Source organism: Bacillus sp. AFS073361, assembly GCF_002567005.1.
Taxonomy (GTDB): domain Bacteria; phylum Bacillota; class Bacilli; order Bacillales; family Cytobacillaceae; genus Neobacillus.
In genome coordinates this window covers 1-57,671 of sequence record NZ_NUZU01000001.1, presented here as the reverse complement: position 1 = coordinate 57,671, position 57,671 = coordinate 1, and the positions used below count along the sequence as shown (strand labels likewise).

Below are 57,671 nucleotides of genomic sequence, written 5' to 3'. Positions count from 1 at the left end.
CTGGTTATTGATCGATTCATGGGAGCATCGCTCGACCTTCCGGATAAAGATTTTGTATTTACCCATTTAGCGGGGACATGGTCAAGGGAACGGCATCTAAAGGAAAGAAGACTCGAAACAGGCATTCAGTCTATTTCTAGTCTGCGCGGGGCCAGTTCTCACCACCATAATCCGTTCTTGGCACTAAGGCGGCTAGAAGCAACGGAACATACAGGGGAAGTATATGGCTTTAATTTTGTATATAGCAGTAATTTTTTAATGCAAGTAGAGGTCGATCATTACGACATGGCAAGACTTACGGTTGGAATTCATCCGTTCGGCTTCAAGTGGAATTTAAGACCGCAAGCTTCATTTCAAACCCCAGAAGTCATCATGGTTTATTCTGATCACGGATTAAACGGGATGAGTCAGGCTTTCCATTCTCTTTACCGTGAGCATTTGATTCAAGGTCAATGGAAGAAGGCCGTACGTCCCATTCTAATTAATAACTGGGAAGCCACTTACTTTGATTTCGATGAGGAAAAACTAGTGAATATTGCTAAATCTGCAAGTGAACTAGGAATAGAATTGCTTGTCCTTGATGACGGCTGGTTTGGAAAACGGAACGATGATACCTCCTCCCTTGGTGATTGGCATGTTGACTTAAATAAGCTTCCCAATGGACTGGAGAGCCTAGCAAAGAAAATTAATGAGACCGGAATGAAGTTTGGACTTTGGTTTGAACCGGAAATGATCAGTCCGAATAGTGAATTATTCAACGAGCATCCTGATTGGGCCGTAGGTATCCCAGGTCAGCACTATACATTGGGACGTAATCAGCTGGTCCTAGATTTTTCAAGACAGGAAATCGTGGATTATTTATATGATAAAATGTCCACAATTATTAAACAAACAAAGCTGGCCTATATTAAATGGGACATGAATCGAAACATCACCGAAGCTTTTTCGAATAACCTACCCGTTCATCAGCAGGGTGAATTTTTCCACCGTTATATTTTAGGAGTTTATAATCTCTATGAGCGATTAACAAGCGATTTCCCACATGTGTTGTTTGAATCGTGTGCGGGCGGGGGCGGACGGTTTGACCCTGGGATGTTGTATTATGCACCGCAGGCTTGGACGAGTGATGATACAGATGCGATTGAAAGGCTGAAGATCCAGTATGGCACATCCTTTGCGTATCCGGTTTATAGTATGGGGTCTCACGTTTCGGCTGTTCCGAATCACCAGACATTACGGTCCACACCATTACAAACAAGGGCAAACACTGCTTACTTTGGAACATTTGGATATGAATTGGACCCACTCAAATTGACCGAAGAAGAACGTGAGGAAATTAAAGAGCAGGTTGCTTTTTACAAAGCGCATCGAGAGTTGATTCGTGATGGTCAATTCTATCGCTTGTTGAATCCATTTTCAAATAACGAAACTGCTTGGATGGTGGTAAGCCAAGATCATTCGGAAGCATTGGTTGGCTGGTATAAAGTACTAGCAACTCCGAATCCTAAGAAACAGCAATTGCTGCGACTCAGTGGATTAGATGAGTCAAAAGACTATCAGGTGACTGGGAGCGAGCGGACATATTATGGTGATGAACTAATGACTGTGGGGCTGCAGCTTCCAACAGAGTTTAATGGTGTCAATGGACGGAGTTTTGAACGTGGGGGAGATTTCCAATCACAAGTCTATTATATAAGAAGCATAGAGGATAAATTAAATTAACATTATAATGACAGATGGCCTTGGACTGTACCGAGGCCATTTTTATTTTTAAAAACAAAATTAAAATCTTAAAAAATATGTATTTGACAAAAAGCGCTTACAATATTATGATAATACCAGAAAGTAAATTAATTTAATTAACTAATGAGGACACATAATTTGTAAATATTTCCTCATCCTAGAAGTAACCAAAAATTTTTACCTAAATAAGGGGGATAAAAATGGTTAAGAAAAAGAAATGGCTTGGTATAGCTTTAACTGCTGCGCTAGCTCTCGGATCTTTAGCGGGATGCTCAAGTGCGAAGGACAAAGATACTTCAGAAGGCGGAAATGGGGAGAAAATTACTTATTGGGCGCCATTCTCTGGCGCAGATGGTCCGCGTATGAAGACGATTGTTGAAAACTACAATAAGTCACAATCTAAGTATCAAGTAGATTTCCAAGTTGTTCCCCAGTCTGACTATTATAAGACGGTTGACCTTGCTTTTTCTGGTCAAAAAAATGCTCCAGATTTATTAATTATGCATACTGATCAGCTGAAAAATTATGCAGATAAGAATTTATTAAAGGATTTAACTGACACTGTCGAAAAAGCAGGCGTTAAAGCAGAAGATTATGCTGAAACTGCTTGGAAGGCCGGCGATATTGGCGGTAAGCACTATACCATTCCTTTAGATATTCATCCATTAATTATGTACTATAATAAAGATTTATTTAAAGCGGCCGGTTTAGATCCAGAAAAGGCACCGACAAATCGTGAGGAGTTCCTAGCCGCTGCTAAAAAACTAACAGACTCTAGTAAGAATCAATATGGTTTTGTAGTACCAACTCTTTGGCCAAACCAATTCATTTTCCCAACTATTTTATTCCAAAATGGCGGCGAATTAATGAAGGATGGTAAGCCAAACTACAATAGCCCAGAAGCGGTTGAAGCGTTAACGTTCTATCGTGATTTGATTCATAAAGAAAAGGTGTCACCTGAAAATGTTCAACAAGATGGTGAAGTAACATTATTCTTACAAGGTAAAAACGCGATGCATCTAAATGGTCCATGGATGATGGAACAATGGGATAAAGCCGGAATTAACTATGGAGTTGCTCCAGTGCCGCAATTAGGAACAAAACAACAAGCAGTTTATGCAAATGGGCACAATTTCGTGGTACCTGCTACTGTTACAGATTCAAAAAAATTAGATGGTATTACTGATTTCTTAAAATATGTTGCTGGAAACACAATGGAGTGGGCTAAATCAGGACAAGCACCAGCTTCAAAAGCAATTTATGAACAAAGTGAAGAATTTAAAAAGATGAAGCAACAGCCAATCGTAGCTTCAGAATTTAAATATGCTAAGTTTGCTCCTGCCGTTGCCAACTGGGGTCAATTGTCTGACCCGCTATGGGCTGAAGTGAACCTTGCTCTTTTAGGCAAGAAGGATCCGCAAAAAGCATTAGATGATGCCAAAAAAAAGGCGGAACAAGTTTTGAATAAGTAATCATTAAAGGAGGCGGACGGAGGTTGAAACCCGTTCGTCTCTTGTTTTTCCACTAGTAGGAAACCGAAAGGAGGAAGGTAAATGAGAAGTACAAGCTGGAAATCACAATTGACTTCAAGTCTTTTTGTACTCCCTTACTTGATTTTATTTGTTATTTTTCTTTTAATTCCAATTGGATATGGGGCATGGATAAGCTTGCATAACTGGGATCTATTAAACCCTGTCCATGAATTTGTAGGATTTAAGAACTATACAAAGATCTTTGACACTGATTCTTACCTTAATGAACTGTTTTTCGAGGGTCTTAAAAACACCTTCCAATTCGTTGTATATAGTGTTCCTTTATTGGTTGTGGTTGGATTAGGTTTAGCATTGTTAGTAAATGCTCTACCTGGTAAATTCAAAGGTTTTTTTCGTACAGTTTACTTTATTCCCTATTCTGTTTCTGTTTCAGTGGTTGCAATTATTTGGTTATGGATCCTAGATACAAACAGCGGGTTAATTAATCAATATTTACAAAAGATGAATCTGCCATTAATTCCATGGTTAACAGACATGCCTTGGGCCTGGATTTCACTTGCTATCGCGACTTTATGGTGGACAATTGGTTTTAACATGGTTATTTTTATCAACGCACTAAATGATGTTTCTGAAGAACTATATGAAGCCGGTTCTCTTGATGGCGCCAACCGCTGGCAGCAGTTTATTCATATCACGATCCCTAGTATTAAACCTACAATGCTTTTTGTTGTTATTACATCAACGATTGCCTCATTTAATATTTACGGGCAGCCTTATTTAATGACACGTGGAGGTCCAGGGACTTCAACAAAGGTTTTATTAATGAATATTGTTGATGAAGCCTTTAAGCAGCGTCAATTAGGGAATGCAGCTGCCATGTCATTACTTATGGCTTTGATTATGATCGTTATCTCAATCTTGCAATTCCGAATCACAAATCGAAAGGAGTAGGTCAGCGTGCAAAAAACACCGTTTAAAGTTTTCATAGTTATTCTTGCGATTATTGTTGGCCTGATTTTTATCGTTCCAATTTTATGGATGCTGGCTACTTCTTTTAAAACGGATCAGGAAGCCTTCACAGCAGGGCTAAAGTGGATTCCGAAAGTCTTTACTCTTGAAAATTATCAGTATAGCCTAGCAGGAAATTCAGATACTCCAGTCCTACAATGGATGGGCAACTCCCTTTTTGTTGGGATTATTGGGACATTAATTGTTCTAGTTGTTGACACACTTGCAGCATATGGTCTAGCCCGTTTGGATGTCCCATTTAAAAAATTGTTAATTAGCATCTTTATTGGGTCGATGACGATTCCTTGGGTAATTACGTTTTTACCACTATATATGGAGTTTAATAAGTTTGGTCTATTAGATACTTATGCAGTATTGATTCTTCCATATTCTTCAAATGCATTTGGTGTCTTTCTTCTATATCAATATTTTCGCAGCTTTCCAAAAGAACTGGAAGAAGCAGCATTTCTAGATGGTGCAAATAAATGGCAAGTTTTTGTAAAAATCGTTCTGCCATCAGCACGACCTGTTATTTGGACATTAGCTATTTTTACATTTATGGGTATATATAATGATTTCTTATGGCCGCTTGTAACGACAAATTCTCCAGAAATGAGAACTATTACAACAGGTATTGCCATCATGCAGCAGGGAAGCTTTGTTTCATCACCGGGCAGGTTAATGGCTTTAACATCGATTGCAACCATACCTGCTGTATTATTGTTTATCATTGGTCAACGTTCCTTTATTAAAGGCGTGAATCAATCGGGTATTAAATAGGATTATTTTTTCAGGAAGGATGGAGAACAACATGTCAATACCTCGTAATGAGTATCCAAGACCGCAATTGGTCAGAAAAGAATGGGTTAATTTAAATGGCGAATGGGACTTCGCTTTTGATGATAATAATGTTGGTTTAAAGGAAAAGTGGTTTCAAAATGGGGACGCCCTTGATCGGAAAATTAATGTTCCCTTTGCTTATCAGACCCAACTAAGCGGTATTAATGATCCTTCATTCCATGATTTTGTATGGTATTCACGAGAATTCACTGTATCTAAGGATTGGAATAATCAGCGGATCATCCTGCATTTTGGGGCAGTAGATTACCGTGCATGGATTTATGTAAATGGGGAGTATGTTGGTTTCCATGAAGGCGGCAATGTTTCCTTTTCGTTCGATATTACTGATCATTTAACTTGGGGCAATGAAAAGGTGGTTGTCAGAGTCGAAGATCCATCCACAGATGAAACGATTCCCAGAGGAAAGCAATTCTGGATTGAACAATCGGATTCCATCTGGTACACAAGAACGACGGGGATATGGCAAAGTGTATGGCTTGAACCGGTTAGCCCTACACATGTTTCAAAATTAAGATTAACACCCGATATTGACCGTGGAGATATAATTGTAGAATTTGAGGTCTCTGGTGAATGTATTAACAAACAAGCAGACATCGAAATTAGTTTTCAGGGTGAAAAGGTAGCAAAGGATACGATTGAGGTATTTGAACCGTATAATAAGCGTTCGGTTAATTTATATAATCGCCAAATCTTCAGAACTGCCTTCCACCATACTGGATGGAATTGGTCACCAGAAAACCCTAATTTATTTGATATCAAATTCACATTAAAAGATGGGGATAATCAGGCGATTTTAGATGAGATAGAATCATATTTTGGTATGAGAAAGGTCCATATTGAAAATGGCATGGTTTATTTAAATAACAAGCCTTATTATCAAAAATTAGTTCTCGATCAAGGCTACTGGCAGGAAGGGTTATTAACTGCTCCAACGGATGAAGCATTGAAAAGGGATATTGAATTAGCTTTAGAAATGGGCTTTAATGGCTGCAGAAAGCATCAAAAAGTGGAGGATCCTCGCTTCCTTTACTGGGCAGACAAATTAGGGTTCTTGGTATGGGGAGAATGCGCAGCCTTCCCGTCCTATAGTGAGGACGCTGCATCTCGATTAACCAAAGAATGGATTGAAATCATTGAACGGGATTATAACCATCCATCTATCGTAGCTTGGGTGCCTGTCAATGAAAGCTGGGGAGTGCCTTTTATCAAAGCGAACAAACAACAGCAGCACCATTCTTTAGCGATGTACCACCTTATTCATTCATTAGATACAACACGTTTAGTCATCTCTAATGATGGCTGGGAACTTACAGAAACGGATATTTGTGCGATTCACAATTATAATCATGGATCCAGCGATGAAAAGGCAAAATATGAAAACTTTAAAGAATCCTTACTCACAAAAGAAAATCTCTTAAGCTCAAAACCAGCTGGCCGTGGAATATATGCGGATGGATTTGAACATAAAGGTGAACCTATCTTGTTGACAGAATTCGGAGGAATAGGATTCAAGGTCGGTGAAGACAGTGGCTGGGGCTATACATCTGTAAAGGATGAGCAAGAGTTTATTGCAGATTATCGCAGAGTAATGGAAGCGGTCTATGCTTCTAAGGGTCTACATGGCTATTGTTATACACAATTAACAGATGTTGAACAGGAAATCAACGGATTGTTAGCTTATAACAGAGAACCAAAATGTGAATTAGCAAAAATAAAAGAAATAAATGATATGTGGCATTCCAATATTGTAAAATCTTAAGTTAGGTTATTCTGCTTGCTTTTATAAAATTGGCTGTGAAGCGAAGTGCCTGGAACGGAAATCAACAGACAAGTTTAACACATCCATATTATTACAAGAGGGCTCGCCAGTCGGCGAGTTTTCTTATATAACTGTAGACCGGAGGGAGTCATATAATGAAGTTGTTACAAGAAAAATTTGCAGAACTTGATGGGCAGACAATAACTACTTTTACAATGGTTAATGATCAGGGCATGGAAGTAAGTACCATCGATTATGGCTGCACGATTACCAGGATTGTCGTTCCTGACCGCAACGGAACCCTTGAAAATGTAGTTTTAGGCTTTGATACAATCGAAGAATATCAGCAGCATTCCCCCTATTTCGGTGCTGTAGTCGGCAGGCATGCGGGTAGAATTGCTAATGCGGAATTTACCTTAGAAGGTACCACGTACCATCTCGCAAAAAATAACAATGACAATCACCTCCATGGCGGGATAAAAGGCCTCGATAAGGTGATCTGGAATACAGAGGTAGTAGAAGAAAAAGATTCTTTGACCCTTGTATTCACTTATTTAAGTAAGGATGGAGAAGAAGGGTATCCTGGAAATTTAAAGATGAAAATATCCTATACCTTAAATAACGATAATGAGCTTCAAATATCCTATGAAGGTGTGTCTGATCAAAAAACGGTGGTTAATGTTACCAATCATTCTTATTTTAATTTAAGCGGCAATTTAAAAAGAGACGTTCTTAATCATAAGTTGACCCTAAAAAGTAATCGATTCCTTGAGTTGGATGAAGAATTAATACCGACAGGGGAGATTCTTCCTGTAGAGAATACATCATTTGACTTTCGGTCCGGCCGGAAGATTATTGAAGGAACAGACACAAATGACAGCCAAAATATAATTGCAGGAAATGGATATGATCATCCTTTTCTATTAACGGATAATCACAATAAGGAAATCTATCTGTTTGATGATGAGAGCGGAAGAGGATTAATCATTGAAACAAATCAGCCTGCCGTGGTTCTTTATACGGGTAACCAACTAGCTGATGATTTTTCTATTCGAGGTATCAACTCCAGAAAATACCTTGGTTTATGTTTAGAAACACAGGGTCTTCCAGACTCGCTCAATCATCCGCATTTCCCATCAGCCATTTTAGAAAAGGATCAGGGATACTATTCCGTTACTAAATACATATTTACAAATTGAACAAAAAAAGAGTTGAATCTTATGATCCAACTCTTTTTATGTTCCTTATGTTTTAAATAATTTCTTTAAAACTAATGTTACAGCTCCCAATACCATACCAGTTTTTCCTAATTCCGAACAAACCACTTTAATTTCTTCATGTGAACTTTTAAAAGTATATTTCTCTATTCTTTTTTTTAGTTGAGACAAAACAAAATCTCCTACCTTGAAAATACTCCCTTCTAGGATTATTTTCGAAGGCTTTAGAATGTTAATCATATTTGCTGCGGCTAGTCCAAGGGATTGACCAGCCTTTTCTAAGAGTGTTATAGCAAATGGGTCCCCTTGCTTAGCAGCTGTATAGACCATATTTAAGGAAAGTTCAGTACTGCCTTCTTTCAACCACTCTGTGAGAATGGTATCCTGATGATGTTTAATCTCTTCCTTCGCTTTTTTTAAGATAGCAATTTCTGAGGCATAGGCCTCTAAACATCCATTATTACCGCATTCGCATAGGGGACCATTCACATCTAAAATTGTATGTCCGACTTCTCCTGCTGTATAGAACGTGCTTTTATAAATTTCACTATTTATAAAGATTCCAGAACCAATCCCCCGTCCCACACTAAGACAGATAAAATCGGAAACCCCTCTCCCTTGCCCAAACCAGCTTTCAGCAATCGCTAATGCTCGTACATCATTCTCGACAATAACAGGGATATTAAATTCTTTTTCTATTCGTTCCTTCAGAGGTATATTTTCCAAATGTAAGTGTGGAGAAAAAATGGCCAAGCCTTGTTCAGAATCAACAAGTCCATGCATGGCAATACCAATTCCAAGGATTAACTCTCTTTCGAAATGTTTAGATTGAAGGACATTATGAATGCACTCGATCATCATATTCATAAATTCGGTTTTAGTTGGCAATTTAATAATATCTTTACTGAAATCGGTTACAATCTTTCCGTCCATTGTGGTAAGAATAACGCGTATAACCTCCGCTGCGGCATAGACTCCGATAATATAATAAGCGGAGTAATTAATACGGAGGAGAATTGGCTTTCTACCGCCTGACGTTGCGCTTGTTGATTGCTCCTCTATTAAAAGATTTTTCTCAATTAACTCAGCAACCAATGAACTTATGGTGGGCGGGGTTAATTTTGTTAATTTGGCAATTTCCGCTCGTGAAATCGGCTCTTTTAATCGAATCATGTTTAAAACCGTTGATTGATTAAGTAACTTCATTTTTTCGAAGCTTCCAGTTTTGGGGTCGAAACTCAAATGACATCACGCCTTTATTATCATTAGTACCCTTAAGGATTTGTTTAAGAAGGTATTATTTATTCCTACTAATTTTAACACAAATACCAAGTTAAAAATACTCATGCAAGATTATATTCATGGTTTATTTTGTGGAATTTAAGTAAAAATTTTAGTAAAATACTTGAAGGATTTTACTAGGGGTAGTAAAATTATGTTAATAATAAAAAGGTAACTAAAGAATAAGAATGCTGGAGGAATTTAAAATGAACGTAATCACACTTAATAAAGTATTTTTAGATATGTTTCACGTATTGCCAAAGCAAGCCTTTTTTGCGCCTGGAAGGATTAATTTAATAGGCGAACATACAGATTACAATGGAGGTCATGTGTTTCCATGTGCCATCACCTATGGTACCTACGCTGTAGCAAGGAAGCGGGAAGACAAAGTGATTCGCCTCTACTCTACCAACTTTCCTGAAAAAGGAATCATCGAATTTAACTTAAGCGAACTAGACTATGAGAAGGAACATAATTGGGCTAATTATCCAAAAGGCATGGTCCGTTATATTCTCGAGGCGGGATATGAAATTCAAGCCGGATTTGATTGCGTAATTGAAGGGAATATACCCAATGGTGCAGGACTTTCTTCGTCAGCATCCATTGAACTTTTAACCGGGGTGCTCGTAAATGGCCTATTTAATTTAGAAATTCCGCGCCTTGATCTCATAAAGATAGGCAAGAGGGTAGAAAATGAATTTATTGGCGTGAACAGCGGAATCATGGATCAGTTTGCGATTGGCATGGGAAAGAAAGATGCTGGTATCTTACTAGATTGCCAAACGTTGAAATATGAGTATGCACCGATTCACCTTGAAGATTACAAAATATTAATCATGAATACGAACAAACGCAGGGAATTAGCTGATTCGAAATACAATGAAAGAAGAGGAGAATGTGAAGAGGCACTTGCGCAGCTACAGCAAAAGCTGCCAATTGAGGCACTTGGTCAATTATCGGAAGCGGAGTTTGATGAAAATCAATATCTGATTACCAATGAAACAGTTCGCAAACGGGCCAAGCATGCTGTTTACGAAAACATGAGAACAATTAAGGCACTTGAAGAGCTTAAATTAGGAAATCTAGAAGCATTTGGACAATTAGTTAACCAATCACATGTATCACTAAGAGATGACTATGAAGTGACAGGAGTGGAATTGGACAGTTTAGTAGAGGCAGCATGGAAACAGCCAGGTGTGCTTGGTGCGCGAATGACCGGTGCAGGATTCGGCGGCTGTGCAATTGCGATTGTTAGAAATGGAGAAGTTGATAACTTTATTGAGAACGTAGGAGCTGCTTATCTGGACAAGATTGGCTACGAGGCAGAATTTTATGCAGCAAGCATTGGTGATGGGGCGAAGGAAATTCGACTGGAGGAGACAATTTAAATGAGTATTCTTGTGTTAGGCGGTGCAGGCTATGTCGGTTCACACGCTGTATACCAGTTACTTGATCAAGGGTATTCAGTCGTTGTCATCGATAATTTGCAAACGGGCCATGAGGAGGCAGTTCATCCAAAGGCTAATTTTTATAGGGGAGATATCCGCAGCCGCGAGTTTATGCGTTCTGTTTTTGAAAAAGAAAGTATTGAAGCGATTTTGCACTTCGCCGCGAATTCCCTTGTCGGAGAGTCGATGGTTGAACCGTTAAAATACTTTGATAACAATGTCTACGGAACACAAATCGTGCTTGAAATGATGAAAGAGTTTGGCATTAAGCATATCGTTTTTTCTTCAACCGCCGCGGTATATGGAGAGCAAAAAGTTGTCCCGGTTACAGAGGAGGCTGCAACCGTTCCAACGAATACGTATGGCGAAACCAAACTAGCTATGGAGAAAATGATGGCTTGGTGTGAAAAGGCTTTTGACCTTAACTATGTTTCGCTTCGCTATTTTAACGTGGCGTCAGCAAGAAGTGACGGACAAATTGGGGAGGACCATAACCCGGAAACTCACCTGATTCCAGTTGTTCTGGAGGCAGCACTTGGGAAAAGACCAGCAGTGACGATATTTGGTGAGGATTATGATACGGCAGATGGCACTTGTGTCCGAGATTATATTCATGTCGAGGACTTAATTGATGCCCACATATTAGCCCTCCGCTATTTACAAAATGGCGGTCAGAGTAATGTTTTCAATCTTGGCTCAAGCAAAGGATTCTCGGTAAAAGAAATTGTTGAGACGGCTAAAGAAGTGACGGGTATTGATATTCCTGTGAGAATCGGTGAGCGTCGATCGGGTGACCCGAGTACGTTAATTGCCTCTTCGGAAAAAGCACAAAAGGTGTTGGGATGGAATCCTGTAAGAACATCGATTCAACAAATTATCAGTAATGCCTGGAACTGGCATCAGCATCACCCTAATGGATATCAGAAATAGAGGGGATCATAATGATTTATCAACTTATACAACAATTAATTAATCAAGCTATTACCACTCAATTAATCGAGCGGGAAGATGAAATCTATGCGCGCAATCAAATTTTGGCATTGCTTAAGCTAACTGAGTTTAAGGAAGAGGAACTAGCGGAGAGCAATCACTTTGAAATCCCAGATTTACTTGAATTAATCGTGGACTATGCCTGCAATCAAGGGGTCATTGAAGATTTATTTGATGAAAAAGAGATTTTTTCAAGTAAAATAATGAACTGTTTTACTGCACGCCCATCCACTATCAATCAAGTGTTTTATGAAAAATATACGCAAGATCCAAAGGAAGCAACCGAGTATTTTTATGAGTTAAGTAAAAATAACAATTACATTCAAATGAAGCGTATTCGTAACAATATCGAGTATAAAACCGCCACAGAATATGGTGAACTTGATATTACGATTAATTTATCAAAGCCTGAAAAGGATCCTAGAAGTATCGCACTCGAGCTGTCAGTGCAAAAAACGGATTATCCGAAATGTCTGCTCTGTGTTGAAAATGAGGGATACGCAGGCAGAGTCGGTCACCCGGCCCGCTCCAATCACCGAATGATTCGCATCAATCTATTAGATCAGCCGTGGTACTTCCAATATTCACCGTATGTGTATTACAATGAGCATTGTATTGTCCTATCAGAAAAACATACCGATATGGTCGTTAGTGCCTCGTCTTTTTTACGGTTATTGAGCTTTGTTGAACAATTTCCGCATTACTTTGTGGGCTCAAATGCGGACCTGCCAATTGTCGGCGGTTCGATTTTAACCCATGATCATTATCAAGGTGGGAATTATCAATTTGCGATGGCGAAAGCCGATGATGACTGGACATTTAATATGGCTGGTTATCCAGACGTAGATTGTTCCGTGGTTAAATGGCCGATGTCAGTTATTCGCCTCCGTTCTGCTTCAATAAGCGCGCTTGTTGAAGCGGGTTCACATATTTTTGAGCAATGGAAAAATTACAGTGATGCGACGCTTGAAATTTTGGCGAGGACCGGAGAGACGCCGCATAATACAGTGACCCCGATTGCCCGGAAAAATGGAGGTGTTTTTGAACTGGACTTGGTGCTTCGTAATAATCGAACAAGTGAGGAGCATCCGCTGGGTATTTTCCACCCACATGCCGATGTCCATCATATTAAAAAGGAAAATATCGGCCTAATTGAAGTAATGGGGCTGGCTGTTTTACCTGCACGATTAAAGGCTGAACTCGGAGAAGTAGAAAATTACATCCTAAGTAAAGCATCAGATGTAGCAGATTACCATTTAACCTGGGCAGAAGCGCTAAAAGCACGCTATCAAGATATTGCTAATGAAGCGAATGTCGAACGCCTTGTGAGAGAAGAAGTAGGAAAGAAATTCTTAAGAGTCTTGGAAGACGCAGGTGTGTTTAAGCGGGATGAGGCAGGGAACGCAGGATTCCAGCGTTTTATCACTTCTTTATAAAAAAATGAATCGAATTTTGGGATTTTAGTGTAAGGGGAAACTGTAATTAACTACTTTCTGAAAAATATGGAGTGATATCGATGAAAATATTAGATAGAATATTCGGCAGTTACGAGGGAGAGTCCGTTACAGAATATACTTTAGTCAACGATTATGGCATGGAGGTCTCTTGTCTGAATTTTGGTTGTGTCATTACGAAAATCATCGTCCCTGACCGACATGGAAACTTTGAAAATGTAGTACTTGGTTTTGATAACTTCGAAGATTACACAGAATGGTCACCTTATTTCGGTGCAGTTTGCGGCCGGGTTGCCGGAAGAATTGGCGGTGCAAGTTTCGAATTGGACGGGAAAGAATATCAGCTTGCAGACAATAACTACCCCAATCATCTGCACGGAGGCAAGAAGGGTTTTAACTCTGTGATTTGGAAAACTGAAATTATTGAGAAAGAAAATGCTGTCGGGCTGAAGTTTTTCTATCACAGTCCAGATGGAGAAGAAGGCTATCCTGGCAATCTAGACACCACTGTTACGTACATTCTAAATAATAAAAATGAACTCGATATTTCCTACGAAAGTAAAACTGATCAAAAAACGTTAGTCAACTTAACGAATCACTCGTATTTTAATTTAAGTGGGAATATAAAAAGAGATTGTTCGGAACACATTCTTAAGGTAGATAGTGATCGATTTTTAGAGTTGAGAGACGATCTTATCCCTACTGGTAAGTTGATTGATTCTAAAAATACCCCCTTTGATTTTAAGTATGGCAGAAGGTTGAGTTCTGGGCTGAATTCATCTTATCCGCAAAACGTACTTGTCGGAAAAGGTTACGACCACCCACTTGTTTTTAGACAAGAGGGAGAAAATACGATGATTCTAAGCGACGAAGAAAGCGGCCGCTCGCTTCTTATTACGACCGATCAGCCATGCGTTGTCCTTTATACAGGGAATTTTCTAGAAGGTCCTTATTCTATTTCAGGTGTCAGAGCGGAGAATTATTTGGGTGTTTGCCTGGAAACGCAAGGGTTTCCTGATGCCATCCATCATCCAGAGTTTCCTTCAGTCATTTTAAATCAAGAGGAAGTATACCATTCCAGAACAGTGTATCGTTTTTTTGCTAATACATTAGGAGACTGATTTATGGCTACCATCAAAGATATTGCACATATTGCAGGGGTATCGATTGCAACGGTATCCCGTGTTTTAAATTATGACACCACTCTTTCTGTCAGTGATGAAACGAAGAAAAGGATATTCGAAGTGGCAGAGGAGCTATCTTATAAAAAGAAGACTGCGCGCAAGCAAGAGGCGGGTAAAATTGCTCTTTTGCAATGGTATACCGAAAAGGAAGAACTTGACGATTTATATTACATGTCCATCCGGCTGGGTGTTGAAAACCAATGCCGGCAGCATGGGATTCAAGTGGATAAGTATTTTCAAGACAACTATGGGGATTTGAAGGAAGATGATATTCAAGGGCTGATTGCGATTGGAAAATTTAGCAGGAAGCAAGTGAATGATCTCGTTAAGATTACCAAAAATATTGTCTTTGTGGATACCTCACCAGATGAAGATATGTTTGATTCCATTGTTATTGATTTTGAACGAGCCACTAAAAAAGTGCTTGATTATTTTATTCAAAAGGGTCATGAGAGAATCGGGTATATCGGAGGCAGAGAAGTCTTTAAGGATAAAACCTCTTTTATTGAGGACCCTAGAGAATTGACCTTCAAGCGCTTTTTTTCAGAAAAAGGAATGCCCAATGAAGATTATATGTATGTAGGTAACTTCACTGCTGATGATGGTCATGCATTGATGAAGAAGGCGATACATGAACATCCAGGGGATCAATTACCCACCGCATTTTTTGCGGGTAATGACTCACTAGCGGTTGGCGCATTAAGGGCACTGTTGGAGGAAGGGATTTCCGTTCCTGATCGTGTGAACATCATAGGTGTCAATGATATCAGCATCTCTAAATATGTCTTCCCATCCTTAAGCACAGTGAAGGTATATACTGAAATTATGGGTGAAACCGCTGTTGACACCCTTTTGGAGAGAATAGCAGGCAGAAAAACAGTCAAGAAAATAATTATTGCCACAGAGTTGATTATTAGGAATAGCAGTTTTTAAAGAAGAGAACTCATCAAAAAATTTGATGAGTTCTTTTGCCATTGTCGAAATATGGGATGTTCCGTATAATGTTTGTAACTAGATAGGTACAGGAATGGGAGCGGATTCATGAGCAGGTTATCGGTGCTGGCATATATTTTTGGAGCTGTATTCTTCGTGGTAAGCTGCTCATTTGCGGTTTTTTATGGGTCGAAGGTCCTTACGCATGATTTGCCTGCAGAGAAAAAGCAATCTAAAGAGTATAACTATCATTTTGTTCTAGTCCCTGAAGAGCTAGATAATGAATATTGGAGACTTGTAGAGCAAGGTGCAAAAGCGGCTGCAGATAAATATGGTGTCCTGTTGGAATATGCAGGGCCTAATCAAGGGAATATTGAAGACCATTTAAAGACGATTGAAATGTCAGCGGCCTCTAAGGTGGATGGAATCTTAACACAAGGATTGAGTGATGAACAATTTACTCCACTAATTAACCGAGTAGTTTCTAGCGGGATTCCAGTCATCACTGTCGATACAGATGCTGCGAATAGTAAACGACTTGCATATATTGGCACGGATAATTATTATTCTGGATTTCTCGCTGGAAAGGCATTGATTCAAGATACAAAAGGAAAGGCTAATGTCGCAATTATTACTGGAAGATTTTATGCAAACCATCAGAAACAGCGGGTAAAAGGCTTTCAAGATGCGGTTAAAGGAGAAAAAGGCATTCATATTATCGATGTAGTAGAATCCGAAATTAGCAGAGTCCAAGCGGCAGAAAAGGCGTATCAGATTATGAAGGACCATCCAGAGGTCAATGCCTTTTTCGGGACAAGTGCATTAGACGGTATTGGGATTGCCCAAGTAGTCGATAAATTCGTTAAACCTGGAAAAATGTATATTGTTGGATTCGATACCTTACCAGAAACATTGGAATACATCCGCAGAGGAACCATAAACGCAACTGTAGTGCAGGAGCCCTATGAAATGGGGTATCGGGCTGTAATAATGATGATCGATCATATTGAAGGAAAATCCGTTAACCCTATCGTCCATACGAATACGAAGATTCTAAGAGTTGGGGATTTGCCCTTAAGTCATCTGGACCGAAGGGGAGAGAGAAAATGAGATTATTTAAAATTCGCTCGAAATTACTCCTATACTTCATTGTCCTAGTAGTGTTGTTAACATCTGTCGGCTTCTTTTTCTATAAAAGCAGTGAGAAGTTAGTTATGGAATATGACGATAGTTTTGAACGATTTCTGCTTCTCAATGATATCTCAAAGAGAACAAATTTGATTACCGAAAATCTGCGTGGCTATCTTTTAGATAAGGAAACGTCTTATCTAAGTGATTATAAGAAGGAAAAGCTCAAGTTAATTACTGACCAAAAGCGGCTTAATGAAGAAATGGACAATCATGATATTTCATATATTAATTATAAAAACATGATTGATAGCTTTTTAGATGAATGCGATGCAACGGTAGGTGCTTTCGAGAAGGATGATATAAACAGTTATTCCAATCATTTTAATGGAGTTTTGAAAATCGCCTCCTTTCTCCAAGAGAGAACGCTGGCACTATTAAATAATAAACTGACTGACTATCAAAAATTTTATGCTCAAATGGAGAAGCAGAACCATTACTATAAACTATTGTCCATCTCACTATTTGCAGCAGCTTTTTTCCTTAGTACCTTGCTTGCCCTCTGGATTTCTGGCGGGATTACAAAACCAATTAGTCTGTTATCTGCGGCTGCAAAGCAAATTTCAAAGGGGAATTTATCCGGTGAGGATATTAAGGTTACAACAAAAGATGAATTAAAGCCACTAACAGAAACCTTCAATCAAATGAGAACCAATTTACGTCAGCTAGTCACTGAAATTAAACAAAAGTCTGAATTGGATAAGCTACTTAAAGAATTGGAGTTACGGAGCCTCCAAAACCAAATTAATCCTCATTTTTTGTTCAATACGTTGAATACGGTTTCAAAGATGGCGTATTTGGAGGAAGCAGAACAGACTTCGAGATTAATAGAAGCCGTGGCTGCGATACTCCGGTATAACTTAACTGATTTCGATAAAGCATCAACATTAAGAGAAGAAGTAAGAATTGTCCAAGAGTATTTTTATATCCAACAAACCCGGTTCGGGGAACGGATTTCATTTATAACGGAGATCGAGGATGATTGTCTGGATATTGAAATCCCTAGTTTAATTCTGCAGCCATTAGTAGAAAACGCCTTCATGCATGGAGTAGAATCCTACGAAGAGAATGGAGTAATCAGGCTCCGTATTTACCAACATAATGATCGGATCCATGTGGAGGTCATTGATAATGGGGCAGGGATGGATGAGAGCACTAAAAAAAGATTACTTACTTACGTAGAAGGTACTGAACTGGAAGAGGGGTTCGAGCCGGATAAATCAAAAGGTCAATCAAATGGTATTGGTGTAAAAAATGTGATTAGAAGGCTGCAGCTCTTTTATAAGCGAAATGACATAGTAGAAATTGAATCCAAGCCTCTGTACGGAACAAATTTTAGACTAACAATTCCGGGCGTCGCCAAAGGGGGAAGTGTACTTGTTAAAAATACTTATAGTGGATGATGAAATTTTGGAGCGAACGGCATTAACGAAAATCATTAACCGATCTTCGGAGGACGTAATGGTCATTGGAGAAGCCCCCAATGGAAGAATCGCAATTGAAATGGCCACGGAACACCGACCAGATATTATTTTTATGGATATAAAAATGCCAGGGATTGATGGTGTACAGGCGGTCAAAGCTATAAAAAAAATCAATCCCTCGATTCGATTTATTATGGTTTCCGCCTTTAATACATTTGAATATGCGAAAGAAGTAATGCAGCAGGGGGTTAAGGAATACATCTTAAAACCAAGCAGAAAGCAAGATATACTTGCGGCATTAGAGCGAGTTTGTGCTGAAATCCTTGAAGAAAGCAAACAGCGAGAAGAACAACAAAGTTTACGAGATAACCTGGATCGTGCAGTATCCATCGCGCAAAAAGAATGGGTATCGACGGTTTTAGTAAATCAAGTTCAGGATATCACTTTTGATGAATGGGGCCAGCTCTTGGGGGTAGAAATTACTTCAGGGTATATTATGCTTTTCTCGCTGCGGCCGAGAGGAATGACTGAATTATCCGCAGATCAAAAGCAGAACTGGTATTTATGGCTTAAGGATACCCTGAATTCTGCCATGATGAAACAGGAAGTGATGGTTGGCCCGCTAACAGATTCACAAGTACCTGTTTTATTCCTTTGTAAAAAAGCAACGGAAAAGGTCCATTTTAAAACTAATGCACTGGCTGTCATCGATAACCTGAACCGACTTTTTGAAAAAAAGAGTTATCATGCTGAGCTAAGGATTGGAGTCGGACTTCCATATAATCATGCCCACGAGCTAAATAAGTCCTATCTTGAAGCACTTATGGCTTTGCAGCAGATGGCAAAGACCCCTGAGCGTAAGTATTTATTTGCAGTGAAACAAGGCTCGGCTGAACTGTCCTCCTCTTCGAAAGTATTAGAGATTGAGAAAAAGCTATTAGAGGCTGTCAGACAGGGAGACGTCAATCAAGTATTGTTCATTTTTGAATCGTTCGCAGAGATGCTGGCTGAGGATAAAAATATAAAAGGATCCTCAGTAAAAAAAGCCTTTGACGAGATGTTTATTCTCGTTTCACGAATGCTTCATGATTTAGGGATTAGCTATGAACGAACACCTGCAATAGAAGAGTCTGAAGATATTATGGCGATTTTCGAAAAAGGGAAAGCCCATTTATTGGCGGTGGTTCATCAGGTTCAGATTTGGAGAAATGATCATGCCAAGGGAATGCTGCATAAAGCAAAGGAATATATCGAAATTCACTATGCTGATTCTCTTACATTGGAACAGGTAGCGGAATATGTGGAACTTAGTCCTTTCTATTTTAGTAAATTATTTAAGGATCGGTTCGGAATGACCTTTATTGATTATTTAACGGAAATAAGAATTAAGCATGCTAAGGCTGAGATGGTTGATCCGGGAAAAAGTTTGAAGGAAATATGCTACTCCATCGGCTATAAGGACCCAAACTATTTTAGCCGAGTGTTTAAGAAACACACTGGCTTATCGCCAACTGAATTTCGCAAAGTAACAGTAGGCTAATATTTCTTGCTTATGAGACCAATCTGCATTCGTGGATTGGTCTATTTTTAGTGGAAAGAAGAAATTTTTTAAAATAAAGCGTTTGCAAAAAAGTCTAGATAATCGCAAATTAGTGCTAGACTTTTGACCTATTGAGGGGAATCCCTCCATGCTAACATATGTGTAAGGGCTTACACTAAGGTTAGCGAAGCGATGTGCTGCTTACCAGGGTCTTACTAAATAGTAAAAGGAGAATGACAACATGTTTAAAAAGAAAAAGGGGTTAATTCTATCTTTAACAGTTGCATCTAGTATTCTATTAGCAACAGGCTGCAGTGATTCGACAAGTGGTAAGGATTCTGGATCAGGCAAGGACAACAGTCTTCCGGCTGTTGGTGCAACCATTTACAAATTTGATGACAACTTTATGTCCTACGTTCGTCGTGCAATGGAGACTTCCGCAGATGGCAAAGCAAAGCTGATGTTGAATGACTCTCAAAACGACCAAGCAAAACAAATTGAGCAAGTGGATACACTTATTGCCAAAGGAGCTAAGTCTCTAGCAATCAACTTAGTTGATCCAAAAGCGGCTCAAACGATTATCGATAAAGCGAAGCCAAAAAATATTCCAGTTATCTTCTTCAACAAAGAGCCAGATGCAAGCGTATTAAAGGGCTATGATAAAGCTTACTATGTTGGAACGACCTCTTCAGAATCAGGTGTTCTTCAAGGTCAACTGATTGCTAAAGCTTGGGAAGCTAACAAAGATAAATATGATAAAAACAAAGATGGAAAACTTCAATACGTGCTATTAAAAGGTGAGCCAGGGCACCCAGATGCAGAAGCACGTACAAAATTTGCAGTCGATACTGTAAAAGAAAAAGGTATCCAAGTAGAAGAATTAGCAATGGATACTGCGATGTGGGATGCAACAAAAGCTACTGAAAAAATGGATGCGTGGTTAGCTAAGTATAGTGACAAGATTGAGTTTGTTATTGCTAACAACGATGGCATGGCGTTAGGTGCTGTTGCTTCTCTTGAAAAAGCAGGCTATTTCTCTGGCGATAAGTTCATGCCAGTAGTAGGTGTTGACGCGATTCCAGAAGCACTTGAAATGATTGAAAAGGGCAAAATGGTGGGTACTGTCTTAAACGATGCTAAAAACCAAGGTAAAGCAACAATTGAGCTTGCAACTAATGCAGCAAACGGTAAAGACGTATTAGACGGAACAGAATGGAAGCTTGATGATAATAAAGCCGTACGTGTTCCTTACATTGAAATTACAAAAGATAATATCCAAGTGGGTAAAGACGCATACAAATAAGAACTAAATCCAGTCGAAGCGCCTTGTCCAGGAAAAAAGGGTTCATTTTTCCCCAAGGGAAAAAGTAGTTTATTTTTCCCCAGGGGCTGAAACAGCCCCAAGGCGCTCTTCGAACGAAGGAAAAGGGTACGCTTTTCTTTCGTTCGGAGTAAGACTCCTTCGAAATTGGAGCTGGACACCGTATTTAAATAAAAAATTCATATAAGGCACCTAATGAGTGTCTTATATCTTCAAATGGTTTAACAAGGAGGTTCGCTCATGTCAGAATCCAGAACTACCAATCTACTTGAAATGCTAAACATAACGAAACGATTCCCTGGGGTGCTAGCTTTAAATAATGTGTCCCTTAAAGTAAAGCCCGGATCGGTCCATGCTTTAATGGGCGAAAATGGTGCTGGAAAATCAACACTAATGAAATGCCTATTTGGGATTTATTCGATGGATGAAGGGAAAATCCTTTTTGATGGAAAAGAGGTTTCCTTTGCCAATTCAAAGCAGGCACTTGAAAATGGCGTATCGATGGTGCACCAAGAACTAAATCAGGTCCGTCAACAGAATGTTATGGATAATATCTGGCTCGGCCGGTATCCGAAAAAAGGTATTTTCATAGATGAAAAGAAAATGTATGAAGATACAGCAGCGATATTTAAAAGTTTAGACATCAATATTGATCCGCGCAGTAAGGTGAGTACGCTATCCGTTTCCGAAATGCAGATGGTAGAGATTGCAAAGGCGGTTTCTTATCATTCAAAGATTATTGTAATGGACGAACCTACCTCATCCTTAACAGAAACCGAAGTAAATCATCTTTTTAGAATCATTAAAAGACTGCAAAGTGAGAATGTAGCGATTATCTATATTTCTCACAAAATGGAGGAAATCTTGAAGATTTCTGATGAAGTAACCATCATGCGTGACGGTCAGTATATTGCAACCAAAAGTGCCAAAGACCTCACCACAGACGAAATCATCAAACTAATGGTTGGCCGTGACTTATCACAGCGCTTCCCTGCTAAGGCTAACAAGCCTGGGGAGGTCATATTGAAAGTCTCAGATCTGACGGCAGAAACACAACCTTCTTTTTCTAATGTAAGTTTTGAGCTAAGAAAAGGCGAAATATTAGGGATTGCCGGCTTAGTTGGATCCAAGCGGACAGAGGTTGTTGAAGCACTGTTTGGGATAAGGGCGATCACATCAGGATCGATTGAATTAAATGGCAAGGTGGTCAAAAATCATTCGCCGCAGCATGCTATCAAAAACGGCTTTGCCCTTGTGACGGAAGAAAGAAGATCAACAGGGATCTTCCCTGATTTGAGTATCAGTTTTAACTCGATCATTTCAAACATGAAGCAATATAAAACTAAAAGCGGGTTCCTATCCGACCGCAAAGTTGCTGACGATACGCAATGGGTGATTGATTCGATGAAAGTAAAAACCCCATCACAAAAGACATCTATCGGCAGTCTTTCAGGTGGTAACCAGCAAAAGGTCATTATTGGACGCTGGCTGTTAACCAAACCGGAAATTTTATTGCTCGATGAACCGACACGTGGAATTGACGTTGGGGCGAAGTTCGAAATTTACCAGTTAATTAATGAGTTAGCTGCTGAAGGAAAAGGAATTATCATGATTTCTTCAGAAATGCCAGAGCTTCTGGGCGTTTCTGACCGAATTTTGGTTATGAGTAATGGTAAAGCAGCTGGGATTGTCGAAACGGCAACAACATCCCAAGAAGAAATCATGAGCTTAGCAGCTTTGTATTAGGAGGAGATGCAAATGAATAAATCAGCCGCACAAAAAGGCAGTATAACCAAGTTGCTCTTTGATAATGTGATATATGTATTTTTAATCCTGCTAGTCATTGGAATCGTAATCGCTTCTCCTGACTTTCTATCAGTAACAAATCTTATCAATATCCTTAGTCAGTCTTCTTCCCGGATTATTATTGCCCTAGGGATGGCCGGAATTCTGATTACCGCTGGAACAGACTTATCCGCAGGACGGATGGTCGGACTCGCTGCTGTTGTGTCTGCATCTATGCTGCAAGCTGGTGATTATGCTTATAAAATGTATCCGAACCTTCCAGAATTACCGTTAATCGTACCAATCTTAATTGCTATGATTGCAACGGGTTTAATTTCTACATTAAATGGTGTGATTGTTGCCAAGTTACACGTGCCGCCGTTCATCGCTACATTAGGTATGATGATTGGTGTATACGGAATCACTTCTATTTACTTTGACCGCCCGCCCTATGGCGCACAGCCAATCGGCGGATTAAGCGAAAAATTTACAACCTTTGCCCAACGCGGGATTCCAATTGGATCCTATGAACTTCCTTATCTAGTTATTTATGCAATTATAACCACTGCAGTTATCTGGGTAATTTGGAATAAGACACAATTAGGTAAAAACATGTATGCAATCGGGGGTAACCCTGAAGCAGCAAAGGTTTCAGGTGTTAATGTTGCGAAAAACCTGATTATTATCTATATGATTGCCGGCCTATTATATGGCTTCTCAGGTACACTGGAGGCAGGTCGTGTGGGTAGTGCGACAAACAATACAGGAAACATGTACGAATTAGATGCCATCGCAGCCTGCGTAGTCGGTGGGGTATCACTTTCAGGTGGTATCGGATCGGTACCAGGCGTAGTAACCGGGGTATTAATATTCCAAATCATCAACTACGGTCTAGCCTTCCTTGGCGTAAGTCCATACATCCAATTCATCGTAAAAGGACTAATCATCGTCGTAGCAGTAGCCTTCGACATGCGCAAACACGCAAAGAAAAAATAAATTTAATGTTTTGGTGTCAGTTTTGGTGTCAGGCACCGTTCGTGGACAGTTGTCCACGAGCGGTGCCTGACACCTTTTTTTATACAAACTATCAAATATTTTGTAGGTTGGATTTGATGTTTTGTCTAATGACAGGGCTTGGCCGTGGTGTATAATAAAGGTATTGACTGAATATTTACGTATTTTATAAGGAGTTAATTTTAAGTCCCAGCACTGCTGTATAACAAAACTCAGCAAATTTACGTTTTTATCCTCCATGAGATTTATTGACCAATGAATCATTCTCGTAATCTCACTCAAAAAAAAGGGAGTGTTTAATCATGCAACGACAAAAGTTATTGATTAATGGAGAAAGACTAAAAACGACATTAGAACAATTTGCAAACTTTGGCCGGACAGAAAACAATGGAGTCACAAGGCTTTCGTTATCAAAAGAAGATATTCGGGTAAGAGATTATTTTCGTTCTTGCTGCGAGGAGTTAGGGCTGACAGTCACGGTAGATGATATGGGCTGTATGTATGCGACATTAGCTGGGACTGAAGATAAGCCGCCCATTCTGATTGGCTCCCACTTGGATTCGGTAAAAAAAGGCGGCCGATTTGATGGTGTGCTGGGGGTTGTCGCTGGGTTAGAAGTAGTCAGAACGTTGGTCGAGAATCAAATAAAACCACAAATCCCAATTACCATTGTTAATTTTACAAACGAAGAAGGGGCAAGGTTCGAACCATCGATGATGGCATCAGGGGTGCTCTCTGGTAAATTTGATAAGGAAGTAATGCTGAAAAAGGTAGATTCAGAGGGAGTTACCTTTGGTGAGGCTTTAAAGGCAAGCGGGTACGAAGGCGAAGTAGGGAATCGGTTGAAAGAGGCAACGGCCCTTTTGGAGCTTCATATAGAACAAGGCCCGATTCTTGAAAAAGAGGATCTCTCGATTGGTGTTGTAGAATGTGTGGTGGGAATGGCCTGCTATGAGATTGAAGTAACGGGAGAATCCGACCATGCCGGTACTACACCAATGAATATGAGAAAGGATGCCCTGTTTGCTGCCAATAACATAATCAATGAAATCCGCAGGCGGTTAGGGGGATTGGATGAAGATTTAGTCTTCACGATTGGCAGGGTGAGTGTGTACCCAAGCATTCATACGGTCATTCCGAACAAGGTTGTCTTTACTCTAGAAGCGCGCCATAAAGATATGGAAATTGTCCGTACGGTTAAAAACCTTATCGAATCACTTCCGAGTTTAACTTCACTTCATGAAGGCTGTGAGGTAAAAACAACAAAATTATGGGAGCGTGACACAGTCTGGTTCCAACCAGAGATCTGTCAACTATTTGAAGAGTCCGCACAATCACTCGGATATTCTAACCGAAAAATGGTTTCAGGTGCAGGACATGATGCCCAGTTCATTGCCAGCTTCGTGCCTACTGCGATGCTGTTTGTTCCAAGCATTAATGGCAAGAGCCATTGTGAAGAGGAATTAACGACGTGGGAAGACTGTGAAAAGGGGATTAATGTTTTATTGGATACAGTTTTGACCATGCTGTCAAAATAAGAAATGACAAATCATAGATTTTAAGGAAGACCCTTTTGCAATGCGGAGGGGTCTTTTTTTATGTAGGAGTTTATTGTAAAAAGTTATAATAAAGTGTAAAATTACACTATATAAAATCATCGAAAAAATATCAAAAGGGAGCCGGACATGGGGAAAATAGTAAAGTTCTTGTTACTGTATTTTGGAATCGTGCCACTGATTTTTAGTTTTTTCGCATTCGCGATTATGACGGTGTTTGATAATACTTTGCTTGCCGCACTACCAGGATTAATAGTTGCTGGGTGTTTGACCGGGTTCCTCGTAAGCAGGAAGCACTTGAAGCAGGAAAACCTAAAGGACTATCTCGTCCTTGTTCTTATTCCGCTTGCCTATACTGCGTTCCTTTGGGCCCTGTTTATGCTGATTACCAAAGGGTTTTACGGGGCGGATGCTTGGCTGTTTTATAGTATTTTTCATTTGGTCTACGCGCCAAACTATTTTATTGCCATGCTTATGGGAGAAGGAAGATTATTTCTGGGGGCACCAATAGCATACGAGCTTTCCTTTATTTTCGGAGCAGCGCTTGCCATAATAAAGGAGAGAAAGCTCCCAGATTTCAATAAAAAACGCTTCCTGTCAGTGATAATGATATTTATGCTTGCAATCGGTACAGGTGCCGCTGTTCAATGGCATCGCAGTAAAACGGTCCTTCCATCCTATGGGTTTGAATATGGAGGAGGATATTCTAGTACTGATCTCTATCCTTATGATGTGAATAATCCAGATAATATCCTGCCGAAGTTGAAAACTGCTTCAACCTTTACAATTAAAAACCAAAGTGAAATGCCTATATTAGATGGAGCAGAAGCCGCATTTCCTGTGTATTCTGCTTTTGCCAATGCAGCCTATGAAAATATTGAAAAAGTGTATCAAGAATACGGGGAAGTTGTCACCTTTACTAATACGATTTATGCCTATGAGCGGCTTTTACAAGGTGATGTTGATATTTACTTTGGAGCAGAGCCGTCAAAAGAACAGCAGCAAATGGCGAAAGAGGCAGGTAAAGAACTAGTTATGACCCCAATAGGGAAGGAAGCGTTTGTCTTTTTCGTCAATCCAGATAATAAGGTGGATAGCCTAGCTGTCTCAGAGATTAAAGGCATCTACACAGGAAAAATTAAAAACTGGTCAAAACTAGGCGGCGAGGATGAAAAAATTATTGCCTTCCAGCGTCCTAAAAATTCTGGGAGTCAAACGCTTCTGGAGAAAATCATGGGCGACACGCCCATCATGAAGCCTCTGAAGGAAGATGTACCTGAAGGAATGGGCGGAATTATCGAGCAGGTAGCCGATTACCGAAACTATGACAATTCAATAGGCTTTTCGTTTCGATTCTATGCAACGGGAATGAAGGCAAATACAGATATCAAGCTATTGGCGATTAATGGGATTGAACCAAATCCTGAAAACATTGCGAGCGGTAAATACCCTTTCACCGCCTCGCTCTATGCTATTACAGTAAAGGACAACAAAAAAATGCAATCGATCCAGCCATTCCTGGAATGGATGCAGGGACCACAAGGCCAAGAGATCGTTGAAGAGATTGGTTATATAAAACTAACTAAGAATTAAGAAGTCATTTTCGTGTAAGTAAAAAGGCGGGGAGCGCATAAATAGGCTCTTCGCTTTTCTTTTTGTGATTGTCCGCTTTTTTAAGATTTTTTGATTATTAAGGGTTCGTCTTTATTTTTTCTAAGTAACTGCCATTTCCAGTTATCCTTTAAACGTTTTTGGCTGCACAGTTATTGAGTTTTAAAATAAATTCCAGAAATGCGGAAAAAATCCGCTTTTCCGGAATTGAAAGCGTAAATAATTTCCGGAATTACGGAATATGAGATTGGTACAATGGTGGATTATTGTGAGCACGGTTTATATTTAATATAATGATAGTGTGATAATACTGAAAATTTATATTTTTAAAAATTAACAAATAGAATTGGCATGGAACTTGCAAATATTAAAGTGAACTTCAGTTTGCAAGCGCTTACTAAAAGAGGTTGAAGCTCAATTCAAACTTAAAAAGGGGGATTTAAATGCAATTATTGATTATTCTTTTATCGCTTGGACTATTAATGTTTGTTGCCTATCGGGGTTTTTCTGTTATCTTATTTGCTCCCATCTGTGCACTTTTAGCTGTTTTACTTGTGGACCCTAGCCATGTATTACCGTTCTTTTCCGGCGTCTTCATGGAAAAAATGGTCGGATTTATTAAATCTTACTTCCCGGTCTTCTTATTAGGAGCGATTTTTGGTAAAGTGGTTGAAATGTCAGGGATTGCTGAATCCATCGCTAAGACAATTGTCCGCTGGCTTGGTGCAAAACGTGCGATGCTAACCATCGTATTATTAGGCGCCATTTTAACATATAGCGGTGTAAGTTTATTTGTAGCTGTTTTCGCTATTTACCCATTTGCTGCTCAAATGTTCAGGGAAGCGAATATCCCTAAACGCTTAATCCCAGGGACAATCGCGCTTGGTGCTTTCACATTTACCATGGATGCTCTGCCGGGAACACCGCAAATTCAAAACGTAATCCCTATTCAATTCTTTAAAACAAATATTTATGCCGCTCCAACTCTGGGAATTATTGGTGCTATTTTTGTCCTAGGCCTAGGGCTCTTATATCTTGAAACACGTAGGAAAAAGGCTGCAAAAGCAGGAGAAGGTTACTTTGGGTTCGGAACAGAGAATGCGGCAGCATTGGCTGAAGCCAATCAGAAGGAAACAGAGATTCCAGATTTAACTTCTCAGCAATCTGTTTTAAAACAAATAATGGCGTTTGTACCACTCATCTTAGTAGGGGTTACCAATAAATTGTTCATCACATACATTCCAAAATGGTATCCGAACGGTTTTGATTTTTCCGCCATTGGTCTAAAAGCGTATGTAATAGATGTTCCTACTGTTGCCGCGATTTGGGCAATTGAAATGGCTCTAGTCGTTGGGATTATTACATCACTTGCCTTTGATTGGAAGCGAGTAAAGGTAAACTTTAAAGAAGGATTAAACCTAAGTATTGCTGGTGCCTTGCTTGCAACGATGAACACAGGAGCAGAATACGGTTTTGGAGGAGTTATTGCTGCACTTCCTGGATTTACAAAAATTAGTGATGGAATTTCCAGTACCTTTACAAATCCGCTCGTTAACGGTGCGGTAACAACTAGTTCGCTTGCAGGGATTACAGGGTCTGCCTCGGGTGGTATGGGAATAGCATTAGGTGCGATGGCTGATAAATACAATCAGGCAATAGCAGCGGCAAATATTCCGCCAGAAGTAATGCACCGTGTTGTTGCCATGGCATCGGGTGGTATGGATACACTTCCACATAACGGTGCTGTTATTACCTTACTTGCTGTGACAGGATTAACACACAAGCAATCATATCGCGACATTTTCGCTGTTACGATCATAAAAACCGTGGCTGTATTCTTTGTTATTGGTCTCTACACTTTATTTGGGATTATTTAATGAGGAATCAAATTTAGAAGCATAGTTTTCTGTTATTAAGGAGGATGCTCGAATGAGCAAGGCATTAAAAGGAAAAACAGCATTTATTACCGGGTCCGCTAGTGGGATTGGATTAGAGATTGCAAAAACCTTTGCAGAGGAAGGAGCAAAAGTAGTCATCTCTGATTTAAATGCTAGTAAAAGTGAAGAAGTGGCTTCCGAACTAAGGAAGCAAGGATTTGAAGCACTAGCAGCCCCATGTGATGTAACCGATGAAGAGGCATTTAAAAATAGTCTTGAGTCTGCTTATCAAACTTTCGGAAGCATTGATATTTTAGTCAATAATGCAGGGATGCAATATGTTTCACCCATTGAAGAGTTTCCTACCGAAAAATTTGAATTACTGGTCAAAATCATGTTAACGGCCCCCTTCATCGGGATTAAACATGTGTTCCCAATCATGAAGAAACAGGGCTTTGGAAGAGTCATCAATATGGCTTCTATTAATGGTGTCATTGGGTTTGCTGGTAAGGCGGCTTACAATAGTGCTAAGCACGGTGTCATTGGTTTAACAAAGGTAGCTGCATTGGAAGGCGCAGCCCATGGAATAACAGTAAATGCTTTATGCCCTGGTTATGTCGATACACTGTTAGTCAGAAACCAACTAGGGGATTTGGCTAAAACTAGAAATGTCAGCTTAGATCGTGTCATTGAGGAAGTACTCTTCCCGCTAGTTCCACAAAGAAGATTATTATCAGTATCAGAAATTGCTGACTATGCTGTCTTTCTAGCAAGCGATAAAGGAAGAGGTGTTACTGGCCAAGCGGTCATTCTCGATGGAGGCTACACCGCTCAATAAGGTATGGAGATTCCTATTCGGATATTCGAATAGGATTTTCTATTGTATGGGAAAAAAATCTAGTCTCTAAAGTGAAGAATCCGTTTGGTATAATGGTTTTATCAAAACGGTAAAGGTGGGGAAAGAATGTATCCTGGTTTTGAGGGGATTCCTAATAATTGGTACGAGCAAATTATTAATCTAATAGCGGAACGAATTGTCGTGGTAGATCACGAAGGGATTATTCTTTATATAAATGAGGCATATTGCGAGTTTTTAGGAACAACCGTGAAAGATGCCGTCCACCGGCCTGTACAGGATGTCATTCAAAACTCGCGAATGCACATCGTCGCCAAGACAGGGCAAAAAGAACTTGCTGCACTTCATCCCATCAATGGCAGTGAAATGATTGCTAATCGTCTTCCTATAATGGAGGCTGGAAAAGTAGTCGGCGCGGTCGGAACGGTCATGTTTCGCACCCCGGAAGAATGGCGAATGTATAAAACGAAAATACAGGGACTTGTTGAAGAATTAAAATATTATAAAACAAAAGCTGAAAAAGAGCTAACAAGTAAATACCGTTTCAACCATTTAATTGGGAATAGTGCTGCCTTTACAGCAACTAAAAAACTAGCAGAAAGAATTTCTGAAAGCAACTCATCCGTTTTATTGATAGGAGAGTCAGGTACTGGAAAGGAATTATTTGCACACGCCATTCATAATAGCAGCATGCGTGCCTCCCTGCCTTTTATTGCAATTAATTGTGCGTCAATACCAGAACATTTACTAGAATCGGAGCTGTTTGGATATGAAGATGGTGCATTTACAGGGGCAAAGAAAGGCGGCAAGAAGGGTAAGTTTGAAATAGCTAATAATGGGACACTGTTTCTAGATGAAATTGGAGATATGCCACTTTCAATGCAAAGTAAGCTTTTAAGAGTCTTGCAGGAAAAAGAGGTGCAGCGGGTGGGGGGGCAAAAGTCGATAGTTGTAGATGTTCGTATTATCGCAGCTACACACCGTGATTTAGAGAAGTTGGTGGAGGAAGGAACCTTTCGTCAGGATTTATACTATCGATTAAATGTCATCAAAATAGACATTCCCCCTCTAAGAGAACGAAAAGAGGATATTCCGCTTATTTCCAAAAGTTTATTGAAAAAATTAGAAGGAAAATTTTATCGTAAAGGGATCGAGTTGTCTGATTCCGTAAAGGATAGACTAATGCAGCATTCGTGGCCAGGAAACATCCGGGAACTTGAGAATGTATTGGAACGGTCGATCAATGTCTTAGATGGAAAAACAATTGAAGTGGCCCATCTGCCTTTATACTTGCGTGACATGGAGTTGGAGACACATCATGATATTACAGACGAGAATAATCAGCCAGCTAGGAAATCAGCATTACCGATTTCCTCATTAAGAGAAACCCTTGCGGTTGCGGAAAAGGCTGCAATGATCAATGCACTAAACGTAACAAATGGCAATAAGCAGGAAGCTGCTAAACTACTTGAAATTGGAAAAACTAGTTTTTATGAAAAGTGCAAATTGTATGCTATTAAATAGTATCAAATCCTCTGTTAAAAACAGGATATTATTCCCTTTTTTTGAAAGCGTATTATTACTATGGTAATAGTCATAATATTAGTTTAAGATAAAAGGGATTATTCGAAAATAGTTAGATTGGGTGGAAGCTTAATGATCCTGTTAGACTATATTTTTAATCTTGCAATTTTTTCACTTCTGGTTAGTACACCTTTAGTCATTTCCTCATTCTTTAAGCATAAATCATTTAAACTTGCTCGCTTCTGGACGTCTGTATATGCGGGGGTGGTTTCCGTACTTCTCGTTATACTGTCATTCCAGCAGCAAGGCTATTCATACGATATCAGATATGCCCCTGTTATACTCATGTTTGTGTATCTCGGGCCACTCGCAGGATTATTAACTGGACTGTTTTCATTACTTGCAAGGCTGTGGACAGGCGGACAATGGGATCCAGTTCTAACTGGCTGGGGATTGTTGATGTTGGGTTTCTCAATTATATACTTCTATACTAAATACTTAACGGTTATCAAAAAAATCATCATATTTTTTGCTGGCTATTGTGTGATTTATGGGATTACGGTCTTTACTTTTAAGATATTTATTGATAACCCTATCTTTCATTTACAATATCTGTTATTTGTGATGTTAGGGGTTATCATTGGCGCTTTACTCATTGAGTCTTATGAAAAGCTGCATAGATTAAATAATAGGTTAACAGATATGTATAAACTAGTAGAGGCAAGTGAATCAAAGTACCGTCTTATTGCTGAGAATACATCAGACCTTATCCTAGTTTTGAATGATGAACAGTCAGTGATTTACTTGTCTCCTTCACATGAAAGTGTTTTAGGATATCAGGGCTGGGAGATAGAAAGATTGGAAAAGTACCATTTAATCCATAGGGACGAAGTTGAATTATTTAAAAATACAATAAAATGGATGTTGGATAATAAAGAGATCCAATCCATTGAATTTCGAATGAGGCACAAGGATGGAAGATGGATTGAAGTTGAGTCACGCTGTGTGCCCGTCTTGGGAGAAGATGGAGCAGTTGAAAATATCGTCATTATAAGCAGAGATATTTCGGAACGTAAACAGGCAGAAGAAATACTACTGCGCTCGGAGAAACTATCGATTGTCGGGGAGTTAGCGGCAGGGGTCGCCCATGAAATAAGAAATCCGCTTACTACCATAAAAGGCTTCATGCAACTTTATAAAAGAGGGGGCAGTTCGATTGATGATTTGCTTCTTAGTGAATTAAATCGGATTGAAACCATTACCAGCCAACTGCTAACTTTAGGAAAACCGCAAGCAGTTCAATTAGACCGGACGAATATTCTTGAATTAATTAAAGATACGCTTGAACTTCTAGCCCCTGAGGCATTGATGAGTAATACCCAGATAAAGCTAGATTTTGAGGAATCATCCTACTATATTACCTGTGAGAAAAATCAATTAAAGCAGGTCTTCCTAAATATCTTAAAGAATGCTATGGAAGCAATGAAGGAAGGGGGAGAAATTCTCGTCCGCCTTCGCAAGGGGCCAGATGATGAATGTATTATTTCTATTCAGGATCAGGGATGCGGGATCCCTGAAGAATTACTTCCTCGATTAGGAGAACCATTTTATACATTAAAAGAAAAAGGAACAGGCCTTGGCCTAATGATTAGCCATAAAATCATAAAACAACACCATGGCAGCATTACATTTAGCAGTAAAGAAAAAGCAGGAACCAACGTTGAAATAAAATTTCCGTCGGCCAGTTGAGACAATTGGGTGTAAAGAATGGGGTGTCAATGGGGTGTCAATAGGGTGTCAATGGGGTGTCAGGCACCACCCGTGGACAAATGTCCACGAGTGGTGCCTGACACCTTTTTAATGTTCATATTCAATTCATATAATTTTTGTATAATTTAGTTTGTAATAGTGAATGAAAGAGGAAGTATGTGATCGGTAGAGGGGATGTAAAGAAATATGTCAGATGTGAAGAATGAGAGGGGATGGCGTCAGTTTATTCGATTGGTTCAACATACCAAGCCATCTAAATTGCTCTTGGGTATCGCACTTATATTAAGTGTAGGAACCACCTTGGTGGGGCTGTTTGTCCCATTGTTCACTATAAATCTTATCAATGATTTTTCTCTTAGCTCATTAAGCACTGGAAGAATCATTCTTCTCGTTTGCGCTCTCGTCATTCAAGCCGTTGCGAGCGGGATATCCATCTATTTATTAAATCATATCGGACAATCGGTTGTGGCAGGGATTCGCGACCGTTTATGGAAGAAACTGCTCCTCTTACCAATACCGTTTTATGATGAAAATCAAACAGGGGACACGGTCAGCCGAATGACGAATGATACAGCAGTGGTAAAAGGATTAATTACCGACCATCTCGCCAATTTTCTATCAGGGACCATTTCCATCATTGGTTCGATTATTGTCTTACTGCTCTTGGATTGGAAGATGGCTTTGTTAATGTTTATTGCCCTGCCGCTTGCGGCGGTTATTTTAATGACACTTGGCAGAAAAATGCATCAGGTGTCCAAAGGGATGCAAACCGAAACAGCACAGTTTACCTCCGTCATTCAGCAAGTATTATCTGAAATACGCCTCGTCAAAGCTTCGAATGCGGAGGAAGTCGAATATCAGCATGGTAAAAATGGTATTACGAAGTTGTTTCAATATGGGTTGAAAGAAGCAAAAATTCAAGCACTGATTTCTCCGTTGATTGGTTTAGTAATCATGGTATTACTAGTCGTCATTCTAGGATTTGGTGGAATGAGAGTATCTTCAGGTGCATTGATGGCGGGTGATTTAGTTGCTTTTATCATGTATCTTTTTCAAATCGTTATGCCAATGGGGCAATTCAGCGAACCTGCTCAATAGATGGAAAGGATGAGGAGCGATGACAAAATTATTAATTGTCGACGATGACGCTAATATTCGCGAACTTGTGCTTCTTTTTTTGAAAAAAGAGGGATTCGAACTGTACGAAGCATCAGATGGGATGAAGGCGTTAGAGTTGATGGGAAAATTAAAAATTGATTTAGCGATCATTGATATTATGATGCCGAATATGGATGGCTGGGAATTGTGCCGAGAGATTCGGGAGTTTAGTGATATTCCAATCTTAATGTTAACCGCCAAAGGTGAAACCTCACAAAAGGTAAAGGGATTTGAACTTGGGGCCGATGATTATCTAGTGAAACCTTTTGATCCAGCTGAATTAACGGCCCGAGTCAAAGCTGTATTGAAGCGGTATAAAATAACGGTCTCACAAACGATAACTATTAATGACTTTATGCTGAATCGCAAAACACATGAAATTTCTTTTAAGAATAAAGAAATTACCATTCCGTTGAAAGAATTTGAACTGTTGTTTAAATTAGCGAGCTATCCTGGAAAGACCTTTTCAAGAGAGGTATTAATTGAAGATATTTGGGGTTACGACTATGAGGGAGACGAGCGAACGGTCGATGTGCATATTAAAAGGATAAGGGAGAGGTTCTCAGAAGAAGAATTCCCGTTTCGAATTCAGACGATTCGGGGATTAGGTTACCGGTTTGAGGTAAAACCATGAAGGTCAAACGGTTTTTCCAGCATTTATTCGGGGTCTGTTTCTTCATTGTATTTGTTTCGTTGGGCTTTTCCGCAGGTTATTTCATAGTCTCCGGAATCTATCGCTTATTCCATCTGCATACATCCGATTATCTTCGTCATATGGCGGAGGTTGTCAGTAGTTTATTAACGATGGCGTTTGTGGGGCTTCTTATTGGTTTATTCACGAACTCCAGGCGTCACAATCTCTTTCATGAAATACTTGATGCCTTAAGCAGGATTGCCAAAGGTGATTTTAATGTATACCTTGATTTAAAGGTTGGAAGAGAAAATCAATTTACCAAACTGATTGACCATATCAATCATATGGCTAAGCAATTAAAACAGTTGGAAGAGATGCGGCAGGAGTTTATTTCCAATGTCTCTCATGAAATTCAGTCACCGTTGACGTCAATAATGGGCTTTGCCCAAGTCCTCCAATACGATCAGCTAACAAAAGAAGAGAGAAACCATTATCTCAGTATCATTGAAACGGAAAGTAGAAGGCTCTCGAAATTAAGCGATAATCTCATGAAATTAACTTCGTTAGAATCCAAGCATCATCCCTTTGATCGTCATAGCTATCGATTAGATCAGCAAATACGGACGATTATTTTAGCCTGTGAACCGCTTTGGCTGGAAAAGGGTCTGGAATTGGATGTTTCAATGGAGAAGGCCGCCATCATTGCAGATGAAGATTTGATGAGCCAGGTTTGGACGAATCTCTTTCACAATAGTATTAAATTTACACCGAGCCAGGGGATGATTCGTGTTCATCTCGAAAAAGTGGATGACAAAACGATCGTGAAAATATCAGATACGGGGATTGGCATCTCGAAAAAAGACCAGATTCATGTATTTGAACGATTCTACAAAGCCGATAAGGCAAGAGACCGGTCAAAAGGAGGCAGTGGATTAGGGCTCTCCATCGTCAAAAAAATCATCGAAATGCACGAAGGAACCATCTTTGTTGAAAGCGAAGAGGGGAAGGGAACCACCTTTACAATTACATTATAATGAGTGTTAATAATGGGTGTTAGTAATGAGTGTTAGTAATGGGTGTCAGGCACCGCTCGTGGACAAATGTCCACGAACGGTGCCTGACACCTTTTTTCCATCTCTTTTTCATAAATTGTTCTGTTAGGCATATGGCAAATCATATTTATTGTAAGATAAGTAATTTTGGCTATTCAGCGAATATGGAGGAGTGAGCGCGGGTGCCAATTGATTGGGATGAAAAGGCTGAAATTTTTCATTTGTACAATAACAAGATTAGTTATTTGATTCAAATTGTTCACGGTAAATATCCTGCCCATTTGTATTGGGGCAAGAGGGTTCATGCGCTCCAGCCGTCTTCCATTCTAGTATTTAAACGCAGGCCTTTTTCGCCGACGACGGAACCTGATTTTCCGCAATTTTCACTTGATACGCTGCCACAGGAATACCCTGCTTTTGGGAACGGGGATTTTCGTTCTCCGGCTTATCAAATCCGCTCAGCTGACGGGACTACAGTAACGGAATTTGTCTATGATTCTCATGAAATTTTTCAAGGAAAACATCCACTTAAGGGATTGCCTGCTGCGTATGTCGAGGATAAATCTGAAGCTGAAACATTAGTGCTGACAATGGTAGATGCCATGCTTGGGGTCGGGATGAATCTTCATTATACAATTTACAGTGATTTTGATGTGATAACGAGGTCGGTCTCCTTTGAGCACCTTGGGACCCATGATGTGGAAATACATAAATGTATGAGTATGTCAGTGGACATTCATCAGTCAGATTGGGATTGGCTGCACCTTTATGGAACATGGGGGCGTGAGTGTCACATCGAAAGGCGGCCGCTTAACCACGGGATTCAAATGATTTCATCAGCTCGAGGTGCAAGCAGCGATCAACATAATCCGTTTGTTGCGCTCCTTGCGAAAGACACCAACGAAGAGCAAGGAGATGTGTATGGGATCAGTTTGGTCTATAGCGGGAATTTTCAAGCTTCCATCGAAGTCGATCCATTTCAAACTTCTAGACTCAGCATCGGCATAAACCCTTTTGATTTTACATGGGTGCTGGAGCCGGGGGAAACGTTTCAGACTCCTGAAGCTCTAATGGTGTATTCCTCGGAAGGGCTTGGAGGAATGTCCAGGACTTTTCATAAAATACTGAGGGAAAGAGTTTGCCGTGGCGTATACCGTGACAAAACACGTCCAATTCTCATTAATAACTGGGAAGCCACCTATTTCAATTTTAATGAAAAAAAACTTTTCGACCTTGCGGATGCAGCAAAAGAATTAGGAATCGAACTGTTTGTACTAGACGATGGATGGTTTGGGCATCGTGACAATGATAAAAGTTCGTTGGGTGATTGGTTTGTTTTTAAGAAAAAACTTCCGAATGGTTTAGATGGATTGGCTGATTATATCCGAAAAAAGGGGCTGCAATTTGGGATATGGGTCGAGCCGGAAATGGTCTCTCCGGATAGTGATTTGTATCGTAAACATCCTGATTGGTGTATCCATGTGCCAGGAAGGAACCGGACACAGTCTAGAAATCAATTAATTCTTGATTTAAGCAGGGAAGACGTATGTAATTTTTTAATCGAAACGCTCATTCGTGTATTTAGCAGTGCTAACATTTCCTATGTCAAATGGGATATGAATCGAAATATGACTGAAGTGGGTTCGGCTTTACTGCCGCCTCATAAGCAAAAAGAAACAGCACACCGTTACATGCTTGGCTTGTATCGAATCCTAGAAAAACTGACCAAACGATTTCCGCAGATCTTATTTGAAAGCTGTTCCGGTGGTGGCGGCCGCTTTGATCCTGGCATGCTCTATTACATGCCGCAAACCTGGACGAGTGATGATACAGATGCTGTTGAACGGCTTAAGATTCAATACGGAACAAGCCTCATTTATCCTGCGATTACCATGGGGGCACATGTATCAGATGTGCCGAATCATCAAGTGGGAAGAATTACACCGCTTTTAATGAGATGCCATGTGGCAATGGCGGCAAATTTGGGCTTCGAATTAAATATCGACAAACTAAGTAATGATGATAAGAAGGTTGTAATGGAGCAAATCAAACGATATCATCAAATCAAGGATATTGTCTGTTTTGGGGACTTATACAGGCTGTTAAGTCCGTTTGATGGAATGGATCCAGCTTGGATGTATGTGTCACCGAACCAGGAAAGGGCTGTAGTTTTTTACTATAAAACTTTGGCAACACCAAATCCGCCATTTTTCCGGCTGAAGTTGCGCGGGCTAAAGTCGTGTGAGATTTATAGAGTAAATAGGGGAGAACAGGAATATGCGGGCGATGAGTTAATGAAAATTGGATTACAGCTGCCACTGATAAATAGAGATTTTTATTCGAGTGTTTACCACATTGAAGCGTTTGAAAAGTAATCAAATAAAAAATACGAGCTTTTTAGGTCCATATTTCAATTAAAATTAACAAGTTTGACAATCTATATACCTGTGGAAAAGAATATATTTGGTATGCTTAATATAGAAAATATCATAGCCAGGCTTAGAGACTTGGAGAAAGCCATAAAAACAAATGGGAATGATACATTACTATTCCTATGCGTTTTTATGGCTTTTTTGTTTGCATGACTAAACCCTTGAGAATGAAGTCTGGGAGGGTCTAGATTAGTATTTTCTGTAAAGACTAGTATAGAAGTAAAAAAGTATTATAAAATGGTGAGAAGAGACTGAAGGTGAGAGGTGAACAATGGGATGAGTTTTTTTGGACAAAAGGTGTTACCGGCAATTCGAAAAATAGAAGATTTCGAAAAAATGATGTCAAGGAACTATGAATATATTGTAATTTTAGACATACATGTTTCCAGACTGAAACCCATTTTTCAAATGGCTCAGGCCAACCATAAAAAGTTAATCATTCACATGGATTTAGTTCATGGATTAAAGAGTGATGAATACTCAACAGAATATATCTGTCAGGAATTTAAACCATTTGGCCTGATTTCTACTAAAGGAAGCGTGATTCTTAAAGCGAGACAAAAAGGTGTAAAATCGATTCAGCGTATGTTTCTACTAGATACTAGCTCGATCGAAAAGAGTTTTGCGTTAATCGAACGAACAAATCCGGATTATATAGAAGTATTACCGGGAATTATGCCAAAAATAATTAAAGATATCCGGAATCGTACGAATAAAGAAGTTTTTGCTGGAGGATTAATAGATACCATTGAAGAAGTAGAACAAGCCTATGAAGCGGGAGCAATTACGATAACAACATCCAATAAAGAATTATGGAAATATTTCGAACCGAAAAATTAGGATGAAACTAACAGTTTCACTGGCCCTAGTATATTCATAGAAATAAAGCTTAAAAGCGTAAAGACATTATTTGTATGCCTTTACGTTTTTTTAAGTAGTTTGATTGTTGATTGTCATCAAGGTAAGAATGAAAAAAATACTGGATGCTAGAAAGATGTGTATTGTTTATGAATCTAGTTGACAACGCTTTCAATCTACCTTTATAATATTAACTAAGTTGATAATATGTGAAGAAGATTTTAGAGACTCACGGAAATACCCCATTTTTACGGGGGATTTTCTGTGCGTCTTTTTTCGTTTTATTCACAACAAGTTCCAAGGTAAAGATGTTTTTTTTAAAAGAGGAGGTTAATTATGACAGCTTTTTGGGGTGAATTAATTGGCACGGCAATTTTAATTACATTAGGCGCTGGCGTGTGCGCAGGAGTGAATCTGAAGAAAACGCTCTCTAATGGCAGTGGTTGGATTGTTATTACCTTTGGATGGGGGTTTGCGGTAGCAGTTGCTGCCTACTCAGTGGGTAAATTTAGTGGTGCACATCTAAATCCTGCATTAACAGTTGCGTTAGCATTTACCGGCGATCTTCCGTGGAAAGAGGTCCCAACTTATATTTTCGGTCAAGTGATTGGAGCAATAATTGGAGCAACAATTATTTATTTTCAATATCTTCCACATTGGAAAGTGACAGAAGATCAAGGGGCAAAATTAGGAACATTTGCAACAGGTCCTGCTATTCCTCATACTTTTGCAAACTTAATTAGTGAAATTATTGGTACATTTATTCTTGTTTTAGGAATCTTAGCAATCGGTGCAAATAAATTTGCAGATGGACTAAATCCACTCGTGGTAGGCTTCCTTATTGTTAGTATCGGTTTGAGTCTTGGGGGAACAACAGGATATGCGATCAATCCCGCCCGTGACTTTGGTCCAAGGTTAGCACATGCCCTTCTTCCAATTCCGGGAAAAGGAAGTTCTAATTGGGGATATTCATGGATACCCATTGTAGGCCCAATCCTTGGAGGAAGTTTGGGAGGATTATTTTATAAAGCTGCCTTTCTCGGTAAAACAGAAATGAGTCTTTGGTTTATAATAGGGGCAATTGTAGTAGTTCTTGCAATCGCTTCTGTAATGGGAAAGAAACCTCAGGAAACGGTCCGAGTAGAAAAAGTCAGTGCATAATTTTAATTAAAGGGAGAGTTTAGATATGGAAAAATACATCTTATCATTAGATCAAGGTACAACAAGTTCACGGGCTATTCTTTTTAATAAAGAAGGAAAGATTGTCCAAGTCGCTCAGCAGGAATTTCAACAATTCTTCCCTCAACCAGGATGGGTAGAACATAATGCAATTGAAATTTGGGGTTCGATCCTAGCGGTAATGGCTTCTTGTTTGGCCGGGGCTAATGTAAAACCAGAACAAGTGGCTGGAATCGGTATTACAAACCAACGGGAAACAGCCGTTGTCTGGGATAAAAAAACTGGCCAACCGATATATCATGCCATTGTTTGGCAATCCCGCCAAACAGCAGCGATTTGTGAAGAATTGAAAGCAAAAGGATATGATCAATTATTCAGGGATAAAACAGGCCTTTTAATTGATGCTTATTTCTCTGGAACAAAAGTGAAATGGATTCTTGAAAATGTAGAAGGTGCAAGAGAAAAAGCAGAGCGTGGAGAACTGCTATTTGGAACGATTGATACATGGCTTATTTGGAAACTATCTGGTGGAAAAGCCCATGTAACAGATTACTCCAATGCATCGAGAACATTGATGTACAATATTCATGACCTTAAATGGGATGAAGAGTTATTAGAAATTTTGTCAGTTCCTGCTTCAATGCTTCCGGAAGTACGCCCATCTTCAGAAGTATACGCTGAAACAGTTGATTACCATTTCTTTGGCTGTAATGTGCCAATTGCCGGAGTTGCGGGTGATCAGCAAGCAGCGTTATTCGGTCAAGCATGCTATGATAAAGGAATGGCGAAAAATACTTATGGAACTGGCTGCTTTATGTTAATGAATACCGGAGAACAAGCAGTAAAATCAGAGAACGGTCTGTTAACAACAATTGCATGGGGTATTAACGGAAAAGTAGAATATGCACTTGAAGGAAGTATCTTTGTTGCTGGGTCCGCCATCCAATGGCTTCGTGATGGGCTTCGTATGTTTAGAAATGCTGAAGAGAGCGAAAAATTTGCTGCGAGCGTAAAATCAACAGATGGTGTATATGTAGTTCCAGCCTTTGTTGGGTTAGGAACACCTTATTGGGATAGTGATGTACGTGGTTCGGTTTTTGGCTTAACTCGTGGTACCACCAAAGAACACTTTATTCGCGCAACGATAGAATCCCTTGCATATCAAACAAAGGATGTCTTAACTTCAATGGAGGCGGATTCAGGTATTTCGCTTAAAACTTTGCGTGTAGACGGCGGCGCTGTTGCCAATAACTTCTTAATGCAATTCCAAAGCGATGTATTAGATGTACCAGTGGAGCGTCCAGAAGTAAGAGAAACTACAGCATTAGGAGCTGCTTATTTAGCAGGATTAGCGGTGGGTTATTGGGAAAGCCAAGAAGAAATCGCTGCTCAATGGAATATGGATAAAGCATTTACACCAGATATGGCTGAAGAGGATCGAAACAATTTATATACAGGTTGGAAAAAGGCTGTAAACGCAGCTAGGGCTTTTAAATAATCGTAATGTATGGTAAGCTATACTTAAGTTAATATTTTGGCGGGAGAAACTCGAGAGGCCACAACAAAGCAATGGATTTTATACCATTGTGATTGTTGTGGCCTCTTTTTTTTATCCCCATTGGAGGTAATCATTGTGCAAATGTTAAAATTTTCAAGTTCAAATAGAAACACAATTCTAAAGGAAATGGCCGCAGAAGAATTTGATGTACTTGTCATCGGTGGAGGAATAACAGGCGCTGGAATCGCATTAGATGCCGTAACAAGGGGGATGAAAACGGCATTAGTAGAAATGCAGGATTTTGCTGCTGGGACATCTAGCCGATCAACGAAACTTGTTCACGGTGGTCTCAGGTATTTAAAACAATTCGAAGTGAAGATGGTCGCGGAAGTGGGGAAGGAACGAGCGATTGTTTATGAAAATGGCCCGCATGTAACGACACCAGAATGGATGCTCCTGCCAATGCATAAAGGTGGAACGTTTGGGAAATTCAGTACATCAATTGGACTACGAGTCTATGACTTTTTAGCAGACGTAAAAAAAAGTGAACGAAGAAAAATGCTTTCTCCGGATGATACCATTCAGAAAGAGCCGCTGATTAAAAGAGAGGGCTTAAAAGGCGGCGGTTATTATGTGGAATATCGTACTGATGACGCCCGGTTAACTGTCGAAGTTATAAAAGAAGCTGTGGAGCATGGTGCCAAAGCAGTAAATTATTCAAAAGTAATCGAGTTTATTTATCAAGATGGTAAGGTGATTGGTGCTAAAGTTGAGGATCTATTAACTGGTACCGTTCATGATATTTACGCAAAACGCATCATAAATGCCACTGGCCCTTGGGTTGATTCCCTCCGCGACAAAGATAAGTCGTTAGCTGGAAAAAAACTGCGGCTGACAAAAGGGGTCCATTTGGTAATTGATCAGTCGAGATTTCCCCTAAAACAAGCTGTGTATTTTGATACAGCTGATGGCCGCATGGTTTTTGCCATTCCAAGGGATGGGAAAACGTATGTGGGGACAACAGACACCTATTATGGCAACGATCCGATTTATCCAAAAATGACGGAAGCTGACAGAGATTACATTCTTAATGCCATTCATTATATGTTTCCAAGCGTTTCCATTAAGGCAGAGGATATTGAATCTAGCTGGGCAGGGGTAAGACCGCTGATTTATGAAGAAGGCAAGGATCCCTCTGAAATTTCGCGAAAAGATGAAATATGGGTTTCGAATTCCGGTCTGATTACCATCGCAGGCGGGAAGCTGACGGGATACAGAAAAATGGCGGAAACGGTGGTGGACTTGATCGCAAAACAGAGCGGACATTTTCAAGCTTGCCAAACCAAACATTTACCTATATCCGGTGGTCATGTTGATGGGGCTAGTAACTTTGCTTCCTTTGTTGAAAAAAAGGAAAAGGATGGGGAGTTAAGAGGATTTACAAAGGAACAATATCGCAAATTAGTTCATCGCTATGGTTCCAATATTGATCGGATTTTTGACATTGCGAAAAGGTATGACCCCAATAACAAGTTTGGTTTGCCGGTTGAGGTGTTTGTTCAAATTGTTTATTCGTTAGAGGATGAAATGACAGTAAAACCAGTCGACTTTTTTATCCGTCGAACAGGAGCTTTATTTTTTGATATTCACTGGGTAGTAGAATGGAAAGATGCCATTCTCGACTATATGGAAAATGCGCTTGGATGGACGGTGGAGGAGAAGACCCGATTCAAGGAAGAGTTAGAAACAGCCTTAAAGGATGCGATCCATCCGATTCCGAATGAATGATGTGAGTTATTCTCGCAGTGCATTCCCAATGTTAACCTAATTTTTGGAGGATTGAAAAACTAATCAAACGTTTGATTAAATAAGTGACGGGCTTGGAATATAAGGAAAAGTCCTAACATATTATTTACCATATCAAACGTTTGATAGTTATATTTCGTGGCAGGTATATGGTGACGACCATAATTCCGACTTAATTCATTGGAATATCTGGATTACAATTTTTCCGAATTTGAAGGAGGATGGATAGTATGAATTTCTTGCTGATCCTCGTCAATGTAGCTGTTCTGTTATTACTCATGTTTGGATTATTTACGATGCAAAAGAAGCATGTTTCTTTTTCCAAGCGTGTTTTTAGTGCGTTAGGTTTAGGTATTATCTTTGGTTTTCTCATTCATCTTATTTATGGCACGACACATGAAGTAACGACAGGTTCAATCGATTGGTTTAACATTGTCGGGAATGGCTATGTGAAGCTATTACAAATGGTAGTCATGCCGCTGATATTTGTCTCCATTGTCGGCGCTTTTACAAAGTTAAAGCTTACGAAAAATATTGGAAAAATAAGTTTTCTTGTCATCGGCATCCTGCTAGCAACGACTGCCGTCTCTGCGGCGATTGGAATTGGCTCTGCATTGGGATTTGGTCTTGATGGTGTCCAGTTAACTGAAGGAGAAGCGGAGGCAGCTCGTAATGCCCAGTTAGAGGAACGAGTTACTGGGATAGAAAATATGACGCTCCCACAACAAATTATTGAGTTAATCCCAAGCAATCCATTTCAGGATTTAACGGGAGCACGCGCGACATCGACGATTGCTGTTGTTATTTTTGCTGTGTTTATTGGAATTGCTTATCTTGGGGTTAAGCGCAAAGACCCTGAAACAGGAGAATTTTTTGCTAAGATCATTGATACGATCTACTCAGTTGTCATGAGGGTAGTCACACTAATCTTACGTCTAACGCCATACGGAATTCTTGCCATCATCACAAGAGTTACAGCAACAAGTGACTATGCGGCGATTGCGAAATTAGGTAAGTTTGTGATTGCCTCCTATGTGGCGCTCATTTTGGTGTTCATTGTCCATTTACTACTATTATCCTTTGCTAAACTAAGTCCTGTAAATTATGTGAAAAAAGGGCTGCCAACCTTGACCTTTGCCTTCACGTCACGGACTAGTGCAGGAACCTTACCAATGACCATTAAAACGCAAACGAAAGACTTTGGTGTATCAGAAGGGATTGCAAATTTTGCAGGGTCGTTTGGACTTACCATTGGTCAAAACGGATGTGCAGGTGTTTATCCGGCAATGTTAGCTGTGATGGTTGCCCCGGCCGCCGGGGTGGATCCTACGAGTATATCCTTTATCTTAACTCTCATTCTTGTGGTAGCGATTAGCTCATTTGGTGTAGCAGGTGTAGGTGGCGGTGCGACCTTCGCGGCATTAATCGTTTTATCTGTCATGAACCTTCCGGTTGCGATTGTTGGTTTGCTCATCTCAGTTGAGCCTCTTATAGACATGGGACGTACGGCTCTTAATGTCAGCGGAGCAATGACATCCGGTATATTAACCAGTAAAGTAACAGGTGAATTTGAAAACGAAGTCTATAAACAGCCGGACATTGTAGAAGCATAACAAAACAGGAAACAAAGGTTTAGGGCTTTTTCGCATAGCGGAGGAGTCCTTTTTTTGCAGCATAGAAATGGACTGGTTTTCAATTTATTTTTAATTTAAAATACTTGAATTCAAGATAAATTCAAAGTACACTGTAATCATAGGTGATTGAATTCGAATGAATGGTATGTATGATAACCATACTTAAATAAAAGACAAATTTCTTATACAACTGATTGAAAGAAAGGATGAGGAGAAAATGGATCAATTTCATCAAGCTCCAAATATATATGTCGGAGAGGTCAATATTAAGGTGAAAAATCTCGATTATTCACTTATTTTTTATCAAAATATTATGGGGTTTCAAGTGTTGGAAAAATCAGAGTGTAAAGCGGTCTTAACGACCGATGGAAAAAAGCCATTACTAACGCTAGAGCAGCCAAAGGAGGTTGTGGTGAAAACAGGTCGTACGTCAGGCCTGTATCACTTTGCCATTTTACTGCCATCACGAGCAGATTTAGCGGTCTTTTTACGACACATGGTCCAAACTGGATATCCGCTCGGTGCCGCAGACCATTATGTAAGTGAGGCGTTATACCTTAATGATCCGGACGGCAATGGGATTGAAGTGTACCGGGACCGCCCTTCTTCAGAATGGAAATGGAACAACGGTTTAGTCGAAATGGCCACCGAAGAGCTTGATGGCAATGGAATTATTGCAGAAAGTGAGGCGGAATGGATCGGTTTACCAGCAGGTACACTCATGGGTCACATTCACCTGCATGTCAGCAATTTGCAAAAAGCCGAGGAGTTTTATACAAAAGGGCTGGGTTTTGAGATAGTTAGTTACTATCCACAAGCGGCATTCCTATCAACAGGTAGATACCATCATCATATTGCCATCAATACTTGGCAGGGAGAAGGGGCTGCCACTCCCCCGAAAAACAGTGTAGGGTTAAATTGGTACACGCTCGTTTTCCCTGATACGACAGCAAGAGAGAAAGCCTTGAGCCAACTAAAACAAATAGGTGCACCAATTATGAAAGAAGCCGATTACTTTATAACAGAAGACCCTTCAGGTAATCAAATTCGGTTAATATTATAAAACAGTATAGGGTGTCAGGCACCACCCGTGGACATTTGTCCACGAGTGGTGCCTGACACCCATTTATTGTTACTGTTTTTCGTCTGCTTCTTTGGCTCTTTTTACGCCCTTGCTGACATATGGTTTGGCGCTTTTGGCTTTTTTGACTCCGGCCTGCCAACGAGTCCAGCCCTTTTTGCCGGTTCCTCGACCTGTCCCGCCTTTCCCTTTTGCACTACCCATTTAACCACTCCATTACTCATGTACGTACATCCAACCGTGTTGGTTAGATTAACAAGTTTAACACAGTTCACCCGAGATTTCCCCTTGAAATATTCGTTTGTTAATGAGTGAAAAATCCTAAGGCGTATTTAATTCCTTCTTCAATATTGCTTGTTTCATATCCCGCTAAGTCTTCATGGGTTACTTCTAACTTTGTTCTTACTAAGGAATAGCCGCTGTCTAGTTCGATATCCAGGAGTACTTCATATCCTAAGGCGTTTTGAGTTATTTCAATAATGTCATATTCGCGAATCGCTGTCCCTGTTTCGTATTCGAATGGTTCTAATTCAGACATGAGAACAATACCTCCAAATGTATTTGGTTCTAGCTATTATTATTTCCAGAGTTGTGAATAACCTTCGTGAGTAGGATCATTTTCTTTTTAGCAATTTCAGCCTATTAAAGGATTGCCTCTATGCTAAAAGGAATTACTAAGAAGATGGCGAATTAGAATGAGTGGTTTATTTTCCTATACGGAGGTAATAACATGGATTTGGATACATTATATATAATCGATCAAAAAGATAGTTTAGGGTTGGAGTTCAGTAAATTGGTGTCGATGATGAATTATACAAGGTACACTACGATTGAAACGGTAAAGGGACTTACTGTGGAAGAGTTAGACTTCCTTTTTGATGAGGAGGCAAATTCAATCGGAATGCTGTTGGCTCATTTGGCTGCGGTCGAAAAGGCTTATCAAGTTGAAACGTTTGAAAATCGTGATCTAAATGAGAAAGAGCTAAGCATTTTACTTCCCGCGCTAGACTTAGGAAGTCTTGGGAGAGAAATGATTAAAGGCAATAGCATTGATCATTACTTGGAGCAAATGGGCGAAGCACGGAATGCAACCATCGAAATGTTTAAAACGCTTCCTGATGAATGGTTATATGAACAAACGCCGTTTTGGCATGATCGCCATGCGAATAATTTCTTTAAATGGTTCCATGTGTTTGAAGATGAACTGAGTCATAGAGGTCAGATTCGTCTAATCAGAAAAATGCTTAATAAACGTAAACAAACGCTGAAAAAAGCCGTGGATAATTGAATAGAGGGCTGTGATTTTTAATGTGTTTAATACTTTTTGCTTATCAAGTCCATCCAATCTACAAGCTCATTGTGGCAGCAAACCGAGATGAATTCCTAGGGAGACCTACTTCCCCGGTACATTTCTGGGAAGACCAGCCTGACATCCTGGCCGGAAGGGATTTAGAAAAAAAGGGTACCTGGATGGGGGTTACAACAGGTGGGCGGTTTGCGGCGTTGACCAATTATCGTGACCCAAAGGAAGCAACGGATGGAAAGCGCTCACGGGGTGAATTGGTTACTGAAGCCTTGAAACACAAGGGAAATCTAAAGGCTTATATGGAAGACCTTGGAGGACGAAAGGACCTGTATCCAGGCTATAACTTATTGGCCGGTGATGGAAATGAACTATTTTATTTTTCAAATAAAGGGCATGAACTGAAAAAGATTGTTCCTGGGATTTATGGTGTCAGCAATCACTTACTAAATACTGACTGGCCAAAGGTTCAAAAAGGAAAGGAAGGATTGGCCAAAATTATCAATGGAGAAGAGGATGGACTAGTATCGGAACTTTTGGACATGCTTCAAAATACAGACCAAGCACCGGACGAACTTCTTCCACACACTGGAGTTTCATTAGAATGGGAAAGAAGGCTTTCGCCATTGTTTATAAAAAGTGAGAACTACGGGACCAGGAGTTCAACCGTCATGTTGATGTCGGACAAAGAAATTCACTACGTGGAGCGAGTCTTCGCTATGGAGGGTATAAGTGAACAGCAATTTACGGTAAAATTGTAAAATTTGGTGTCAGGCACCTTAGAAAGGCACCGTTTTAAACGGTGCCTTTCTCATGAGAATTCCTTATCCACTAAGACTTCAGACCAAAGACTCTGATCGAAAACTTTTTCCTCACCATATGCCAGTGTAATCACGGCTGTTTTTGAATAATCCTTTAATAGTTCTTTTAATTCCTTATCTTTATCAATCATAAAATCAACAACTGGAAAAGCCCTTAACAATTGAGTTAATGATTCAGGAGAGGCTGCTGTTTCATTTGTTGGAAAGGTATGACTAGGAATCACATATTTAACTTTCAGTAGTTTTTTAACAGCGTATGCTGCTTCTCTCGGCCCCATTGTAAAATGGCCAGATGAGGAGAGGATTGCAATGTCAGGCTCATACACATCTTGAATTAACTTCATATCGTACATCAATGCCGTATCGCCTGAATGGTAAACCGTATAATCATCCTTAAAATCAAAAATATAACCTGCCGCCTCACCGGCATAGACGGGAGGACCTTGGGTTTCTCCATAGGAAGAGGTATGTTTTGCCTGGACCATCGTGACAGTTACATCTTCAAAGGAAACGGAACCTCCCAGATTAATAGGAAGCACATTCTTCATTCCTTGCTTCAGAAGGATAAGTGCTAACTCATATTGAGCCACAATCATAACATCGGGTTTGTGCTCGACCAACTTCGTAAGTCCGCTAGTATGATCGAAATGGCCGTGGGTTAGAAATACACAATCAATGGATTGGTAGAAATCAGCCGTATCTAAATGCGGTGGAAAGCCGGGATTTAAATCAAAAAAAGGATCAATGAGATACTTTTTTTCTGTTTCACTTTTTAAAACATACATGGCATGCCCAAGCCGTGATATTTTCAGCAGAAACACCTCCAAAACTCTAAATTAGCACATCTTAATCCATTTTATTTTTTTACGTTGGTAATAAGAACTTGGTATGAGATTTTCTCATGAGATAAATTCCTGTCGATTTTGTTCATCGATAACATTTGTGTAATGCCAAATAAGATCTTCAAAAATCTGATCCCATCTCTGTGTCAATGCATAATCCCTTCCTGCGCTTCCCATTTGTTCACGTAGTCCGTCATTCCTCAAAAGCTTAATAATCGCATCGCTAAATTCCAGTGCATTACCAGGTCTACATAAATACCCCGTAACTCCGGCTTTAATGATATTCTTAACACCCCCAGCTTTCGCACCTATAACAGGTGTTCCACTAGCAAGGGACTCTAAAACAACATTTCCAAATGTCTCTGTGGGTGAAGGGAAAACGAATAAATCAGATGCTGAATAGACTTCTGCCAAGCATCTCCCAGTTAAGAATCCAGTAAAGGTCATATTTCCTGCAGCTTGTGCTTCCAATTCCTTTCGTAATGGACCGTCCCCAACAATTAACCAATGTATTTTCTCTTTTATTTCAGCTGGGAGTGATTTAGCGATAGTTAATAGTGTCCTTATATCCTTTTCAGGGGCTAATCTGCCTACATATGTAAGCAGATATCTTTCTTCTATAGAGTAAAGGTTACGAACTGCATTTTTATCATAATGAGGGTGAAAAAGCTGGCAATCTACGCCTCTTGGCCAAATTTCTAAATTTGAAAATCCATGGTGCTTTAATTGTAGGTGGGTTTCAAGTGAGGGGACGAAGAGTTTTTTACAGGTTTGATGAAACCAGTGCATGTAATTCCAATGAATCTTTGAAAGAAAATGAAGGTGATAATGGTGTAAATAATCTTCAAAATTGGTGTGATAGGAACCGACAAGCGGTATGTTTAATTTCTTTGCAAAATAAACACCACAAAGGCCGATATTAAAAGGAGTGGCAACATGAATTAGATCTGGAGAGAAAGCTTTTAATTCCGATTGAATATGAAGAAGGTTTGGAAAAGCCAAGCGGCATTCTGGGTATAAGAAAAAAGATAGGCTTTTAAAAAGATGGATATTAGTAGAATGATATTCATTGGAATATGAGCGAGGTGCAAAAATCTTAAAGGCAATGCCTTGGGCCTCTAAATAATTAGTTAACCGTTTAAGTGTCCTGGCAACCCCGTTGATATCAGGATGAAAGGTATCTGTGAAAATGGCAATTTTCATAAAATCCCTCCTTATCGTAATCCTCATAACCACAATAAACAGAAGCAAAGGCTCCCCGTAAGTGAACCGAGTATCCCCCCAGCAATTACATCAGAAGGATAGTGAAGGCCTAAGTAAATTCTGGATATGCCCACAAAAAGCCCTAAAGGGATCAAGATAAAGGAAAGGTGAGGTATGAATAAGACATATGGAATGATAACGGAAAAAATGGCAGTGGTATGTCCCGATGGAAAAGAATGATCTTGTAATGGATTTTCAGGGACCTTTGTTTTTTCTATGATTAAATAAGGTCTTTTTCGGGGAAACAGCAGTTTTACAAAGTGTACAGGTATGTGACTTGCGGATAAAGCAAGTGCACTGGCTATGGCAATCAACCTAGCCTCCCGCGGCGAAAACATGATGAGAAGTAAAGTTGCAGCAATCGTAAATCTTGCCCCACCAAGGTGCGTCACCATGCGGAAAAAAAGATTTAATACACTTTTATCAAAATGACGATTCACCTGCTGAAATAATCGGCATTCGAAGCCATAAAACAATTGTAATATTCTCATCAATGCCCATTCCCCTTTATAAAGTATTCATTATCAACCAATCATTTGCTTTGCTTTACTTAATTGTATATGGGAATGATAAGATTTTTTCTTAATTTAATGTTAAATGAGTGTAAAGGATTTGTAATGGTTAGAAAATCCTCTGATTTAAATAATTTTCCAGGAAAAAAATGTTTTTGTAATGAAATTAGGGAGGGATTCTCTTTTCTTTTTTAATATAATTCTTTCAATAATTAGATGGCTCTTTTAAATAGATATATCATAGAATCAGTATTGTAAGCGTTACCATATAATCTGATAAGTCGTAAGTTTCAGAAATATTTAAATAAATAGAATAATATACTAGACGAAAGAGATTAATTGTACTAAAATAATATTTAATAAATCACCTAGACAATCCAATCGTTGTTCATGTTAGATAATCTATCAATCTACGATGTGATTTGTCAGAAAAAATAGAAAAAAGGGGTCCTTATGATGAAAAAGAATTGGGCAAAAATGTTTATGGCCTCCACTTTATTGGCGGGAGTGCTTGCAGGGTGTTCTGGAGCAAAAGAAAGTTCAAATTCAGGTGGCGATAGTAAAACCATTAAAGTTGGTGTAAACCTAGAGTTATCCGGTGGGGTTGCTTCTTACGGGGAGTCACTTGAAAACGGAATTGATATTGCAGTTGATGAAATCAACAAAAAGGGCGGAATAAAGGGCAAAAAGATCGAGCTTGTTAAAGTAGATAACAAGTCAGAGGCTGCTGAAGCTACAAACGGTGCGATTAAGTTAACCAGCCAAGACAAAGTAACAGCGATTATTGGTGCAGCAACAAGCGGTAACACCGTAGCACAGGCACAAATCGCAAATGATACGAAAACAATCCTATTAACTCCATCAGGGACAAGTCCGAACGTAACTGTAGCGGATAATGGAAAATTAAACGAATATGTTTTCCGTACATCATTTATTGATCCATTCCAAGGAATTGTAGCTGCTAATTTTGCTTCAAAGGAATTGAAATTAAATAATGCGGCAATCTTTGCAGATAGTGCCAGCGATTATGCTAAAGGTTTAGCAGCGTCATTTAAAGAAACTTACGAAAAGGCAGGCGGCAAGGTTGTTGCTGAGGAAGCTTATGTTGCAAAAGATACAGACTTCCGTGCGACATTAACTCGTATTAAGGCTAAAAATCCACAATTCATCTTTATTCCTGGATACTATGAAGAAGTTGGATTAATTGTAAAACAAGCTCGTGAATTAGGAATCACTGTTCCGTTAATGGGTGCAGATGGCTGGGATTCACCGAAGTTAGTTGAGTTAGCTGGAGCTGACGCGTTAAATAATACATTTATCACAAACCATTACACATCTGGAGATCCAGATGAAACAATCCAAAAGTTTGTAACGACATATAAAGAAAAGTTCAATGGAGAATCTCCTAATGCATTTAATGCACTTGGCTATGATACTGTCTATCTATTAGCTGATGCGATCGAGCGTGCGGGTGGTACAGATACAACTAAGATTAAAGAAGCATTAGAGAAAACAAAAGATTTATCTAGGATTACTGGTACGATTACGATTGATAAAGACCACAATCCAGTTAAATCAGCAACTGTCTTAGAATATAAAGATGGTAAACAAGTATTTAACACAAAAGTAAATCCGTAAGACCAAAAAGTGAAATGGAAGGACGATCCCTTCTGTTTCACTTTTTTATTTATTGGTTAGATTCAGAATAGTTGTGATACAATTGACTTAGCATCAGGTGCTAATATCAGGTATTCATTAATAGACGGCCAAATAATTCGCGAATTTTAAAAAGGGCATAAATGGACCATTTTCGCCTTTTAAGAATGTTTGTACGGGAAACTAACGAAATTTACAATTACGGAGGATTATGATGTTAACAAATGATTTAGACTTTCGATTGGAGCCTAAACTTATAGATTTATATGAAGAACATAAAAAGCGATCTGAAAAAATAGATTGGGGTTATCATGACTACTTACCGTGGGATAAGGCAATGGATTTCAGGCGTGTTCCCTGGGATGAAAGTCAGGTCACACTGCCCGCGTCGATTATAACGGCGGTTGAAACCGCCCTTTTAACCGAAGTAAACTTGCCATGGTTTACTTCGCATCTAGATCAAACATTTAAGGGTTCATTATCGGTTATAAAAGATTTTGTCCATACTTGGACAGCAGAGGAAGACCAGCATTCAAACCTGATTGAAACGTATTTATTAATTACTCGTAATGTAGACCCGAAGCGGCTCCACCACTTACACAAACAAACCGTTGAGAATGGCTGGAACCCTGATTATCACACGCCGTTTGAAACCATGGTATATACCTCGTTACAAGAACTGGCAACGATGGTTTTTTACTATAACGTTGCGAAAGTAGCTGGTTCACATGATAAAGATTTAGCTAGTCTGCTCCGCCGTCTTGCAAAAGATGAAACGTTGCATTATGCCTTTTATCGAGATGTGATTAAATTTCATCTCCAATTGGAACCTAATTACTGTTATCATTTAGGACATGTTATTAAGAACTTTCAAATGCCTGGTACAGTAATGCCTGATTTCGAAGATCGCATGGCGATTATTGCAAAAGAGGCAAACTACGGTCCATTGGAATATTTCGATCAAGTTCTAGATGTGATTGTTGATTATTGGGAGTTGGAAAAATTAAGACCGATTGCACCAGAAGCCGAAAAAGCTAGACTGGACATTTTAAAATACCACGCCCGGTTGAAAAAAGTACGAGATCGTTTTTATAAAAATAAATAAGGTACGTCCGAATGGAAAGGAAAATATATCCGGTTCAATCAAAGGTATAAAGGGTTGACAATAAAAATAGAATTTATTATTCTTTAGCAATAGTAATTTAATAAATACTTTCGTATAACTCCAATGATATGGTTTGGAGGTCTCTACCAGGAACCTATAAATTCCTGATTACGAAGAAGATACATGAATTTGTATTTTCTTCGTAATCAGGAATTTTTTTTATTTTCTTAACAATTAGGAGGTAATTATCGATGAATTTTGCAACTTTACCTAAAATAGAACTTCACTGCCATTTAGATGGCAGTCTTAGACCGGAAACCATCCTTGATATTGCAAAGAGAGATGGAATCAGTCTGCCTTCGATGAATAGGGACGATATTCTAAAAGAACTCATCGCTCCATTAGAATGCGAATCCCTTGATGAATATTTAGAGAAATTTTCTATACCTAATTTAGTTATGCAGTCAGAGGAAAATCTTAGAAGGATCACCTTTGAACTTTTTGAGGATGCAGCCCGTGAAAATGTGAAATACATGGAGGTAAGATTTGCTCCGTTACTTCATACAGCAGGGGGATTAGACGTTGAAGAGATCATCCAAGCGGTCTTAACTGGAATAAAGGAGGCTGAAAAGCAATATGAGATAAAGGGGAACTTGATTCTTTCTTGCATGAGGACAATGTCTGCTTCCCGTGCTTTTGAGGTTGTAGAGAAGGGAAGGAGATTCCTTGGCGAAGGTGTAGTTGCAATTGATTTATGTGCATCGGAAGAGGAAGGGTTTTGTGGGAAATTCGTAGAACCGATTGCCTTAGCTAGAGAATATGGTTATCGAGTAACCATCCATGCAGGTGAAACGGGCGTAGGGAAAAACGTATTAGAGGCAGTTGAACTTTTGGGAGCAGAGAGAATTGGCCATGGTGTATTTATAAAGGACTGTGGTGAGGCATATAACATCGTGAAAGAAAAGCAAGTTGTGCTCGAAATGTGTCCAACAAGTAATGTGCAAACAAAAGCGGTGAACCAGTTTAGCGATCATCCCATTTATCAATTTCATAAAGATGGAGTCAAGGTAACTGTTAATACAGACAACCGAACCGTTTCAGATACTACCATGGCAAATGAATGTGACATCGTATTTAAAGAATTTAATATAAGCGAAAATGACTATAAGCAAATTTACCTTACTAGTGTGGAAGCAAGCTTTGCCGACTGCGAAACAAAAGAAATGCTGAAGAAGTATATAACTGGATGAAAAGAAGAATGAAGGGTGTCAGGCACCATGTTCACATGGTGCCTGACACCCTTTTTGTCTTTTTTAAGTAAACTTGAAGATTGTGATGCTAGATAGGGTTCCTAGAGATGATTTTACTTCTTATAAAATCAATCGCAAAGGAGATAATAGAATGAAAATTTTATTAGTAGAGGACGATTACCGTCTGACAGACGTTAATTAAATGAAGGTCTAACATTTTAAGAACCATCCTTCTTCAATGGTTATATTGCTTCGTTTACATATTCCGCGGCTGCGTCTTTTTCTAAAAGGCCGACCTGGATGAGACCATTGAGAATCCCATGTTTAGAAGATGTTGTGGTAATTAGATCGGCTGCGGCCTTTGCTTCAGGAACCCCATTGCCCATGGCGATCCCCGTACCAATCATGGATAACATCTCCGAATCATTTAAACCATCGCCGAATGCAAAACAGTTCTCGTGATTGATATCTACGAATTCAAGCAGTTTGCGAATACCAACCGCTTTTGAGGCCCCTTTTGGCAGGAAATCATAAGCATAATCATGCCACTTGACGAAGTCTAAATCAGGAAAATGGTCGACGTATTGATATTTGTCCTCGTGGTTGCAGTAAAGATGTCCCTGAAATATTGGCCGATTTATATAAAATGAATTGTCAACTATAGGATAAGGCATCATTAATGAATCGAAACTCGATTCAATAAAGGGATGGTTTTCTTTGCTGACTTTAAAATCATCGTGGCTGCAGTAGGCAAGGGCATGGCCGTTGATTGCTGTCAAAGTGGAAATCGACTGAAGCAGCTCAGGATTAATTGGATTGGCATAAATTTCTTGTCCTTCATATACAACATATTGTCCGTTCATGGAAATGAAAGAACTAATATTCAATTCTTTTTGAATCCAAGAAAACATCTTCGGCACACGACCAGTGGCAATTACCGTGTGCACTCCTTTTTCCTGAAGTAAACGAACGGCTTTTTTTGTGGAATCTGGAATCACTTTATTCTCGTTAAGTAATGTACCGTCAATATCAAAAAACACCATAGGTTGTTTCATTTTCTATCCCTCCATTTAATCACAACAGGTCGTTACGCTCAGGGAATACTGATAACGCCGACCTAATGTTGTGAGTTCTTGCAAAAACAGAATAGTTTATGAAACGCGTTTCAGGTCAAGGGGATTGAAAAAATAATTTCTGTTTTTTTATTAGGTACGGAGAGTGAAGAAGATAGAAACAATCAATTCGCGAGAATCAAACGGTATTCCGTTCAATTAATGTTACGGGGATTTCGTCTTGGGAAATCTCCTCATATTTGTGGATTCCTTGTAAAAATAGTTTCCTGCCCATCTCCTCAAGTGGAATTTCAATCGTTGTGATACTCATCGTTTTTGCGATAGGTTGATTGTTGAACCCGATAAGTGCAAGATTATCTGGTATAGTAACACCTAGATTTTTTGCACAGGTAACAATCCCAGCTGCAACATCATCGCTTGTCACCAATAAGGCTGTTGGTGGTTGGGGCATCTTTCTAATCTGCTCCACTACCTTTTCTCCATCCTCGAATTGGAGACAATCCTCAAAAATATAGGAAGGATTATAGGATAAACGATTGGTTTCTAAAAAATCCTTATACGCTAATTCTCTGTTTTTACTATTAGTACCTGATTTACGCCCAATGCAATAACCAATTTTTTCGTGACCTTTTTGATAGAGGTAATCTAATGCAAATAGGAAACTTTTATAGTGATCCACAAATGTGGAGGATACTTTTTTTCCTCTGGTATCCTCGCATAAAATGATTGGTCCAAAAGGCAAATACGTTTCAATTTGGCTCCATGTGGATATTCTCGAGCAAATAATTAACGCATCAATCTGCTTTTGTTTTAACGTTTGTAATGCATCTAATTCTCGGCTTTCCACGTAGTTAGTCTGAAATATAACCAAATTGTAATTGTGCTTTAACGCTTCGTTTGCGATTCCTTTCATTAATAGGGCAAAGTAAAGGTGATCGATAAAAGGAACTACCACACCTACAAGGAAAGTCTTGCCCGTACTTAAATGGACGGCATTAATATTTTGTTGGTAATTACTACGCCTAATCGCCTCTAAAACGGCATTCCTTTTTTCGTCACTTACATACGGATGATTATTCAACACCCGAGAAACAGTGGTTACAGAAACGCCTGCCATCTTTGCCAAATCTTTAATATTTGTCATTCCATTACCTTCCTAAGCGGTGCCTGACACCATGTAAACTGCATGGCGATCCCGCGTTTTCTGTTCAATTTATAATGTTATATTATAACCGAAGTGTATTAAAGAATCAGCGGTGCACTAGAGCTGAGTCAATGTTTTAATGATGGAATAGTTATCTTATAAAAGAAAATAATATATTTTGTAGAATAATAGTTGACTTTAAAGATACATGTATAGTAATATAGTAAATCTGATGAGGGAACAGTATATGAAACTTAGATGTTTCTTAGAAATATAATCCTTCACCAGTTGACAAAAGTTAATGTGGTTGATATGATAGATCTCGCTGATTCAGAAAAAATATTATTTAAAAATAATGTTTGACTTTCTGGTGATGAGATGATAAACTATAAACCTGTCACAAAATAGTTCTTTGAAAACTAAACAAAGCAGAAACGTCAACAAAATTTTATTAGTGAATCTTTCAAAAAAAGTGAAGCTAAGCCAACGTAACAAATGAGCTAATCAACTTTCTTGGAGAGTTTGATCCTGGC

Annotated in this window: 45 protein-coding genes, 1 pseudogene and 1 riboswitch (1 of these 47 running past the window's edge); of the genes and pseudogenes, 38 read left to right on the top strand and 8 right to left on the bottom strand. The window is 39.4% G+C overall.

From position 1 onward, the window contains the following. The 6 genes from COJ96_RS00230 to COJ96_RS00205 all read left to right on the top strand — a co-directional run. Positions 1-1,722 carry the 3' portion of an alpha-galactosidase gene (locus COJ96_RS00230; protein WP_098571098.1) on the top strand. The gene continues 522 nt to the left of window position 1, outside the view, so the window shows 1,722 of its 2,244 coding nt (coding positions 523-2,244); its start codon lies beyond the left edge, outside the window; the stop codon is at positions 1,720-1,722. Positions 1,723-1,943: 221 nt separating this feature from the next. Further along, positions 1,944-3,215 (top strand): ABC transporter substrate-binding protein, encoded by a 1,272-nt coding sequence (locus tag COJ96_RS00225; protein WP_098570993.1) that lies wholly within the window; start codon positions 1,944-1,946, stop codon positions 3,213-3,215. A gap of 81 nt (positions 3,216-3,296) precedes the next feature. Continuing rightward, positions 3,297-4,187 carry a carbohydrate ABC transporter permease gene (locus COJ96_RS00220; RefSeq protein ID WP_098570992.1) on the top strand — a complete coding sequence of 297 codons (891 nt, stop codon included), beginning with the start codon at positions 3,297-3,299 and terminating at the stop codon, positions 4,185-4,187. Between the two features lie 6 nt (positions 4,188-4,193). Further along, entirely contained in the window at positions 4,194-5,024 is an 831-nt protein-coding gene (locus COJ96_RS00215) for a carbohydrate ABC transporter permease (RefSeq protein ID WP_251461358.1), read from the top strand. Between the two features lie 31 nt (positions 5,025-5,055). Next, complete coding sequence (locus tag COJ96_RS00210; RefSeq protein WP_218936488.1) at positions 5,056-6,864, top strand: glycoside hydrolase family 2 protein; 1,809 nt, start codon at positions 5,056-5,058, stop codon at positions 6,862-6,864. Positions 6,865-7,019: 155 nt separating this feature from the next. After that, complete coding sequence (locus tag COJ96_RS00205) at positions 7,020-8,063, top strand: aldose epimerase family protein (protein ID WP_098570991.1); 1,044 nt, start codon at positions 7,020-7,022, stop codon at positions 8,061-8,063. 45 nt (positions 8,064-8,108) lie between these two features. On the opposite strand, the gene COJ96_RS00200 is transcribed toward COJ96_RS00205, so the two are convergent. Beyond that, positions 8,109-9,287, bottom strand: coding sequence for an ROK family transcriptional regulator (locus COJ96_RS00200; RefSeq protein WP_257148357.1), 1,179 nt, complete (start codon positions 9,285-9,287; stop codon positions 8,109-8,111). A gap of 281 nt (positions 9,288-9,568) precedes the next feature. Between COJ96_RS00200 and COJ96_RS00195 the strand changes: the two genes are divergently transcribed. From COJ96_RS00195 to COJ96_RS00065, 27 genes and pseudogenes are all read left to right on the top strand, one after another. After that, positions 9,569-10,750, top strand: a complete 1,182-nt coding sequence (locus COJ96_RS00195) for a galactokinase (RefSeq protein WP_098570989.1) — start codon at positions 9,569-9,571, stop codon at positions 10,748-10,750. Continuing rightward, positions 10,751-11,740 (top strand): UDP-glucose 4-epimerase GalE, encoded by a 990-nt coding sequence (galE, locus tag COJ96_RS00190; protein ID WP_098570988.1) that lies wholly within the window; start codon positions 10,751-10,753, stop codon positions 11,738-11,740. Between the two features lie 11 nt (positions 11,741-11,751). Next, positions 11,752-13,236, top strand: a complete 1,485-nt coding sequence (gene galT, locus COJ96_RS00185) for a UDP-glucose--hexose-1-phosphate uridylyltransferase (protein WP_180229930.1) — start codon at positions 11,752-11,754, stop codon at positions 13,234-13,236. A gap of 80 nt (positions 13,237-13,316) precedes the next feature. Next, a complete protein-coding gene (locus COJ96_RS00180; protein ID WP_098570986.1) occupies positions 13,317-14,375 on the top strand; it encodes an aldose epimerase family protein in 1,059 nt (352 codons plus the stop codon). 3 nt (positions 14,376-14,378) lie between these two features. Beyond that, positions 14,379-15,371 carry a LacI family DNA-binding transcriptional regulator gene (locus COJ96_RS00175; RefSeq protein WP_098570985.1) on the top strand — a complete coding sequence of 331 codons (993 nt, stop codon included), beginning with the start codon at positions 14,379-14,381 and terminating at the stop codon, positions 15,369-15,371. Between the two features lie 108 nt (positions 15,372-15,479). Then, complete coding sequence (locus COJ96_RS00170; RefSeq protein WP_098570984.1) at positions 15,480-16,481, top strand: sugar-binding protein; 1,002 nt, start codon at positions 15,480-15,482, stop codon at positions 16,479-16,481. Further along, a complete protein-coding gene (locus COJ96_RS00165; protein ID WP_098570983.1) occupies positions 16,478-17,962 on the top strand; it encodes a sensor histidine kinase in 1,485 nt (494 codons plus the stop codon). The genes COJ96_RS00170 and COJ96_RS00165 overlap by 4 nt, the downstream gene beginning before the upstream one ends. Then, entirely contained in the window at positions 17,937-19,523 is a 1,587-nt protein-coding gene (locus COJ96_RS00160; RefSeq protein ID WP_098570982.1) for a response regulator, read from the top strand. Before COJ96_RS00165 ends, COJ96_RS00160 begins: the two co-directional genes overlap by 26 nt. A 241-nt stretch (positions 19,524-19,764) precedes the next feature. Next, on the top strand, positions 19,765-20,826 hold the full coding sequence (gene mglB, locus COJ96_RS00155; protein WP_098570981.1) for a galactose/glucose ABC transporter substrate-binding protein MglB: 1,062 nt from the start codon (positions 19,765-19,767) through the stop codon (positions 20,824-20,826). Positions 20,827-21,084: 258 nt separating this feature from the next. Continuing rightward, positions 21,085-22,590: a galactose/methyl galactoside ABC transporter ATP-binding protein MglA gene (gene mglA / locus COJ96_RS00150; protein ID WP_098570980.1), complete on the top strand. Its 1,506-nt coding sequence runs from the start codon at positions 21,085-21,087 to the stop codon at positions 22,588-22,590. Positions 22,591-22,602: 12 nt separating this feature from the next. Further along, complete coding sequence (mglC, locus tag COJ96_RS00145; protein WP_098570979.1) at positions 22,603-23,625, top strand: galactose/methyl galactoside ABC transporter permease MglC; 1,023 nt, start codon at positions 22,603-22,605, stop codon at positions 23,623-23,625. Positions 23,626-23,945: 320 nt separating this feature from the next. Then, complete coding sequence (locus COJ96_RS00140) at positions 23,946-25,181, top strand: Zn-dependent hydrolase (protein ID WP_098570978.1); 1,236 nt, start codon at positions 23,946-23,948, stop codon at positions 25,179-25,181. 147 nt (positions 25,182-25,328) lie between these two features. Continuing rightward, positions 25,329-26,792, top strand: a complete 1,464-nt coding sequence (locus COJ96_RS00135; RefSeq protein ID WP_098570977.1) for a PstS family phosphate ABC transporter substrate-binding protein — start codon at positions 25,329-25,331, stop codon at positions 26,790-26,792. 461 nt (positions 26,793-27,253) lie between these two features. Further along, positions 27,254-28,687: a GntP family permease gene (locus COJ96_RS00130; protein ID WP_098570976.1), complete on the top strand. Its 1,434-nt coding sequence runs from the start codon at positions 27,254-27,256 to the stop codon at positions 28,685-28,687. Positions 28,688-28,739: 52 nt separating this feature from the next. Then, positions 28,740-29,525 carry a 3-hydroxybutyrate dehydrogenase gene (locus tag COJ96_RS00125; protein ID WP_098570975.1) on the top strand — a complete coding sequence of 262 codons (786 nt, stop codon included), beginning with the start codon at positions 28,740-28,742 and terminating at the stop codon, positions 29,523-29,525. Between the two features lie 126 nt (positions 29,526-29,651). Next, complete coding sequence (locus COJ96_RS00120; protein ID WP_098570974.1) at positions 29,652-31,067, top strand: sigma-54 interaction domain-containing protein; 1,416 nt, start codon at positions 29,652-29,654, stop codon at positions 31,065-31,067. Between the two features lie 132 nt (positions 31,068-31,199). Continuing rightward, a complete protein-coding gene (locus COJ96_RS00115) occupies positions 31,200-32,816 on the top strand; it encodes an ATP-binding protein (RefSeq protein WP_098570973.1) in 1,617 nt (538 codons plus the stop codon). A 207-nt stretch (positions 32,817-33,023) separates the two neighbouring features. After that, a pseudogene (locus tag COJ96_RS00110) lies at positions 33,024-33,920 on the top strand (ABC transporter transmembrane domain-containing protein); the annotation flags it as partial. Between the two features lie 34 nt (positions 33,921-33,954). Beyond that, positions 33,955-34,629 carry a response regulator transcription factor gene (locus tag COJ96_RS00105; RefSeq protein ID WP_098570971.1) on the top strand — a complete coding sequence of 225 codons (675 nt, stop codon included), beginning with the start codon at positions 33,955-33,957 and terminating at the stop codon, positions 34,627-34,629. Beyond that, the gene (locus COJ96_RS00100; protein WP_098570970.1) at positions 34,626-35,663 is read left to right on the top strand and encodes a sensor histidine kinase; all 1,038 of its coding nucleotides are present in this window, start codon (positions 34,626-34,628) and stop codon (positions 35,661-35,663) included. The genes COJ96_RS00105 and COJ96_RS00100 overlap by 4 nt, the downstream gene beginning before the upstream one ends. A 200-nt stretch (positions 35,664-35,863) precedes the next feature. Then, positions 35,864-38,056 carry an alpha-galactosidase gene (locus tag COJ96_RS00095; protein WP_098570969.1) on the top strand — a complete coding sequence of 731 codons (2,193 nt, stop codon included), beginning with the start codon at positions 35,864-35,866 and terminating at the stop codon, positions 38,054-38,056. Between the two features lie 333 nt (positions 38,057-38,389). After that, positions 38,390-38,953 carry a glycerol-3-phosphate responsive antiterminator gene (locus COJ96_RS00090; protein ID WP_098570968.1) on the top strand — a complete coding sequence of 188 codons (564 nt, stop codon included), beginning with the start codon at positions 38,390-38,392 and terminating at the stop codon, positions 38,951-38,953. Positions 38,954-39,307: 354 nt separating this feature from the next. After that, positions 39,308-40,132, top strand: coding sequence for an MIP/aquaporin family protein (locus COJ96_RS00085; RefSeq protein WP_098570967.1), 825 nt, complete (start codon positions 39,308-39,310; stop codon positions 40,130-40,132). 25 nt (positions 40,133-40,157) lie between these two features. Beyond that, a complete protein-coding gene (gene glpK, locus COJ96_RS00080) occupies positions 40,158-41,648 on the top strand; it encodes a glycerol kinase GlpK (RefSeq protein ID WP_098570966.1) in 1,491 nt (496 codons plus the stop codon). 141 nt (positions 41,649-41,789) lie between these two features. Beyond that, positions 41,790-43,436: a glycerol-3-phosphate dehydrogenase/oxidase gene (locus COJ96_RS00075; protein WP_098571095.1), complete on the top strand. Its 1,647-nt coding sequence runs from the start codon at positions 41,790-41,792 to the stop codon at positions 43,434-43,436. Between the two features lie 248 nt (positions 43,437-43,684). Continuing rightward, on the top strand, positions 43,685-45,067 hold the full coding sequence (locus COJ96_RS00070; protein WP_098570965.1) for an L-cystine transporter: 1,383 nt from the start codon (positions 43,685-43,687) through the stop codon (positions 45,065-45,067). 238 nt (positions 45,068-45,305) lie between these two features. Further along, positions 45,306-46,151, top strand: a complete 846-nt coding sequence (locus COJ96_RS00065) for a VOC family protein (RefSeq protein WP_098570964.1) — start codon at positions 45,306-45,308, stop codon at positions 46,149-46,151. A gap of 69 nt (positions 46,152-46,220) precedes the next feature. Here the strand turns inward: COJ96_RS00065 and COJ96_RS00060 are convergent, their stop codons facing one another. Further along, complete coding sequence (locus tag COJ96_RS00060) at positions 46,221-46,373, bottom strand: DUF3934 family protein (protein ID WP_098570963.1); 153 nt, start codon at positions 46,371-46,373, stop codon at positions 46,221-46,223. A gap of 100 nt (positions 46,374-46,473) precedes the next feature. Further along, positions 46,474-46,707, bottom strand: a complete 234-nt coding sequence (locus COJ96_RS00055) for a hypothetical protein (protein ID WP_098570962.1) — start codon at positions 46,705-46,707, stop codon at positions 46,474-46,476. Positions 46,708-46,899: 192 nt separating this feature from the next. On the opposite strand from COJ96_RS00055, the gene COJ96_RS00050 reads away from it, so the two are divergent. Continuing rightward, positions 46,900-47,457 (top strand): DinB family protein, encoded by a 558-nt coding sequence (locus tag COJ96_RS00050; protein WP_098570961.1) that lies wholly within the window; start codon positions 46,900-46,902, stop codon positions 47,455-47,457. A 20-nt stretch (positions 47,458-47,477) separates the two neighbouring features. Continuing rightward, entirely contained in the window at positions 47,478-48,233 is a 756-nt protein-coding gene (locus COJ96_RS00045; RefSeq protein ID WP_098570960.1) for an NRDE family protein, read from the top strand. Positions 48,234-48,283: 50 nt separating this feature from the next. On the opposite strand, the gene COJ96_RS00040 is transcribed toward COJ96_RS00045, so the two are convergent. From COJ96_RS00040 to COJ96_RS00030, 3 genes are all read right to left on the bottom strand, one after another. Then, on the bottom strand, positions 48,284-49,114 hold the full coding sequence (locus COJ96_RS00040) for a metal-dependent hydrolase (RefSeq protein WP_098570959.1): 831 nt from the start codon (positions 49,112-49,114) through the stop codon (positions 48,284-48,286). 78 nt (positions 49,115-49,192) lie between these two features. After that, on the bottom strand, positions 49,193-50,338 hold the full coding sequence (locus tag COJ96_RS00035; RefSeq protein WP_098570958.1) for a glycosyltransferase family 4 protein: 1,146 nt from the start codon (positions 50,336-50,338) through the stop codon (positions 49,193-49,195). 23 nt (positions 50,339-50,361) lie between these two features. After that, positions 50,362-50,889 carry a phosphatase PAP2 family protein gene (locus tag COJ96_RS00030; RefSeq protein WP_180229936.1) on the bottom strand — a complete coding sequence of 176 codons (528 nt, stop codon included), beginning with the start codon at positions 50,887-50,889 and terminating at the stop codon, positions 50,362-50,364. 474 nt (positions 50,890-51,363) lie between these two features. On the opposite strand from COJ96_RS00030, the gene COJ96_RS00025 reads away from it, so the two are divergent. From COJ96_RS00025 to add, 3 genes are all read left to right on the top strand, one after another. Further along, positions 51,364-52,548, top strand: coding sequence for an ABC transporter substrate-binding protein (locus COJ96_RS00025; RefSeq protein ID WP_098570957.1), 1,185 nt, complete (start codon positions 51,364-51,366; stop codon positions 52,546-52,548). A gap of 232 nt (positions 52,549-52,780) precedes the next feature. Further along, positions 52,781-53,671: an acyl-ACP desaturase gene (locus tag COJ96_RS00020; RefSeq protein ID WP_098570956.1), complete on the top strand. Its 891-nt coding sequence runs from the start codon at positions 52,781-52,783 to the stop codon at positions 53,669-53,671. A 90-nt stretch (positions 53,672-53,761) separates the two neighbouring features. Continuing rightward, positions 53,762-53,862, top strand: a riboswitch (purine riboswitch). Between the two features lie 60 nt (positions 53,863-53,922). Next, a complete protein-coding gene (gene add, locus COJ96_RS00015) occupies positions 53,923-54,921 on the top strand; it encodes an adenosine deaminase (RefSeq protein WP_098570955.1) in 999 nt (332 codons plus the stop codon). A gap of 242 nt (positions 54,922-55,163) precedes the next feature. Here the strand turns inward: add and COJ96_RS00010 are convergent, their stop codons facing one another. Both COJ96_RS00010 and COJ96_RS00005 read right to left on the bottom strand, forming a co-directional pair. Continuing rightward, positions 55,164-55,976, bottom strand: coding sequence for a Cof-type HAD-IIB family hydrolase (locus COJ96_RS00010; RefSeq protein ID WP_098570954.1), 813 nt, complete (start codon positions 55,974-55,976; stop codon positions 55,164-55,166). Positions 55,977-56,172: 196 nt separating this feature from the next. Continuing rightward, complete coding sequence (locus COJ96_RS00005; protein WP_098570953.1) at positions 56,173-57,138, bottom strand: LacI family DNA-binding transcriptional regulator; 966 nt, start codon at positions 57,136-57,138, stop codon at positions 56,173-56,175. Between the last annotated feature and the right edge of the window lie 533 nt (positions 57,139-57,671).

Bases quoted from the DNA above. Each gene is read 5' to 3' on its own strand.
- COJ96_RS00225 (WP_098570993.1), top strand. From the start codon at position 1,944: ATGGTTAAGAAAAAGAAATGGCTTGGTATAGCTTTAACTGCTGCGCTA.
- COJ96_RS00220 (WP_098570992.1), top strand. From the start codon at position 3,297: ATGAGAAGTACAAGCTGGAAATCACAATTGACTTCAAGTCTTTTTGTA.
- COJ96_RS00210 (WP_218936488.1), top strand. From the start codon at position 5,056: ATGTCAATACCTCGTAATGAGTATCCAAGACCGCAATTGGTCAGAAAA.
- COJ96_RS00205 (WP_098570991.1), top strand. From the start codon at position 7,020: ATGAAGTTGTTACAAGAAAAATTTGCAGAACTTGATGGGCAGACAATA.
- COJ96_RS00200 (WP_257148357.1), bottom strand. From the start codon at position 9,287: ATGAAGTTACTTAATCAATCAACGGTTTTAAACATGATTCGATTAAAA.
- COJ96_RS00195 (WP_098570989.1), top strand. From the start codon at position 9,569: ATGAACGTAATCACACTTAATAAAGTATTTTTAGATATGTTTCACGTA.
- galE (WP_098570988.1), top strand. From the start codon at position 10,751: ATGAGTATTCTTGTGTTAGGCGGTGCAGGCTATGTCGGTTCACACGCT.
- galT (WP_180229930.1), top strand. From the start codon at position 11,752: ATGATTTATCAACTTATACAACAATTAATTAATCAAGCTATTACCACT.
- COJ96_RS00180 (WP_098570986.1), top strand. From the start codon at position 13,317: ATGAAAATATTAGATAGAATATTCGGCAGTTACGAGGGAGAGTCCGTT.
- COJ96_RS00175 (WP_098570985.1), top strand. From the start codon at position 14,379: ATGGCTACCATCAAAGATATTGCACATATTGCAGGGGTATCGATTGCA.
- COJ96_RS00170 (WP_098570984.1), top strand. From the start codon at position 15,480: ATGAGCAGGTTATCGGTGCTGGCATATATTTTTGGAGCTGTATTCTTC.
- COJ96_RS00165 (WP_098570983.1), top strand. From the start codon at position 16,478: ATGAGATTATTTAAAATTCGCTCGAAATTACTCCTATACTTCATTGTC.
- mglB (WP_098570981.1), top strand. From the start codon at position 19,765: ATGTTTAAAAAGAAAAAGGGGTTAATTCTATCTTTAACAGTTGCATCT.
- mglA (WP_098570980.1), top strand. From the start codon at position 21,085: ATGTCAGAATCCAGAACTACCAATCTACTTGAAATGCTAAACATAACG.
- mglC (WP_098570979.1), top strand. From the start codon at position 22,603: ATGAATAAATCAGCCGCACAAAAAGGCAGTATAACCAAGTTGCTCTTT.
- COJ96_RS00140 (WP_098570978.1), top strand. From the start codon at position 23,946: ATGCAACGACAAAAGTTATTGATTAATGGAGAAAGACTAAAAACGACA.
- COJ96_RS00135 (WP_098570977.1), top strand. From the start codon at position 25,329: ATGGGGAAAATAGTAAAGTTCTTGTTACTGTATTTTGGAATCGTGCCA.
- COJ96_RS00130 (WP_098570976.1), top strand. From the start codon at position 27,254: ATGCAATTATTGATTATTCTTTTATCGCTTGGACTATTAATGTTTGTT.
- COJ96_RS00125 (WP_098570975.1), top strand. From the start codon at position 28,740: ATGAGCAAGGCATTAAAAGGAAAAACAGCATTTATTACCGGGTCCGCT.
- COJ96_RS00120 (WP_098570974.1), top strand. From the start codon at position 29,652: ATGTATCCTGGTTTTGAGGGGATTCCTAATAATTGGTACGAGCAAATT.
- COJ96_RS00115 (WP_098570973.1), top strand. From the start codon at position 31,200: ATGATCCTGTTAGACTATATTTTTAATCTTGCAATTTTTTCACTTCTG.
- COJ96_RS00105 (WP_098570971.1), top strand. From the start codon at position 33,955: ATGACAAAATTATTAATTGTCGACGATGACGCTAATATTCGCGAACTT.
- COJ96_RS00100 (WP_098570970.1), top strand. From the start codon at position 34,626: ATGAAGGTCAAACGGTTTTTCCAGCATTTATTCGGGGTCTGTTTCTTC.
- COJ96_RS00090 (WP_098570968.1), top strand. From the start codon at position 38,390: ATGAGTTTTTTTGGACAAAAGGTGTTACCGGCAATTCGAAAAATAGAA.
- COJ96_RS00085 (WP_098570967.1), top strand. From the start codon at position 39,308: ATGACAGCTTTTTGGGGTGAATTAATTGGCACGGCAATTTTAATTACA.
- glpK (WP_098570966.1), top strand. From the start codon at position 40,158: ATGGAAAAATACATCTTATCATTAGATCAAGGTACAACAAGTTCACGG.
- COJ96_RS00075 (WP_098571095.1), top strand. From the start codon at position 41,790: ATGTTAAAATTTTCAAGTTCAAATAGAAACACAATTCTAAAGGAAATG.
- COJ96_RS00070 (WP_098570965.1), top strand. From the start codon at position 43,685: ATGAATTTCTTGCTGATCCTCGTCAATGTAGCTGTTCTGTTATTACTC.
- COJ96_RS00065 (WP_098570964.1), top strand. From the start codon at position 45,306: ATGGATCAATTTCATCAAGCTCCAAATATATATGTCGGAGAGGTCAAT.
- COJ96_RS00060 (WP_098570963.1), bottom strand. From the start codon at position 46,373: ATGGGTAGTGCAAAAGGGAAAGGCGGGACAGGTCGAGGAACCGGCAAA.
- COJ96_RS00055 (WP_098570962.1), bottom strand. From the start codon at position 46,707: ATGTCTGAATTAGAACCATTCGAATACGAAACAGGGACAGCGATTCGC.
- COJ96_RS00050 (WP_098570961.1), top strand. From the start codon at position 46,900: ATGGATTTGGATACATTATATATAATCGATCAAAAAGATAGTTTAGGG.
- COJ96_RS00045 (WP_098570960.1), top strand. From the start codon at position 47,478: ATGTGTTTAATACTTTTTGCTTATCAAGTCCATCCAATCTACAAGCTC.
- COJ96_RS00035 (WP_098570958.1), bottom strand. From the start codon at position 50,338: ATGAAAATTGCCATTTTCACAGATACCTTTCATCCTGATATCAACGGG.
- COJ96_RS00030 (WP_180229936.1), bottom strand. From the start codon at position 50,889: ATGAGAATATTACAATTGTTTTATGGCTTCGAATGCCGATTATTTCAG.
- COJ96_RS00025 (WP_098570957.1), top strand. From the start codon at position 51,364: ATGATGAAAAAGAATTGGGCAAAAATGTTTATGGCCTCCACTTTATTG.
- COJ96_RS00020 (WP_098570956.1), top strand. From the start codon at position 52,781: ATGTTAACAAATGATTTAGACTTTCGATTGGAGCCTAAACTTATAGAT.
- add (WP_098570955.1), top strand. From the start codon at position 53,923: ATGAATTTTGCAACTTTACCTAAAATAGAACTTCACTGCCATTTAGAT.
- COJ96_RS00010 (WP_098570954.1), bottom strand. From the start codon at position 55,976: ATGAAACAACCTATGGTGTTTTTTGATATTGACGGTACATTACTTAAC.
- COJ96_RS00005 (WP_098570953.1), bottom strand. From the start codon at position 57,138: ATGACAAATATTAAAGATTTGGCAAAGATGGCAGGCGTTTCTGTAACC.